This is a genomic window from Acidobacteriota bacterium (assembly GCA_022562055.1).
In the GTDB taxonomy this organism is placed as follows: Bacteria; Actinomycetota; Acidimicrobiia; order Spongiisociales; family UBA5794; genus BMS3BBIN02.
Genome location: JADFQA010000016.1, coordinates 1 through 57,671, shown reverse-complemented (window position 1 = coordinate 57,671; position 57,671 = coordinate 1). Strand labels below are relative to the sequence as shown.

51 protein-coding genes and 2 pseudogenes (1 of these 53 running past the window's edge) are annotated in these 57,671 nt (G+C 59.1%); 23 read left to right on the top strand and 30 right to left on the bottom strand.

The window, feature by feature from the left end:
* Nucleotides 1–442, top strand: the final stretch of a protein-coding gene (locus tag IIC71_07315) for a GAF domain-containing sensor histidine kinase (protein ID MCH7668993.1). Its footprint begins 674 nt before the window's first position; only the last 442 of its 1,116 coding nucleotides appear in the window; its start codon lies off the left edge, out of view; the stop codon is at nt 440–442.
* 47 nt (nt 443–489) lie between these two features.
* Here IIC71_07315 and IIC71_07310 read toward each other — a convergent pair whose 3' ends face one another.
* From IIC71_07310 to paaA, 6 genes are read right to left on the bottom strand one after another with little or no spacing between them, the layout of a single operon-like run.
* The gene (locus tag IIC71_07310; GenBank protein ID MCH7668992.1) at nt 490–1,068 is read right to left on the bottom strand and encodes a TetR family transcriptional regulator; all 579 of its coding nucleotides are present in this window, start codon (nt 1,066–1,068) and stop codon (nt 490–492) included.
* Entirely contained in the window at nt 1,065–2,135 is a 1,071-nt protein-coding gene (locus IIC71_07305) for a 2Fe-2S iron-sulfur cluster binding domain-containing protein (GenBank protein ID MCH7668991.1), read from the bottom strand. The genes IIC71_07310 and IIC71_07305 overlap by 4 nt, the downstream gene beginning before the upstream one ends.
* Nucleotides 2,135–2,611 carry a phenylacetate-CoA oxygenase subunit PaaJ gene (paaJ, locus tag IIC71_07300; GenBank protein MCH7668990.1) on the bottom strand — a complete coding sequence of 159 codons (477 nt, stop codon included), beginning with the start codon at nt 2,609–2,611 and terminating at the stop codon, nt 2,135–2,137. The genes IIC71_07305 and paaJ overlap by 1 nt, the downstream gene beginning before the upstream one ends.
* A complete protein-coding gene (gene paaC, locus IIC71_07295) occupies nt 2,611–3,378 on the bottom strand; it encodes a phenylacetate-CoA oxygenase subunit PaaC (GenBank protein ID MCH7668989.1) in 768 nt (255 codons plus the stop codon). Before paaC ends, paaJ begins: the two co-directional genes overlap by 1 nt.
* A complete protein-coding gene (gene paaB, locus IIC71_07290) occupies nt 3,375–3,713 on the bottom strand; it encodes a 1,2-phenylacetyl-CoA epoxidase subunit B (protein ID MCH7668988.1) in 339 nt (112 codons plus the stop codon). The genes paaC and paaB overlap by 4 nt, the downstream gene beginning before the upstream one ends.
* A 16-nt stretch (nt 3,714–3,729) precedes the next feature.
* Complete coding sequence (gene paaA, locus IIC71_07285; GenBank protein MCH7668987.1) at nt 3,730–4,674, bottom strand: 1,2-phenylacetyl-CoA epoxidase subunit A; 945 nt, start codon at nt 4,672–4,674, stop codon at nt 3,730–3,732.
* 127 nt (nt 4,675–4,801) lie between these two features.
* On the opposite strand from paaA, the gene IIC71_07280 reads away from it, so the two are divergent.
* Nucleotides 4,802–6,982 (top strand): 4Fe-4S dicluster domain-containing protein, encoded by a 2,181-nt coding sequence (locus IIC71_07280; protein ID MCH7668986.1) that lies wholly within the window; start codon nt 4,802–4,804, stop codon nt 6,980–6,982.
* Between the two features lie 203 nt (nt 6,983–7,185).
* On the top strand, nt 7,186–7,770 hold the full coding sequence (locus IIC71_07275; GenBank protein ID MCH7668985.1) for a hypothetical protein: 585 nt from the start codon (nt 7,186–7,188) through the stop codon (nt 7,768–7,770).
* Between the two features lie 103 nt (nt 7,771–7,873).
* On the opposite strand, the gene IIC71_07270 is transcribed toward IIC71_07275, so the two are convergent.
* The 7 genes from IIC71_07270 to IIC71_07240 all read right to left on the bottom strand — a co-directional run bounded on the left by IIC71_07270 (nt 7,874) and on the right by IIC71_07240 (nt 17,241).
* Nucleotides 7,874–8,722, bottom strand: coding sequence for a carbohydrate ABC transporter permease (locus IIC71_07270; protein MCH7668984.1), 849 nt, complete (start codon nt 8,720–8,722; stop codon nt 7,874–7,876).
* A 67-nt stretch (nt 8,723–8,789) separates the two neighbouring features.
* Nucleotides 8,790–10,100: a sugar ABC transporter permease gene (locus IIC71_07265; protein MCH7668983.1), complete on the bottom strand. Its 1,311-nt coding sequence runs from the start codon at nt 10,098–10,100 to the stop codon at nt 8,790–8,792.
* A 90-nt stretch (nt 10,101–10,190) separates the two neighbouring features.
* Entirely contained in the window at nt 10,191–11,366 is a 1,176-nt protein-coding gene (locus tag IIC71_07260; GenBank protein ID MCH7668982.1) for an extracellular solute-binding protein, read from the bottom strand.
* A 199-nt stretch (nt 11,367–11,565) separates the two neighbouring features.
* Complete coding sequence (locus tag IIC71_07255; protein MCH7668981.1) at nt 11,566–13,014, bottom strand: aldehyde dehydrogenase; 1,449 nt, start codon at nt 13,012–13,014, stop codon at nt 11,566–11,568.
* Between the two features lie 4 nt (nt 13,015–13,018).
* Complete coding sequence (locus tag IIC71_07250) at nt 13,019–13,795, bottom strand: glucose 1-dehydrogenase (GenBank protein ID MCH7668980.1); 777 nt, start codon at nt 13,793–13,795, stop codon at nt 13,019–13,021.
* 61 nt (nt 13,796–13,856) lie between these two features.
* Complete coding sequence (locus IIC71_07245) at nt 13,857–15,236, bottom strand: glutamine synthetase (protein MCH7668979.1); 1,380 nt, start codon at nt 15,234–15,236, stop codon at nt 13,857–13,859.
* Nucleotides 15,237–15,345: 109 nt separating this feature from the next.
* Complete coding sequence (locus IIC71_07240) at nt 15,346–17,241, bottom strand: right-handed parallel beta-helix repeat-containing protein (protein ID MCH7668978.1); 1,896 nt, start codon at nt 17,239–17,241, stop codon at nt 15,346–15,348.
* 130 nt (nt 17,242–17,371) lie between these two features.
* Between IIC71_07240 and IIC71_07235 the strand changes: the two genes are divergently transcribed.
* The 3 genes from IIC71_07235 (at nt 17,372) to IIC71_07225 (ending at nt 19,058) form a co-directional block, all read left to right on the top strand.
* Entirely contained in the window at nt 17,372–17,845 is a 474-nt protein-coding gene (locus tag IIC71_07235) for a PhzF family phenazine biosynthesis protein (GenBank protein ID MCH7668977.1), read from the top strand.
* 31 nt (nt 17,846–17,876) lie between these two features.
* Nucleotides 17,877–18,209 (top strand): PhzF family phenazine biosynthesis protein, encoded by a 333-nt coding sequence (locus IIC71_07230; GenBank protein MCH7668976.1) that lies wholly within the window; start codon nt 17,877–17,879, stop codon nt 18,207–18,209.
* A gap of 273 nt (nt 18,210–18,482) precedes the next feature.
* A complete protein-coding gene (locus IIC71_07225; GenBank protein MCH7668975.1) occupies nt 18,483–19,058 on the top strand; it encodes a DNA alkylation repair protein in 576 nt (191 codons plus the stop codon).
* A gap of 373 nt (nt 19,059–19,431) precedes the next feature.
* On the opposite strand, the gene IIC71_07220 is transcribed toward IIC71_07225, so the two are convergent.
* From IIC71_07220 to IIC71_07210, 3 genes and pseudogenes are all read right to left on the bottom strand, one after another.
* Entirely contained in the window at nt 19,432–23,082 is a 3,651-nt protein-coding gene (locus IIC71_07220; protein MCH7668974.1) for a multifunctional oxoglutarate decarboxylase/oxoglutarate dehydrogenase thiamine pyrophosphate-binding subunit/dihydrolipoyllysine-residue succinyltransferase subunit, read from the bottom strand.
* A gap of 79 nt (nt 23,083–23,161) precedes the next feature.
* Nucleotides 23,162–23,599 (bottom strand): TIGR03668 family PPOX class F420-dependent oxidoreductase, encoded by a 438-nt coding sequence (locus tag IIC71_07215; GenBank protein MCH7668973.1) that lies wholly within the window; start codon nt 23,597–23,599, stop codon nt 23,162–23,164.
* A gap of 81 nt (nt 23,600–23,680) precedes the next feature.
* Nucleotides 23,681–23,925, bottom strand: a pseudogene (locus IIC71_07210) (DUF1684 domain-containing protein).
* 503 nt (nt 23,926–24,428) lie between these two features.
* On the opposite strand from IIC71_07210, the gene IIC71_07205 reads away from it, so the two are divergent.
* From IIC71_07205 to IIC71_07185, 5 genes and pseudogenes are all read left to right on the top strand, one after another.
* Nucleotides 24,429–25,643 carry an MFS transporter gene (locus IIC71_07205; GenBank protein ID MCH7668972.1) on the top strand — a complete coding sequence of 405 codons (1,215 nt, stop codon included), beginning with the start codon at nt 24,429–24,431 and terminating at the stop codon, nt 25,641–25,643.
* Nucleotides 25,644–25,700: 57 nt separating this feature from the next.
* A complete protein-coding gene (locus IIC71_07200) occupies nt 25,701–27,446 on the top strand; it encodes an ABC-F family ATP-binding cassette domain-containing protein (GenBank protein MCH7668971.1) in 1,746 nt (581 codons plus the stop codon).
* 69 nt (nt 27,447–27,515) lie between these two features.
* Nucleotides 27,516–28,154, top strand: a pseudogene (locus IIC71_07195) (DJ-1/PfpI family protein).
* Nucleotides 28,155–28,232: 78 nt separating this feature from the next.
* Entirely contained in the window at nt 28,233–29,060 is an 828-nt protein-coding gene (locus IIC71_07190) for a hypothetical protein (protein MCH7668970.1), read from the top strand.
* Between the two features lie 230 nt (nt 29,061–29,290).
* The gene (locus IIC71_07185) at nt 29,291–30,076 is read left to right on the top strand and encodes a site-specific DNA-methyltransferase (protein ID MCH7668969.1); all 786 of its coding nucleotides are present in this window, start codon (nt 29,291–29,293) and stop codon (nt 30,074–30,076) included.
* Nucleotides 30,077–30,124: 48 nt separating this feature from the next.
* Here IIC71_07185 and IIC71_07180 read toward each other — a convergent pair whose 3' ends face one another.
* From IIC71_07180 to nhaA, 3 genes are all read right to left on the bottom strand, one after another.
* Nucleotides 30,125–31,018, bottom strand: a complete 894-nt coding sequence (locus IIC71_07180) for an ROK family protein (protein ID MCH7668968.1) — start codon at nt 31,016–31,018, stop codon at nt 30,125–30,127.
* Nucleotides 31,019–31,125: 107 nt separating this feature from the next.
* Nucleotides 31,126–31,905 carry a DUF547 domain-containing protein gene (locus IIC71_07175; protein ID MCH7668967.1) on the bottom strand — a complete coding sequence of 260 codons (780 nt, stop codon included), beginning with the start codon at nt 31,903–31,905 and terminating at the stop codon, nt 31,126–31,128.
* Between the two features lie 148 nt (nt 31,906–32,053).
* A complete protein-coding gene (gene nhaA / locus IIC71_07170; protein ID MCH7668966.1) occupies nt 32,054–33,451 on the bottom strand; it encodes a Na+/H+ antiporter NhaA in 1,398 nt (465 codons plus the stop codon).
* A gap of 104 nt (nt 33,452–33,555) precedes the next feature.
* Between nhaA and IIC71_07165 the strand changes: the two genes are divergently transcribed.
* Nucleotides 33,556–34,515: a sodium:calcium antiporter gene (locus tag IIC71_07165; GenBank protein MCH7668965.1), complete on the top strand. Its 960-nt coding sequence runs from the start codon at nt 33,556–33,558 to the stop codon at nt 34,513–34,515.
* A 26-nt stretch (nt 34,516–34,541) separates the two neighbouring features.
* Here the strand turns inward: IIC71_07165 and IIC71_07160 are convergent, their stop codons facing one another.
* Nucleotides 34,542–35,093: an RNA methyltransferase gene (locus tag IIC71_07160; GenBank protein ID MCH7668964.1), complete on the bottom strand. Its 552-nt coding sequence runs from the start codon at nt 35,091–35,093 to the stop codon at nt 34,542–34,544.
* A gap of 177 nt (nt 35,094–35,270) precedes the next feature.
* On the opposite strand from IIC71_07160, the gene polX reads away from it, so the two are divergent.
* From polX to IIC71_07135, 5 genes are all read left to right on the top strand, one after another.
* Nucleotides 35,271–37,007 carry a DNA polymerase/3'-5' exonuclease PolX gene (gene polX / locus IIC71_07155; GenBank protein ID MCH7668963.1) on the top strand — a complete coding sequence of 579 codons (1,737 nt, stop codon included), beginning with the start codon at nt 35,271–35,273 and terminating at the stop codon, nt 37,005–37,007.
* An 82-nt stretch (nt 37,008–37,089) separates the two neighbouring features.
* Nucleotides 37,090–38,628, top strand: coding sequence for a molybdopterin-dependent oxidoreductase (locus IIC71_07150; protein MCH7668962.1), 1,539 nt, complete (start codon nt 37,090–37,092; stop codon nt 38,626–38,628).
* Between the two features lie 151 nt (nt 38,629–38,779).
* Nucleotides 38,780–39,130 carry a metallopeptidase family protein gene (locus IIC71_07145; protein MCH7668961.1) on the top strand — a complete coding sequence of 117 codons (351 nt, stop codon included), beginning with the start codon at nt 38,780–38,782 and terminating at the stop codon, nt 39,128–39,130.
* A 94-nt stretch (nt 39,131–39,224) separates the two neighbouring features.
* Nucleotides 39,225–39,716: a DUF2587 domain-containing protein gene (locus IIC71_07140; GenBank protein MCH7668960.1), complete on the top strand. Its 492-nt coding sequence runs from the start codon at nt 39,225–39,227 to the stop codon at nt 39,714–39,716.
* A gap of 49 nt (nt 39,717–39,765) precedes the next feature.
* Nucleotides 39,766–40,224, top strand: a complete 459-nt coding sequence (locus IIC71_07135; protein MCH7668959.1) for a pyridoxamine 5'-phosphate oxidase family protein — start codon at nt 39,766–39,768, stop codon at nt 40,222–40,224.
* A 56-nt stretch (nt 40,225–40,280) separates the two neighbouring features.
* Here the strand turns inward: IIC71_07135 and IIC71_07130 are convergent, their stop codons facing one another.
* Nucleotides 40,281–42,854 (bottom strand): pyruvate, phosphate dikinase, encoded by a 2,574-nt coding sequence (locus tag IIC71_07130; GenBank protein MCH7668958.1) that lies wholly within the window; start codon nt 42,852–42,854, stop codon nt 40,281–40,283.
* 348 nt (nt 42,855–43,202) lie between these two features.
* Between IIC71_07130 and IIC71_07125 the strand changes: the two genes are divergently transcribed.
* Nucleotides 43,203–43,454 carry a WhiB family transcriptional regulator gene (locus IIC71_07125; GenBank protein MCH7668957.1) on the top strand — a complete coding sequence of 84 codons (252 nt, stop codon included), beginning with the start codon at nt 43,203–43,205 and terminating at the stop codon, nt 43,452–43,454.
* A gap of 67 nt (nt 43,455–43,521) precedes the next feature.
* Here IIC71_07125 and IIC71_07120 read toward each other — a convergent pair whose 3' ends face one another.
* Together IIC71_07120 and IIC71_07115 are read right to left on the bottom strand one after the other, a co-directional pair.
* Nucleotides 43,522–44,046, bottom strand: coding sequence for a peptidylprolyl isomerase (locus tag IIC71_07120; protein ID MCH7668956.1), 525 nt, complete (start codon nt 44,044–44,046; stop codon nt 43,522–43,524).
* Between the two features lie 46 nt (nt 44,047–44,092).
* Entirely contained in the window at nt 44,093–45,334 is a 1,242-nt protein-coding gene (locus IIC71_07115; protein ID MCH7668955.1) for a DEAD/DEAH box helicase, read from the bottom strand.
* A gap of 192 nt (nt 45,335–45,526) precedes the next feature.
* Between IIC71_07115 and IIC71_07110 the strand changes: the two genes are divergently transcribed.
* Nucleotides 45,527–46,132: a DM13 domain-containing protein gene (locus tag IIC71_07110; protein MCH7668954.1), complete on the top strand. Its 606-nt coding sequence runs from the start codon at nt 45,527–45,529 to the stop codon at nt 46,130–46,132.
* A 28-nt stretch (nt 46,133–46,160) separates the two neighbouring features.
* On the opposite strand, the gene IIC71_07105 is transcribed toward IIC71_07110, so the two are convergent.
* Genes IIC71_07105 through IIC71_07095 form a run of 3 tightly spaced genes read right to left on the bottom strand, consistent with a single transcriptional unit; the run spans nt 46,161 to nt 48,257 of the window.
* Entirely contained in the window at nt 46,161–47,012 is an 852-nt protein-coding gene (locus IIC71_07105) for a YihY/virulence factor BrkB family protein (protein ID MCH7668953.1), read from the bottom strand.
* Nucleotides 47,002–47,811, bottom strand: a complete 810-nt coding sequence (locus IIC71_07100) for a metal ABC transporter ATP-binding protein (GenBank protein MCH7668952.1) — start codon at nt 47,809–47,811, stop codon at nt 47,002–47,004. The genes IIC71_07105 and IIC71_07100 overlap by 11 nt, the downstream gene beginning before the upstream one ends.
* Entirely contained in the window at nt 47,808–48,257 is a 450-nt protein-coding gene (locus IIC71_07095; GenBank protein ID MCH7668951.1) for a transcriptional repressor, read from the bottom strand. Before IIC71_07095 ends, IIC71_07100 begins: the two co-directional genes overlap by 4 nt.
* A gap of 45 nt (nt 48,258–48,302) precedes the next feature.
* Here IIC71_07095 and IIC71_07090 point away from each other — a divergent pair, with 45 nt between their 5' ends.
* Nucleotides 48,303–49,277, top strand: coding sequence for a metal ABC transporter substrate-binding protein (locus IIC71_07090; protein MCH7668950.1), 975 nt, complete (start codon nt 48,303–48,305; stop codon nt 49,275–49,277).
* Between the two features lie 9 nt (nt 49,278–49,286).
* On the top strand, nt 49,287–50,123 hold the full coding sequence (locus IIC71_07085) for a metal ABC transporter permease (GenBank protein ID MCH7668949.1): 837 nt from the start codon (nt 49,287–49,289) through the stop codon (nt 50,121–50,123).
* Here IIC71_07085 and IIC71_07080 read toward each other — a convergent pair.
* Nucleotides 50,120–51,865: an acyl-CoA dehydrogenase gene (locus IIC71_07080; GenBank protein MCH7668948.1), complete on the bottom strand. Its 1,746-nt coding sequence runs from the start codon at nt 51,863–51,865 to the stop codon at nt 50,120–50,122. The genes IIC71_07085 and IIC71_07080 overlap by 4 nt on opposite strands.
* A gap of 129 nt (nt 51,866–51,994) precedes the next feature.
* Nucleotides 51,995–52,609: a hypothetical protein gene (locus IIC71_07075; protein MCH7668947.1), complete on the bottom strand. Its 615-nt coding sequence runs from the start codon at nt 52,607–52,609 to the stop codon at nt 51,995–51,997.
* Between the two features lie 215 nt (nt 52,610–52,824).
* On the opposite strand from IIC71_07075, the gene IIC71_07070 reads away from it, so the two are divergent.
* Nucleotides 52,825–53,184, top strand: coding sequence for a YciI family protein (locus IIC71_07070; GenBank protein MCH7668946.1), 360 nt, complete (start codon nt 52,825–52,827; stop codon nt 53,182–53,184).
* A 90-nt stretch (nt 53,185–53,274) separates the two neighbouring features.
* The gene (locus IIC71_07065) at nt 53,275–54,528 is read left to right on the top strand and encodes an RNA polymerase sigma factor (protein MCH7668945.1); all 1,254 of its coding nucleotides are present in this window, start codon (nt 53,275–53,277) and stop codon (nt 54,526–54,528) included.
* Here the strand turns inward: IIC71_07065 and IIC71_07060 are convergent.
* Entirely contained in the window at nt 54,518–55,651 is a 1,134-nt protein-coding gene (locus tag IIC71_07060) for a 2-oxo acid dehydrogenase subunit E2 (protein MCH7668944.1), read from the bottom strand. The two genes, IIC71_07065 and IIC71_07060, sit on opposite strands and share 11 nt — an antisense overlap.
* A 2-nt stretch (nt 55,652–55,653) precedes the next feature.
* On the bottom strand, nt 55,654–57,671 hold a 2,018-nt coding region (gene pdhA / locus IIC71_07055; protein MCH7668943.1), incomplete at its 5' end, for a pyruvate dehydrogenase (acetyl-transferring) E1 component subunit alpha.

Here is a 57,671-nt window from a genome sequence, read left to right as displayed (position 1 = left end):
TGGCACCATAAACGAGCTGCGCAGAATGATATTCAACCTCAACCCACCAACATCATCAAGCCGCGACTTCCGGTTTGAAGTGAACCGTCTCGTCGACGAGGTAACAAACGCGAGCCGGGTGACAACATCGGTCACTATGGGACCATCGATCGCCGACGTCCCATCCGGGCTCATTGATGACGCGCTTCACCTCATTCGCGAATCCGTCACCAACGCCGTACGCCACGCATCCGCCGACAGGATCGACGTGTCAGTGGATCTCTCGCCCGAAGAACTCACACTCACAATCGTCGACACCGGCCACGGCTTCGACCCGCTGGCCCCCACAACCGGGAACGGTCTCGCCAACCTCAAAACCCGCTGCGAACGTGCAGGAGGAGAAACATTCGTCATCTCCGAACCCGGCGTCGGCACCACCGTACGCCTACTACTCCCCGTATAAAACCCGCAGGCACCTACCACGAAACCCTGGTCCAACCCAGCCCCGGGTTAGCTGATTGGGTAGAGGCCTTTGAGGATGAATGTCCAGATCTCGTCGACGAGTTTCTTGCGGGACATGCGGCCGCTCTCGGAGTACCAGCGGTCGATGGCGTTGAGAATTGAGAGAGTGAAGATGGTGGCGACCCTGACGTCGAGGTCGGGGCGCAGACTGCCGTCGGCCACCCCGGCCTTGATGACCGATGTGAAGACTGCCTCATATTGATTCCGGGCGTCGAGCACCCGCTGGCGGGCATCATCGTCGAGCGCCGTTGCTTCGTACAGATAGGTGCGGACTTCGTCGCGGTGGTCGAGCACGACGTCTACGTGTCCCGCTATCAGACTGTGCAAACGATCCGCAGCGGTCCCTTCCATTGACCCCGCAGCATCGGCGGAAGCTTGGAAGAACGCGGCACCACGCTCGACTACCTCGACCAGCAGTTGCTGTTTGCTCTCGACGTGGGTGTATAGAGAAGACCCGAGCAGACCAAGCTCGCGACCAAGGTCGCGCATCGACGTGCCGTGGTATCCGTACTCAGCGAACAATCTGCCGGCGGCGCGAACAACGTCTTCGCGGGTGTTCCTCTTCATATGTCGTAGCTCAGCTTGAGGCTTGTCAAGACCGGATGCGACTGGCAGGTGAGGATCTGACCGGCGTCGACCTCGTCCTGGGTCAGCGCCCAGTTGTGGTCCATGACAACTTCGCCCTCAATGACGACAGCGCGGCACGATGCACAGGCGCCGTTGCGACACGAAAACGGTGCATCCGTACGGGCCGAAAGGACATAGTCGAGGATTGGTGCACCATCCGGAGGGACAACCACGGTTGACACACGGCCAGCCAGCTCGAATTCGACGACGACACCATCAGCATCGTCGGCGACCGGTTGCGGGGGTGTTATGGCATCACGATCTGTGAAGAACAGCTCGGTGTTGATATTGGTTTCTTCGACACCTCGCGATGTAAGGAACTCGGTGGCGTCGTCGACCATACCCGCGGGACCGCACAGGTAGAACGCATTGACCGAACCGATGTCGACCACCGTTGAGAACACGTCTTTGAGTTTCGCTCCATCGATCCGGCCTTCAAATAGGGGAATCGCATTCGGCTCTCGGCTAAGGATGTGCAGCAGCGAGAACCGCGACGGGAACCGATCCTTGAGGGCTCCCAGTTCTTCGAGAAACATGATCGACCGTCCGTCACGGTTGCCAAACAGCAACGTGAACCTGCTCGCGGGCTCGCTTTCGAGCGTCGTCGAGATCATCGACATGACGGGGGTTATGCCCGATCCGGCGGCTATCGCGAGATAGTGACGTGCAGTTTCCGGGTCGGTGTGGAGCAAGAAATCACCGGTCGGGAGCGTCACCGCCAAGGTGTCGCCGGCAGCGAGCTGCGTGTTGACGTATGTGGAGAACGCGCCATCCTCAAGCCGTTTGACCGCTACCTGGAGTTCTCCCGATCCAGCGCTTGTACAGATCGAGTAGGACCGCCGAACATCCACCCCATCAATGTCGGCGCGTAGGATCAGGTGCTGGCCGGCAACGAAGGCATACGCCGACTTCAGGTTGTCGGGAACAGTGAAGGTCAACAACACAGACTCGTCGGTGAGTGGCTCGACGGACGCGACTTGCAACGTATGGAACTCTGCTGCGGGCATCAAATCGCCTTGAAATAGTCGAACGGTTCGAGGCAACTGCTGCACACCATCAGGGCCTTGCACGCCGTCGAACCAAACACCGAGATCGTCTTTGTGCGACCCGACGCACACTGTGGGCAGAGGACCGACGGCGATTCACCACCCGTTTCGGTTGGGGGAGCGATACCAAAGTTCTTGAGTTTCTCTTTGGCGGTTTCGGTCATCCAATCGGTTGTCCACGCCGGCTGAAACACCGTGCGCACGGTCACGCGCTCGACCCCGGCGTTGGCAAGCGCCGACTCGATATCCTCGACGATCGTGCTCATGGCCGGGCACCCGCTGTATGTAGGTGTGATGGTTACGACAACAGACCCGTGATCGTCGATCTTGACGCCGCGGAGGATGCCAAGGTCTGCAATGGTGAGGACCGGTATCTCTGGGTCGACTACGTCGTCGAGCAGCCTGCGGATAGATTCGATACTGAACGTGTCGGTCATCACCACTGCAACCCCGGATGTGTCCTCTGCATCCACTGCATTTCGGCCAGCATGTGCCCGAGATACTCTGTGTGGATCCCGTTTCGGCCTCCGGTTGCTTGGTACGGATCCTGCGGTCGGTCGAGGGTCGCTTCGGTCAGAACCGCGTCCACTCTGGTGTCCCAGCGCGCCTTCATTGCGATCTGATCGGCTCCGATTCCTGCGGCAACCATGTCGTCAACGAGTGTGTCGTTTTCGAACAGCTCACCGGTGAACCGCCACATTGCATCGATGGCAGCCTGCATACGGGCATGGCTGTCATCGGTGCCGTCACCAAGCCGGATCACCCATCCTGAGGCATGCCGCACATGGTACGTGGCCTCCTTGAGTGCTTTTTGAGCAATGCCGGCAAGGGTCTCATCGGTCGACTCTGAGAGACACTCCCACAGCAGAACCTGGTATTGCGCAAAGAAGAACTGGCGCGCCATCACTTCACCAAAATCGTTGTGCGGTTGCTCTACAAGGAGCGTGTTCGAGAACTCCCGTTCGGACCTGAGGAACGCCAAGTCATCTCCCGTGATGTCGTCGTCGGACAGTGTTGCGGCGTACCCGTACAGATGCATGGCCACGCCGATGTGGTCGAGCGAGAGATTTCCGATTGCGAGATCTTCCTCAAGTTCCGGGGCGCGCGTGACGTATTCGGCAAGCCGCTGACCCATCACGAGGTTGTCGTCAGCGTGGCGGAGAATGTACGCAACGAGAGGGTGTGTGGTCGTGGTTGTTTTCACATCTGACCAACTTCTGAGGGGATGTCGTAGAACGTTGGATGACGGTACGGCCGATCTTCCATCGGTTCGAAAAACGACTCGGCGTCATCAGATGCGTGGATCTCGGTTGAGGGAACGACCCAGATGCTGACACCTTCGGCGCGGCGGGTGTAACTGTCGCGTGCGTTCTGCACTGCAACCTCGGCGTCGGGTGCGTGGAGGGAACCGACATGTGCGTGGTTGAGGCCGCGTTTTGCCCTCACAAACACCTCCCACAGGGGCCAGCCCTGTGCGTCGGTGCCGAACGCTACGTCTTCGGTCTTCTCGCCTGGGATTTCGGGGACATCGTATGACATTGCTGGAATTCCTTTCCTACGCCGACTTCTCGAGACGGCTACGTTGCTTGGCTGCATAGGCGGTTGCGCCCTTGCGCACCCACTCCCCGTCGTCCCACGCCTTCACCTTGTGGGCAATGCGTTCGCGGTTCAGCGGGCCGTTGCCCTTGACTGTGTTCCAGAACTCATCCCAGTCGATCGGGCCGATACTCCAGTGTCCGGTCTCTTCGTCGAACTTAAGGTCGGGGTCAGGGATCGTGCAGCCGAGATACTCGGCTCGGGGGACTGTTTGGTCGATGTAGAGCTGGCGCAACTCGTCGTTCGTCACTCGCTTCACCTTCCACTTCATCGACTGTTCGGTGTTTGGTGAGTCAGCGTCATGGGGTCCGAACATCATCAGTGCGGGCCACCACCATCGGTTGATCGAGTCTTGTAGCATGGCGCGCTGTTCGTCGCTACCGCGGCTCAAGGCCAAGAGAATCGAGTAACCCTGCCGCGCGTGGAAGCTCTCTTCTTTACAGATCTTGACCATTGCACGCGCATACGGACCGTATGAGGTTCGTTGGAGTGCGATCTGGTTCACAATTGCTGCACCGTCAACAAGCCACCCGATCGTCCCCATGTCGGCCCACGAAAGTGTCGGGTAGTTGAAGATGGACGAGTACTTCTGCTTGCCGTCGTGGAGCAGCGTTTGGAGTTGGTCGCGGGACACGCCGAGGGTTTCTGCGGCCGAGTACAGGTAGAGACCGTGCCCGGCTTCGTCCTGGACCTTGGCGATCAACGTCATCTTGCGTTGCAGCGTGGGCGCCCTGGTTATCCAGTTCGCCTCTGGCTGCATGCCTATGATTTCGGAGTGGGCATGCTGTGCAATTTGGCGGATCAGTGTCTTGCGGTATCCGTCGGGCATCCAATCGCGTGGTTCGACTTTGTCGTCTGCATCAATCAGTTCCTGGAAGCGGACCTCTCCAGCCATCGCTTGCATCGGTGTCTCCGTTTCGGGGGTGTGGTTGACAAGAACTATAACGAACGAACGTTCGTTCGTCAACAATGGAAGATAGCAACGGTGTTCGCCATCTAGACTCCGTGGAAAGCCAGAGCATGCGATGCTCATGAGGAGTAGCGGATTGGTCAGTGACACGGAGACGCAGCCCGAGGTAACGAAACGTCGCGTGAAGGCCAGCACCGTGTTGGTGGGGTTGGCGGGGGTGAGTGCGGCAAGCGTGTTGCTGTCAGGATGGATTGGTGCGCTCATCGCGATCCCTGACCACGAGATCGCGCGTCCGATCTTTGGGAACATACCCGCCGTGATGATCGCAACCTTCTACGTTGCTGTCTCGGTGTTCCTTGGGATGACGTTCTACCTGTTTGCACTACGCGCAAAGAACTGGGAACGCGGTGCGTCTGATACCCGCACGCGGCAGTGGAAGCGGCGCATCCACGCTGCCAGCGAGGGGCTTTCAATGAAGACGCTGATGCGTGACCCCGGTGCGGGAATCATGCACGCCGCGATTTACTACGGGTTTGTGGTGTTGTTCATCGGCACGGTCACGCTTGAGATCGATCATCTGTTGCCTACCAGCATCCAATTCCTCAACGGTCGGGTGTACCAGGTCTACTCGCTGATTCTTGACACCGCAGCCGTGGTGTTCCTGGTGGGGGTAGCCATGGCGTATTTGCGCCGCTACGTTGCCAGACCCTGGCGCATACGGTCCAAGACCCGTCCCGAGGATTTCTGGATCCTGACGCTCCTGGCGGCAATTGGTGTGTCAGGTCTCTTGGTCGAGGGTGCCCGCATCCAAGTCATCGGTGTGCCGGATTGGGAGAGCTGGTCGTTTGTTGGGACTGCCATTGCGGGTCTTATCCCGTCGACGGTTGCGTCGGGTTTGCACCAGATCTTTTGGGCAACACATGCTCTCCTGTTCCTGGTGTTTCTCGTCATGCTGCCAACGACGAAGCTCAGACATGCGGTGACTTCCCCAGTGAACATGGCGCTGGGACCGCGGGAGCGGCCCAAGGGAGCTATGCGCGAGATGCCGAATCTCCTTGAGGCTGAGGATATCGAGACTGTGGGTGCTTCGGTCATTGCTGATTTCACGTGGAAACAACTCCTTGACACTGATGCGTGCACCACCTGTGGGCTATGCACCGCGGTGTGCCCGGCCAACATCACTGGCAAGCCGCTCGACCCGCGCGAAATTGTGCTCAAGCTTGGAGAGGTCGCCGCTCGCTCAGGAACTCCAGCCGTGTCTCCGCCCGTGGGTGTCGACGCTGGCATCACCGTGACATCAGACAACGTGTTCGAACGTATCACGTCGGAAGAACTGTGGGCGTGTACGACGTGTCGTGCCTGCGATGAGGTGTGTCCGGTCAACATTGAAATTGTTGACAAGATTCTCGACATGCGCCGATACCTATCGCTGATGGAGGCAGATTTCCCATCCGAATTGGGCAAGGCCTACATCAGCCTTGAGAACCAGTCGAACGTCTACGGAATGAGTCAGGCCACGCGAGGGGACTGGACGGACGAACTCGACTTCGAGGTAAAGGTGCTCGGCGATCCTGGCGTCGAGGCAGAGTATCTGTATTGGGTGGGCTGTGCGGGCAGCTTCGATGATCGCAACCGCAAGACCACAATCTCGACAGCAAAACTGATGCACCGTGCAGGAATCGACTTCGCGATCCTCGGCCCACGCGAACTATGTACCGGTGATCCAGCTCGACGAACCGGAAACGAATACGTGTTTCAGGGCCTTGCGCTGCAAAACATCGAGACTTTGAACGACCTCGGGATCACCAAGCTCATCACACAATGCCCCCATTGTTTCAACACCCTCAAGAACGAATACCCGCAGTTCGGTGGCGAGTACGAAGTGATTCACCACTCCGAGTTGCTGATGAGGCTCGTTGACGAAGGGGTTCTGACACCAAAACACGACTCGTCGAGAACGATCACCTACCACGACCCGTGTTACCTCGGCAGACACAACGACATCTATACAGCCCCGCGCGGTCTAGTGGACATCGTTGGCGGTCGTGTTGAGATGGAGCGCAACGGTACGAACTCGTTCTGTTGTGGCGCTGGTGGTGGCCGTATGTGGATGGAGGAGCAGACCGGCAAGAAGGTCAACATCGAGCGCACCGAAGAGGCTGTCGCGACCGGTGCCGACGTCATCGCAACCGGCTGCCCATTCTGCTTTGTGATGCTTGACGACGGAGTCAAAGAACTCGGGCACGAAGATGTTCAAGTAATCGACATCGCGGTCCTCCTCGATGAACAAACCTCTAGCTAGAAGCCGAATTCGATCAAGGGTCGTCAGCGCGACGTCCACCCGGTTGCTGTTTGGTTGGCACATAGCCGATATGGCGGCCGGGTCCGGTGGGTGACCAGACCGGACGTGGTGGTCGAATATGGACCCCGTATGGCACTCAAGCGCTTCGGTTGTTTCGCCGATACCTGCAACACGAGGATGTTGTTTTATGGAGGCCTTCGACGATGATCTGTGTGACGTGTGGTGGTGAAGGAAGCACCCGTAGGGCCGACAGTGCGTACTGCACGAACTGCTCGACCGATCACGAGTGGGCTTCAATGCTTGACGCGATTCAGGGTGGCGACAGTCCAAGCCCGAAACTCGATTTCGATGCACCAGAAGAGGACGCCGGTGACGCGTCTCGTCAACAGCCAACGGACCCGACAGCTATCGAAGAATCGGAGTCGGACTCCATGCCCGAGCCTGCGCCGACCCTCTCGCCGTTCGCCGAACTTCAGGGGGACGCACAGACCTCGGCTGCGACATCCGAAACACTGGTTGACGATTCGATGTTGCGGGCGATCGAGGAGCTGGCAAAGAGTCATGAGGCAGTTACCGGGGTCGACGAAGTCCGGGCAAGATACGCCGACGACGTGGTAGAAGCGACGGACAGCGAGCTGGATGCATCAGCGCCCACATCGCAGCCCCGTTATGCGACGGAAGAAGCGACTCAGCAGACTCCAGATTCGTTGGCAGCTTCCGTGGACGAGCTGTTGTCTCCGGCCGCAACAACGACGAGCGTCAGCCAAAAAGCGGACCCGTTCGCCTAAAGCAATATTCCCGTGGTATCAACCAGCGGGCCGGCTCAATCGGATATGTCGGTTGGTGTAAATTGAACGTCTTAGCCGCGGAAGATCCGCATCCGACGAGTCGCTATTTGTCCTGGCCGATTGCAAACCCGCTCATAAACGGCTTCTGCATCAGAACGAACACAAACGCGGGTGGGATCGACGCCATCACCGCGGCCAGCATCAGGGGGCCGAAGTTGAGTGAGCCGTCGATGTTTGTGAGTGTCTGCAGCGCAGCCTGAACGACCTGCTTCGACTCATCCCGGATGATAAGACTCGGCCACAAGAACATGTTCCATGTGTAGATGAACTGGATGACGAACAAAGCCGCAATGACGTTCCATGAAAGCGGAATGAGCACTTTGCGCAGGAACTGCAGTGGAGTCGCACCGTCGATTTGCGACGCCTCAAGCAGTTCGGTTGGCATGTTTGCAAAGTGCTGTCGAAACAGAAAGGCGCCAGTCGCCGATGCTAGGAATGGGATGGTCAGCGCTGCCATGGTGTCCTGCCAGCCAAAACCTGCGACAAGGCGGAACATCGCCAGGATCATGACCTCTGTCGGCATCGTCAACGTCACCAGCACGAAGAAAAACACCAGCCATTTGCCTCTGAACTTGAAGTAGACAAATGCCAAACCTGCGAGCAGCGACAGGATTGTCTTCCCCGTTGTGACGAGAACCGCGTGCTGAAGCGAGTTAAGCATCGCGCCACCAAAGTTCCTCTTCACCCACACGGCCTCGAAGTTCTTCGCAAGCGCCGAACCGGGTGTGAACTGGAACGAATAGGTCTCAGCGTTCGTCTGTGTCGCGATCAGGATCGCGTATAGCAGCGGGAATGCAATGACAATGGCCGTGATCGTCAAGCCGAGGTGGTACGGCCACTTTCGACCCCGAAACAACGTCTTGGTTTGTACTCCTGATGCGAGGCCTTGCATCACGAACCTCCGTAACTGACTCGTTCACCACTTGTCTTGAACTGCCACACCGTGATCCCGATGACGGCTACAAACGACATGACGGATTGGGCGGCGCCGCGCCCAGCTCTCCGTTATTGACGCCGACCCGGATGATTTCGTAGATCGCGACCGACGTCTTGCCGGCTGGCGCACCCTTGGTCATAAAGTCGATAGTTCCGTACACCTCAAAGAACGCGTAAGTGAGATTGGTGACCAGCAGAAAGAAGGTGATTGGTGACAGCGCCGGCAGCACGATTTTCGTGAACCTCTTCCACGCTGATGCACCGTCGATCAACGACGCTTCTATCTGATCCGTCGATACGGTCTGGAGGCCTGCGAGGTAGAAGAGAATGTTGTATCCAATGATCTTCCAGCCGCTTGCAATGATCACGGCCAGCTGCGCCAGGATGGCGCTCTCGCGGTAGTTCGGTACGTCTATGCCGAACAGCGTTTCCATGCCGTGTGAGAAGATGCCTGCCGTCGGGTCGAAGATCATAAAGAAGAGCAGACCGGCAACCGCCGGAGAGATTGCGTACGGCCAGATCAGCAGCGTGCGGTAGATGCTGCCACCACGAATATGGCGGAACGCTAGGTAGGCGACTGCGAGTCCACCGATCATCCCCGATGCGACGATGCCAACCGAGATGATGACTGTTGTGAGGTACACAGGACGGTAGGCAACCTGGCCGCCACCGCCGGCTGAGAACATGGCGTACAGCGCCACGAACACTGAAAGCATCGCGACGATAGAAGCGGCATCTGCGCCACGTCGGCTCCAGGTGCGCGGAGTCGAGCGGCGAATCCAGCACCGCGCTGAGTAAATGAACCCAACGGCAAGGAGCGGATAGGCGAGCAACCTGATGGGATCAGTGATTAGGAGCTCGGTGAAGTTTCCGAAACAAACATCAATCGATTTCGGGGCCCCGAGTCGCGTGAGCCGCGAAGACAGTGTGAAAGTTTGGACGGCAGGTGTGTACAAAAACACCGCCAGTATGAGAAGCGTGGGTGACAACAGCAACCAGGGGACCCACCATCCCATGCGGAACCCACCAGTGCGGATCTCGCCGGCCATGGACGAGCCCGATTTGGCGATCCCGTCCGCACGGTCGAATAATGCAAGCATGAGGATCAAGGCAAGCCAACCGCTTCCGACCATCAGACCCCAGGCGAGAAGATGGCCGACGCCCGACGTCTCTTCGATGAAACCGCACTGGCCCATCAGGATGGGAGTGATTGCAGAGCCGACGACTGCGGTCGATGAGCCTATGGCGTAGCGCGCCGGGGTCCGGTTCTTGGTCTTCTTCCAAACAAAGAGTGGACCGACGAACGCCGCGACGATAAGACCAAGTATCAACATGGGGTGTCAGGTGTCATGTAGCTTCCAGTGAGCCGTAAAAACGTTTTGGGGGTGAGGCGGCGCCTCACCCCCAAAACATTGGCTAACCGACTAGTTGCCGAACAGCGGTTCGTATTCGGAGAGCGACTTGTTTGCCTCTTCATTGGCCTGAGCCATACGGGTAGCAACGTCAAGATCGTTCACGAGGATATCCTCGATCGCAATCGTGATGATGTCGCGGATTCCCACGAAGTTGCCGATCAACGCACCAAGCGATGCTGGTGTGTTCTGTGCGGCAGCGAGTTGGTCAGAAGCCACTTTGGCGTTCGGGACCTCGTCATACCAGCCCTGCTCGTTGAGCAGGTCCACAGCATCTTCAGTGATCGGGACATACCCGGTCAACTGGTGCCAAGCTGCGGCGTTGGCGGGGTTCGAGAAGAAGTTCATGAACGCTAAGGCGCCGTCTTGTTTGACCGTGTCCGTGCCGTCGAGCATCCAGATGGTTGCACCACCGATGAGGTTACCGACGTAAGGGACGGCCTCGTTGCGTGGCATGAAGCTGACCTTGAGATCGAAACCGAGCTCGATGGCTTCGTTTGTTGAAATCACCGTGTCAGAGCTTGAGTCAATCATCATGGCGAGTTCACGTGCGAGGTATGCGCTATCAACGCCGCCCCAGTCACGCTGTTGGCCGGTGTAGGTGTAGTAGCCCTTAGCGTGGAGGTCCTTCCACCAACTGAGGTAGTCAATCATGCCATCTGACTCGAGGAAGACTTCGGTCGCACGATCGGAACGGCCGTTGTCGTTGTTCGCAAGCAGTTCACCCTGCTGGCCAAGGCTTTGCTCGACGAACCAGGAGTGGTTTGGCCACGAAATACAACCGCTCGGAGCGTTCGCCATTGCCATGACCTTCTCGCACACGGCGGTGACCTCGGCCCACGTCGTTGGCGGCTCGGTGACCCCAGCGGCGTTGAGCATGTCCATGTTGGACATCAACACGGTGCTGGATGTGTTCCAAGGCATTGAGTAGGACGATCCGTCGACGGTGTAGTAATCGCGTGCAGCGCTTACAACGGAGTCGAGGACGATTGGCTCACCCAGGATCTCGGTACGACCTGCAATTGCTTCCGTGACCGACTTGAACAGCGGGTTGCCGCTGCCGTCTACTGCATCGAGCGCCTGCCGGGTGGCAGCCTCGAAGAAGTGGATCAACGCCGGTGAATCCCCGCTGTCTGCGGAGAGAACCGCGGCATCGAAGACATCGTTGTAAGACGCAAACGAAGTCACTTTGACGTTGTACTCAGGGTGAGCTGAGTTGGACTCTAGCTAGACGGAACTCGTGGTGCGCTGAAAACGTCCCCGATGGATAAAAGACAGGCGAATCTTGCCGCACCGGTGTGGAGACCCGTGCTTTCGCAACCGCTGTTATCGGCTGATGGTCTACGTCGCGGGGAGCGAGAAAGTGGATGACTGCAACGACCGTATGTCAGTTGTCCGCGATGAAAACTGACTTGTACTCGGTGTAGTGGTCGAGGGCAACCATGCCCTGCTCTCGGCCGATGCCGCTGTGCTTCACACCGCCAAACGGTGCCTCTATGTGGACGCTTGAGCTTGTGTTGATCGAAATCATGCCCGTGTCAAACGCTCGCGCGACGCGTAACGCGCGGCCGACGTCGCGTGTCCATATGGATCCAGACAGGCCGTAGTCCGAATTGTTGGCAATCGAAACGGCGTCGGATTCGTCGACGAATGCCATGATTGCGACAACCGGCCCGAACACTTCCTCGCGCATAATCGACATGTCTGGTCGCACGTTGACATACACGGCAGGGGTGAGAAAGTTACCGCCACTGAGATCGCCGCCGAGCCGCTCGCCACCGCAGACACGCACGGCACCTTCGTCTTCCGCGCTCTGCATGTGGTCCTCTACCGAAGTCCGCTGAGACGGGGTTATCAGCGGACCCATGTCTGTGGATTCCTCGGATGTTGCGCCCACGGAAATCTGTTTGGTTGCGTCCGTGAAGGCTGCTACGAAGTCGTCGAACGCTGATCGCTCGACAAGGATTCTGCTTCTGGCACAGCAGTCTTGCCCGGCGTTGTCAAACACAGCCCAAATCGACGACTCCACTGCGTCGGCCATGTCAGCGTCAGCGAACACGATGGACGCTGACTTGCCTCCGAGTTCGAGAGACACCCGTTTGACGTCGTTGGCGGCGTCTCTCATGACCCCGGCACCGACCTCCGTCGACCCTGTAAACGAGATCTTGCGCACATCTGGGTGGGTGACGAGCGCGGATCCCACTGATGATCCCGGCCCGGGCACCACATTGAACACTCCCGGCGGGACACCGGCTTCAATCGCGAGGTCACCGAGCATCAATGCTGTGAGCGGCGTGACACCTGCCGGCTTCGCAACAACCGTGTTGCCCATCGCTAACGCTGGGGCGACCTTCCACGCAAGGATGAGGAGCGGGAAGTTCCACGGGATGATTACACCGACCACCCCAACCGGTTCGCGGAAAGTCATTAGGGTCCCGTTGGCCCGTGATGGGATTGTCTGACCATGGAACTTGTCGACGGCTCCCGCATAGAAGCGGAACGTACGCGCCGCAGCGTCGATTTCTCCGAGGGCAGCGGCGATTGGCTTGCCTGCGTTTCGAGACTCCGCGGCCGCAAACGTGTCGCGGTTGGCAGTGATCCCGTCTGCGATCCGCCCCAGGATGGCACCTCTTTCGGCGGGTGCGATTTTACGCCACGGACCCGATGCGAAGCGATCCTTCGCTACGGCCACCGCGGTTGCAAGATCGTCGCGGTCGCCACGTGCGACGGTGGCCACTGCTGCGCCCGTCGCCGGGTCGTGTACCTCGACCGTTTCTTTTGAGGAACTCTTGACCCGCTCGCCGTCGATCAGCAAGCCTTCAAATGTGTGTGTCATGTTGTCACTCCGGTGTTACGTATGCGGCAGTGATACCACCGTCGACGCGGAAATCGGCACCTGTCATATATGACGAGTCATCAGATGCTAGAAAGAGGGCGGCCTGTGCCATCTCAGCGGCGAGCCCGAACCGACCCATCGGCACATGAACAAGTCTGCGTTGCTTCTTCTCCTCGGTGTCGAGGAAGTCCATCAGCAATTTGGTTTGCAGCGGACCAGGACTCAGTGCGTTGATCCTCACTCCCTGTCGCGCGTGAACAACGGCGAGCTCACGTGTCATCGCCAGGACTGCTCCCTTCGATGCTGTGTAGGCAACCTGAGGTGTTGCGGCCCCCAGACTGGCGACGAAAGATGCGGTGTTGATGATCGACCCTCCGCCGGAGTCTCGGATTGCGGGGATGCCGTACTTGCAGCCAAAGAAGACACCTTTTGCATTGACATTCATCGTGAGGTCCCAGATAGCCTCGGATGTTGTCTGCGCATCGCCGTCGTCGTTGTGCATGATGCCGGCGTTGTTGAACATTACGTGGAGGCCACCGAATGTTTCGACGGCCGCGTTGACCATCGCGGCGGAATCTTTTGCCGACGACACATCAGCTCTCACAGAGACTCCTTCTCCGCCGGCCTCGACAATGAGAGCGACCGTTTTGGTTGCCGCTTCTTGGTCGATGTCGACACACACGACCTTTGCTCCCTCTGATGCGAATAGCGTGGCCGACTCTCGGCCGATACCGCTTCCAGCGCCGGTTATCAGCGCGACTTTTCCTTGTAGGCGGCTCATGTTGATATCCGTTTCATAGGTGGACGATGAGTGGTTGAGACGGGCGCGACGACTGTGCCGCTTAGATGCGGTCGAAGTACCTCGTCCGCTCCCAGTCGGTGACAGCCGCGTCGTACGCCGCTGCCTCGTCAGAGTAGAAGTGCGTGTAGTGGTCGTGGACGTCGGCGGTGAGGGCGTTGCGAGCAAAACCGCTCGCGGCAAAGGCCGCAACCGCCGATGTCAAAGTCCCGGGCACTCTGGGGAGGTTCTCCGCTGCGTAGACATCGCCCGCAAAGATCGTGGGCGGTTCGGTCTGTTTCTCGAGACCGTCGATGCCGGCTGCCAGTGCGGCCGAGTACACCAGGTACGGGTTGACGTCGGCGCCCGGGATGCGGCATTCAATGCGCAGGCTGGGACCCGAACCGACGATGCGAAAACCAGCCGTCCGGTTGTCGTAGCTCCAGGCGATCCGGGTCGGCGCCCACGACGCCGCCTGGAAACGCTTGTACGAATTGACGGTCGGGGCAAGGAGAGGCATCAGTGCGTCCACATGTTGCATCCAGCCACCGAGAAAATGTTCAAACGCGTCGGAACACTTGATCGGTCCGAATTCGGTATCACCGGCGAACGCGTTTTGATCGTCGCTCCAGAGACTGAGGTGGACATGACAACTCGATCCGGCCTGGTCGGCGTGCGGCTTTGCCATAAACGTGGCGCTCACGCCGAGTTGATCGGCGGTGTCCTTCATCAGCAATTTCATGATTGTGTGACGGTCCGCCATTTCGAGAACCTCGGCGTAACGAATGTTCATTTCGTGCTGACCGAGTCCGGTTTCCCCCTTCGAGTTCTCGACGGGGATGCCCGAGGCTGCGAGGTGGCGGCGGATCGTTCCGTTGAAGAACTCTTCCCGGGCGCCCTGCATGAGGTGGTAGTCCTCGCTGTACCAACTCAACGGTGTGAGGTCGCGGTGTCCATTCGCGGCGGCGTCGCGGTACGATTCTTCGTAGAGGTAATACTCGAGTTCGGATGCAGCTTTTGCAGTGAACCCGAGCGATTTCAGTCTTTCGATTTGGCGTCGAAGCATCGACCTCGGGGCGACGGGAACGTAGTCGTGCGTCGTATCGTCGACCAGGTCACACAGCACGATTGCCGTCGACTGCAACCAACTGGCCTCTCGAAGTGTCGACATATCAGGGACCATGTGAAAGTCACCGTATCCGAGTTCCCAACTCGAGTACTTATAGCCCGGCACCGGCTCCATCTCCATGTCGACCGTGAGTAGGTAGTCGCACCCGTGCGTGCCGACGCCAGCCACGTCATCAAGGAAAAACGTGGCATCGAAGCGCTTGCCGTGGACTCGGCCGTAGTGGTCGGTGAACGCAACAATGACAGTGTCGATGCCGCCGCTCTCGACCCGATCGGCCAATTCATCGATCGACAACAAACCACGAAGTTGCGCCATGAAGAATCTCCCATCCGCTCGGGGGCGCTGCAACCCACGACACTAGCAAGCCTTCGAATGCCAGTTTTGGTGTCGGGATAGCTTGTCGGGAAGAAGTCTCCGTTGGCTTCTACGGGAGTGCCACGGATCGCTTGAGGAACGCCGCCATCTGACCGCGTGTCACCAGCGCTCCGGGACAGTAGCGGTCGTTGGTCGGCGGGTTGCAGCCTTTGGTGATGCCCATGCTTGCGAGCCACTCAATGTCCCCAAAGAACACATTGTCGCTCGGAACGTCGATGAACCGTCCACCAGGTGTGTCCGTGCGAGGTCCGTATGTCGGCGTCGGCGAGCCAAGCTCGATGGCACCCATATCGGGTGCTCCGACGATTGTGGTGCCGTCGTTGAGATTGCGCAGCGGCACCCCGGCATCCACAACGTCTGAACTCGCAACCGGTCGAAGGTCATAGCTGCCGGCGGCAACATTCCAGTTCGCTGGCAAACCCGCGTTTGTCAGATCGCTAAAGCTGACGGCGACACCGTTGTCCTCGACTCCACTTGGGAGGTCGCCGATAAAGTCGTAGCGGACGTTGTTCCACTTGAACAGCGGTGGGTTGGTCCTCGTCGTTCCCCATCCGTTGTAGTCGAAGTCGCGGAACCCTTCATCTGGTGTCGTGACGAACTCAAACGCGTATTCGGTGCCGAGAAATATGTTGTTGCGCAAGATTGCGTTGCGCCACATGGTGCCGACGTCCCCGTACCCGTTGCCAGTCTTCACGCCCGTGTTGTGCGCAATGATGAAACCAGTCGTCTGGTTGTGCATCTTGATCGGTTCGCTCTGGATATTGAAGAACTGGTTTCTGAAGATATATGCCGGGCCACCCGCAATCGGTTGGAGAGACACCCCCATCCGTGCGTTGGTGACACGGTTGTTCCACACTCGGGCGTTTGCCTCGTTGTAGTCGATCTCGATTCCGTCGTCGACACAGAAACTCACGTCGTTGCCATACACGTCGTTGCCCCAGCACCGACCAGTGAAGGGCTGTACCGACACGCAGTCGCCGAAGTTCTGAACGGTGTTGTAACACACGACATTGCTTGTGCCTCGCAGGTCGATGCCGCGTTCGCCCGGGATCCCGGAGCCCGGCCACGATGTCCTGCCAACGATGACGTTGTCGCACACCGTCTGGTTCAGTTCGTTCGCTGCATCACGCCGGTTGAGAATGCCGTAGTCAACTTCGGTGATTTTGTTGTTTCTCACGACGACGTTCTGCGTGTGCTGAAGATCGATTCCCCACCGCCCATTGCGGATCGCGAGATTCTCGATGATGATCCAACTCAACGGCCCGCCGGTATCGCCGATGGTTACAACACCACGGTTGGTTCCAGCGCCCTCGATGATTGCCTCCCCGCTGGATGGTCCGCGGAAAACGATCGGATTGGCCGAGGTCCCCGAGCGTTGGATCGTGAACGTTTCGTAGGTGCCGGCGGCTATCTCGAACACGTCACCAGGTTCGGCGATGCCAGCCGCAGCTTGGACGCCCCGATACGGGTCGCCTACGGTGCCGGAGCCGCCCCCGGTTCCGGGAACGACATATTTCACCGTTGCGGCCGCCGCGGGCTGGGGTATTGAGCGGGTCGTTCCTTCAATGAGGCGGGTTTGCGACCCGCCGTCCGGGTCGGTAAGCGTCAGCTCGAGCTCATAAGTCGTGGCCGGTGTGAGAAACATCGCGCTCGCGCCCCACTGGTTGAGGTTGAGAGGGCTTCCCTGCACGATGATCGTTGGGTAGGCGCGGATTGCTCTGGCACCATCGTTCCACGTCGTCGTGCCTTTGACGCGAAACCGAAGTGTCATTGCAGAGTCGAGGTCTGAGTCGCCGCTCACGGTCCACGTCACGCCGAGGTTGACGAATGTGGCGTCAACGCGGGTGGCACCGGGAACGACAGCGTTGTCGGACGCTGCTTGGGCTGGTGTCGCGGTCGTCGCGATCAGAGCTATGAAAAACGCAAACCAAATTAGTGAAACCATCAAACGAAGCCCCTTGTCGTGGTTCCTACCTCGCACGCCCTGGGAAAACCCTACCGCGAATCGCCGTTTCTGCAGCCCCTTGACGATAATTCTGTCGTTGCGCTGTTTGGGTGTAGCTAGGGGTTTCCTTATGTCTGACCCGCTCCGTGTCGCTGCATTCACCTCCGACCCGGCGGGAGGGAACATGGCTGGCGTTGTCATCGGAGACCATGGGACTCCATCCGAGATGATGGCGGTTGCGGCCGAAGTCGGTTACTCCGAGACCGCGTTTCTTGAACCAACAGACGACCGCATGGTCTGGAACACTCGATACTTTGCGCCGCAAATGGAGGTCGACTTCTGCGGCCACGCAACCATTGCGGCCGGCAGCATCCTCAGGACACAATTCTGCGCCGGGACTTACCTTCTGCGTGCCAACGTCGGCGAGATCTCTGTCGAGAGGACCTTGGGCGACGATGGGGATGTGCGGGTCCACACTTACATCGGTCGCACCAGCCGGAGCGACAGGTCGGACGCGGCGCTTTCCACAGCCTTGCCGGCGCTCGGTTGCGGTACGACCGACCTTGATCCGGCGATTCCGACCGCGATATCGAGCCCGGCGTGAACCACTTGACGATTCAGCTCAAGGACCGGCGATGTTTGCTGATCTTGATTACGACTTCGACGCGCTGAGGTCCCTCATGAAGCGGGAGCACTGGCCAACAGTCGACTGCTTGGTTCGCTCGGGTGATACTGAGTTCCATATGCGCAACCCATTCCCTGCGGGTGGCATTGTTGAGGACCCAGCCACTGGCGCAGCGACGGCAGCACTCGGCGGGTATCTTGCCCATTACGGCCTTGTGGACGTTCCGGCGAAGATTCAGGTGTACCAGGGTTATGACATGGGTTCTCCCAGTCAGATAACCGTCGAGATCTCCTCAGATCCACAGGCGGGAATTCGGGTCAGCGGGTCTGCGGTGATCGTGTAGGGAACCTTTGCGGTGGGTCTGGTCGTCACAGCGCTGACAAGGTTCGGGCTTCTTACAGGAGAAAATGATGAAGCTGACGCGATCCGTGTTTACGGTAGTAGAGGTAGGCGTTCTGCTTGCGAGTTCTTGCAGTGGAGGCGACTCTTCCGAGTCGACGACCACCTCGGTCGCGCCCGGCGATGATTCAACGTGGGGTCCGCTTGCGGTTGTCCAAGGTGGAGGAGCGGGAAATGGCGCGCTGATCGAAGGGCGATTGACATTTCCGAGGGCTGTGTGGTCCTCGTAGAACGTGGTGAGAGGGTCTTGCTTGTCTGGCTGTCGGCACAGACATCGTGGAACCCCGAAAGCGCAACGATCCGCTTCGAAAGTAGTCAGTCGGGGGCGCTGTCGCTGGCCGGTGGTGACACGGTTCGGATGGGTGGAGTTGGTTCGATGACTCGCTCGGTATCAACGGTATTCATCGAGCAGCTGGCGATCGAACTGCAAACGCTCGCAGATCCCAAGACCAAGACATGGTGGAGCAAATACCTCAAGGGAACTGCCGGCTTCCGGGGTGTGAAGATGGCTGATACAAGGCGCGTCGTCAAAGCTCTGGTTCCCGAACACGGCTTAGAGGATGCCACCGCTGAGCGTTATCTGTCCGTGGCTTACGCGTGCATCGATCAGTCCAACGCTGAGGCCAAAATTGCCGGCGTTTTGCTGCTCGTCGAACACGGTCTCGGTGATGATCGATGGCGTCGACGCACTTGCGATGCCGTTAGCGAGTGGCTCGATCGGCGACTGGAACGTTTGCGACTGGTACTGCGTGAAAGTCCTGGGACCGTTCGTTGTCGCCGGCGAGGACATTGAGGACCGTGCCAGAGCCATTGCCGCTTGGAAGGGTGCCGAACGCCTCTGGCGCCGCCGCGCGGCCGCGGTTGCGTTTGTCTACCTACTTCCGACCGAGCCAGAACTGTTCGACGGTTTCACCTCGATGCTGCTCGGCATTTGTGAGGCGAATGTTGCGGACCAGGCACGTTTCAGTCAGACCAGCGTGGGATGGCTACTGAGGGAACTGTCACACCGAGAGCCCGACACCGTTGACCAGTTCGTCGAGGGACACCTGGAGATGAGCTCCGCAGCGCGCAAAGCCGCGAGGCCAAAATGGACTAGGCGCTGTGGTGTCTGGTCGCGTGATCCGCGCTGGGCGCCGACAACACGAGTCGGCTTGCACACGTCAGGGCTATGTCGCGAACGCCTTGTCGATGAGTTTCTTCTGCTCGGTAGCGTGAATCTTCGAGTGGCCGGTTGCGGGCGAGGCGCTTTCCCTGCGGTAGATGCCACGGCACGTCACATCTGCTTCGACAAACAGATACCTCGACATGAAGCGCCACGCACCCATGTTGGCCGGCTCCTCCTGGACCCACACGACCTCGGCGCCGTCGTACTGCGCAAGCTCGTGCTGTAATACATCGGCTGGGAAGGGATAAAGCTGCTCAACGCGGACCAGCGCGACGTCTGTGATTTGGTTCTTGGCTCGGTGGCGCGCAAGCTCGAAATAGATCTTGCCCTGGCATAACACCACCCTGCGGACCGCCTTCGTGACGGTCACATCAGGGAGCACGGTCCGGAAGCTGTAGTCGGTCAGGTCGGAAACCGGGCTGAACGAATCCTTCGTTCGCAGTAGTGATTTGGGTGCCATGACGATCAGGGGCTTCTTCTGAGCGGCCAACGCTTGGCGCCGCATCATGTGGAAGTGCTGCGCGGGCGTTGAGGGGACCACGATCCGGACGTTGTCCTCGGCAGCGTTTTGGAGGAAACGTTCGAGTCGTGCCGAGGAGTGCTCGGGACCCTGTCCCTCAAACCCGTGGGGCAGCAGCAGCACAAGGCTTGTAGGTTGGTCCCACTTGTCCTCGCCTGACATTATGAATTGATCAATTACTACCTGGGCCCCGTTGACGAAGTCGCCGAACTGCCCCTCCCACATGACCAAGGCGTCGCGGGCTTGCACCGAATACCCGTACTCGAACCCCATCGCGGCGAACTCTGAAAGAAATGAGTCGTAGATGCGCAAGGGCGCCTGGTCCTCATGGAGGTAGCGCAGTGGCAAATACTCTCGTTCGGTGGTGTAGTCGATGAGGCTGGCATGTCTGTGGCTAAACGTCCCACGCTTGGAATCCTCACCCGCAAGACGTACTCGCACTCCTTGCATAGCTAGCGATCCCCACGCCAGCAGCTCGCCGAGCGCCCAGTCGATTTCTCCGGAGGCGTACAGATCTGCACGATCGCCAAGGGTCTTCGAAAGCTTCGGATGCATTTCGAAGTCATCCGGCAGTGTCCGAGCCCGCTCCTCAACAAAGTCGAGCTGTTCGCGCTCCACTGACGTGTCGACTTCTGCCGTTACAGACTCGTGGGTGCGGTTCTCGACGGGTATGTGGCCGGCTTTGGTCTCTTTGAGAGCATCGTCCATGTGGGTGCGGAACTCTGTCTGAATGGCCTCGACCTCATCCGATGAGAGGGTGTCCGCGGCCACAAGCCGCTTGAGGTACAGCTCACGCACAGTTGGGTGCGTGTTGATGATCCGATACATTCGTGGCTGTGTGAACGAGGGTTCGTCGCCTTCATTGTGACCGAGCCTTCGGTATCCGATGAGGTCGATCACAACGTCGCGTTGGAACGCCTGGCGGAAAGCAAACGCAAGTTTGGCGATTCGCACCACCGCTTCAGGGTCGTCTCCGTTGACATGGAGGATCGGCGCCTCGACTGTCTTAGCTATGTCGGTGGCGTAGTGGCTCGAACGAGCATCGCGTGCCGCCGTGGTGAACCCGACTTGATTATTGATGATGACGTGGATGGTTCCGCCCGTCGCGTAACCACTCAATTGCGACAGGTTGAGCGTTTCGCCTACCACCCCCTGACCCGAGAACGCCGCGTCACCGTGCATTAGTATCGGGAGCGACAGGTATTTTCCGTCGGTTCCTAGGGCGTCTTGTTTTGCGCGGACGATGCCCTCGAGAACGGGATCAATTGCTTCGAGGTGTGACGGATTTGCGACCAGTTCGACAGCAACAGTCGCCCCGGACGCGGCAGCATGCGTGCCGTGCGCTCCCAGGTGATACTTCACATCTCCCGAGAAGCTCTCGTCGAGTGGTACATCAACGTCCCCAGTGAACTCCGCAAACATGGTGACCAGATTCTTGCCGACGATGTTGGCGAGAACGTTCAGCCGGCCGCGGTGCGCCATCCCGATAGTGACGTCGACCATGCCGGCTTCGGCCGCCTCCGTAAGCATGGTGTCGAGCAACGGAATCGTGGCCTCGCATCCTTCCAGGCTGAACCGCTTGGCACCCAGAAACTTTGTGTGAAGGAAACGCTCGAACGCCTCGGCCTGGTTGAGCTTCTCCATGATACGAAGCTTTTCGGATCGCGTCGGCACAATCTTCCTGCCTTCAAGATGGTCCTGAATCCACACCTTTTGGCTCGGGTCGTGAATGTGCATGTACTCAATGCCCGCGCTACGACAGTAGGCATCTCGTAGGACACCGAGAATCTTCCCAAGTTTCATCTGCGTACTGTTCGCTAGCCCACCGGTTGCAAATTCGCGGTCGAGGTCCCAAATCGTAAGGTCGTAGGTGAGCGGGTCGAGTTCGGGGTGAATGTTCGGTGGGTTCTGGTTCAGCGGATCCAGGTTGGCAATGAGGTGCCCTCGGCTGCGATACATGTTGATCAGTTGGAAAATCTTCGCCTGCTTCTCCGCCCACTCGCTCGAGCCTGGCGGCGGGTTGCTATCAATCGCCCAGCGAGCGGGAACGTAGGGGATACCTATCGAATCGAAGATCTCGTCGTAGAAATCTTCGGCACCGAGTAACAGCTCGTGAATGTGACGCAATAGCAGCCCAGACTCTGCGCCCTGGACCACACGATGATCGTATGTCGAAGACATCGTGAGGGTCCGTCCGACCCCTGAACGGGCGAGGTTGTCCGGATCCGAACCCTCGAACTCTGGGGCATACCCGATTCTTCCGACGCCGATGATGACACCCTGGCCCGGCATCAACCGGGGTACGGATTGGATCGTGCCGATCGTTCCAGGGTTTGTGAGAGTCGCAGTGGTGTGGGCAAAGTCGTCGACAGTGATCTTCCCCGACCGTGCACGCTGCACGATGTCTTCGTACGCCAGCCAAAACTCGCGGAAGGTCATCTTGTCAGCGCCCTTGATGTTGGGAACGATCAGCGAACGTTTGCCGTCCTTGCCCGGCATGTCCATTGCAAGGCCGAGGTTTATCCGGTTGAACTGGATATGGAACCCTTTGCCATCAACCTCGCGGTAGGTCGCCGACATTGCAGAGCGCGCGGTCAGGGCTTTCACCGTTGCCCATCCAATGAGGTGAGTGAAGCTCACGCGGCCGCCTTGGGTGAGCCTGGCAAGCTGGTTGTTGAGGATCAACCGGTTTACCTCAAGGAGTTTCGCGGGGAACGTTCGAAACGATGTCGCCGTCGGCACCGCAAGGCTATCGACCATGGCGTCAGCGATCCGGCCGGGGATACCCTTGAGTTCGGTGGCGACCGCCCCGTCGGGTAGTCCGTCGAGAGGGTCGCTGGAGGTGGTCGCGCTCACAGATTGTTTCTTTGGCTTTTGTGGCGGCGGTGCCGGCGTCGGTTCTGTTGATACCGTCGCGGCCGGTGACGGCGTTTGTGGCTCTGAGACTGCCGCCGGCGGTGTTGGTGTTTCGGCGACGGCATCGATGGCGCCATCCGCCTCGAAGTAGGCGCGCCATTTTTCGCTTAACTGCATCGGGTCCTCGCGGAACTGGCGCTGCATCTGGTCGAGGAGCCAGGTGTTCGACCCGAATTCGTCGGCGTTCTGCGGAGTGGGTGTACTTTGGTCGCTCATGATGGACCAAATGCTACCGACATTTGCTGCGACAATCCGGCACCTTTGCTGAAGGGCGTGTGCGACTGGCGTCGCCCTGCTACTTCACCCTCCGCGGCGCCGGGGAATCGTCTTGGATGTCAAGACGATTCATGTCGGCCGCCCACCCCGTCCATCGCGAGACCTTGATGATGATCCACGGACCCTTCGGCGCTGTGACTGTGTACTCTTGGTAGCGGTTAACAAGGCTTGCGGCGACGTGGTCATCGACGGTGTCGACGACGGTTGCGGTCCCGTCGGCCCGCGCCCACCACAGTGTCGCCCAATTCTCGCTGTAGTCGTCGACAAGCACCGAGACGAGCGGATCGTTTTTGATGTTCGCAAGACGAACCAAGTTTGTGGTTGTTTTCGGCTTGTGGTCGATCGCGGTGACGATCGTATCCTCACCCACCATGCCAAACACGATCGGAACGAGATGGGGGAAACCTTTGTCACCGTTGGTTGCGAGCACGGCGGAGCGTGCAAAGCCGAACATCATGCGACAGGTGAGAGCTTCGATTTTTCCTCCTTCGAGCGTACCGGCGAGCTATTGCAGGGGTACCTGCTGCGGGGGTACCTGCTAAAGGCCTACGTGTAGCAGGCGTTCTCCCGCACTCACCGGCATTGTGAGCCGATTCCCCGGCAGAGCAAGTGGGCATGACCAGCGCGGCGAATATGTGCAGCTTGGATGGTAGGCAAAATTGAAGTCGAGTATTACTTGGGCCGTATCAGCCCCGAGGTCAGCGCCCTTCACGGTGTCAAGGATGTAGCGACCGCCGCGGTATGTGTCGGTCCGTTTGTGGCGTCACCAAACGGACCGAAGATCCCTCCGCCGTAGGCATCGAGCCAGAACGGTGGTCTCTAGTGGTGTGCGCGACGGGGTGACTTTTTTGGAGTGTGTTGTGGCGAACGTCGGCATACATTTCGGCGACGCGGCGGCGGTAATCAGCCAGCTCGATGAAGGGGTTCATTACCGCCAGAACATTAGTCGCAATACAGATCATCTCTCGCTCCCCACCGCATTTTCGGAGGCAGCCAGGGGAGGGGGTGCAGTCTTCACCGGCAATGCGGCGCCTCGATGGACCATTCTCGTCGCTCGCAGGCTCGCCGAGGGATGTCGAGGATTGACGCGGCCTGGGGGGACATTATTGATATCACCGTCGACCGTTCTGTGAGCGTGGTGCCGGCACACGCTGGGTACTTCCGCGGGAATAGTTCAATCATCGGGGACGCTCTGATTATCACAACGTGGACGGGGCGATGACACAAAGAAAGTCGAACGGCAGACGTGGCGAGCGCTGATGCAGCTCCCGTTCAACGTCTCTCGGATGCCCCCGAGAGGCCGACGGGTCAGCGCCGCGCGTTGCTTGTCATCGCCCGGCGGTCAACTGCTGGCGCTAACCCTGTGGTTTTCTGCCTCGGCTGTTGCGCCGCAGCTCGAGGAAGCGTGGAACATCACGTCGGGTCAGACGGCCTGGTTGACTCTGATGGTCCAGATCGGCTTCGTAGCCGGGGCGCTTGCTTCCTCGGTGTTTGCACTGCCGGACGCCATTGCATCGCGCAAGCTATTTAGCCTTGCCGCCCTCGCAGGCGCTGTTCTCAACCTGGCACTCATTCCGGTCGGTTCGCGTAGTTTTGCAGGCGCGGTTGCCCTTCGGTTCTTGACTGGTGTCGCGCTAGCGGGAGTGTATCCGGCCGGTCTCAAGACCATGGCCGGGTGGTTTCGACAGGGACGTGGCATGGCACTTGGCACGCTTGTCGGGGCCCTCACGATCGGTAGCGCGGGACCGCACCTCATCCGTGGACTCGGCTTTGAATGGCAGGGGGTGCTGTTCGGCGCCTCGATTCTCGCCGGTATTGGAGCGCTGATCCTCTGGCTCGGGGTCGCTGATGGTCCGTACGAGACACCCCCCGTAAGCTTTTCTTGGCACTACGTTGGTGATGCGGTTCGCAACCGCGGTGTGCAGCTGTCAACGTTCGGGTATCTCGGGCACATGTGGGAGGTGTACGCAATGTGGACCTGGACCGCGGTGTTTCTTGGTGCTTCAGCGGCGGCCGGCGGGCACGGTGACGCTTGGGTGCCGGTGGCGACCTTTGTGATCATCGCTTCTGGTGGCATTGGATCGTTTGTCGCCGGGATACTCGCCGACAAGGTCGGTCGTACGAAAATCGCTCGGGGAGCGATGGCGATTTCCGGGACCTGTGCGTTGTTGACTCCGTTCGTGTTTGGGGCGTCTCCGGTGATCGTCGTCGCGCTGTTCGTCGTTTGGGGCGTCGCGGTCGTCGCCGATTCTGCCCAGTTTTCGACGATGGTGACCGAGACTGCCGATGACGCCTATCGGGGCACAGCGCTGGCGTTGCAGACTTCGGTTGGGTTTCTCTTGACCCTGGTCACGATTAAGGGCGTTCCAGTGCTCGCCGAAAGCTGGGGTTGGCAGTGGGCGTTTCCGGTGCTGGCAATCGGTCCTGCTGTCGGTGTCGCGGCCATGGTTGTACTGAAGCGGTCTCCCGAGGCCGCCAAGCTCGCCGGAGGCCTCGGCTAACAGCACTCCCGTTCAGCGATTGGTCGGGGTGGGCGAAAGAGGCTCTACGCTCTTGAGATGCACCTTTTGAGCCTTGAGGCAGTGTCGAAGACCTACCCTGAAAACCCGGTTCTTAATAACGCGTCGCTCGGTATATCTAAGGGGGATCGGATCGGGGTGATTGGACGCAACGGCTCAGGTAAGTCAACGCTGCTCGCCATCATCGAAGGCATCGTGGAGCCCGACGGTGGCTCGATCGTAAGGGTTCGGGGACTGCGAATCTCGGCACTAGATCAGGACCCTGTTTTTGCCAAGAATTCCACGGTCGGAGACATCGTCGGGGACCACCGGCAGGCGATCGCGCTAGCGGATCGGTTGGCGCTCACCGACCTCGGTGCTCATTGCTCAGACCTCTCCGGAGGGCAGCGGAAACGTCTCGCTCTCACTGTCGCGTTGGCATCTGAGTGTGACCTGTTGATCCTCGACGAACCGACGAACCATCTGGATGTGGAGACGATTGACTGGCTTGAGGATCACCTCCTTGCCCGTCGGGAGGCGGTTCTTCTCGTTACCCATGACAGGTATTTGCTTGACAGAGTGGTAAACCGCATCGTCGAGGTACACGACAACAGACTGTTTCCACATCAGGGAACATACGAGGAGTACCTCGAGGCAGCTGCGACTCGGGAGGCTCACGAGGCCACAACTGAGCATCGGCGTCAACAGCGGATCAAGACTGAATTGGCTTGGCTGCGACGCTCCCCGAAAGCGCGGACAACGAAGTCGCGCTCCCGAGTAAAACGCGCTGAAGACCTGATCGGCGAACAGCGACGACGCGTGCGACAAGGACTCAGCATTGAGTTGCCATCTCGTCGCATCGGCTCGAAGGTTGTCAACCTTGACAACGTCGGCAAACGGTACGGGGACAGATGGGTGCTGCGTCACGTTGAGCTGAGGCTGCAACCCGACGCCCGAGTCGGAGTCGTTGGCCCAAACGGCGCTGGCAAGACAACGTTGTTGAGTCTGATGGCTGGCCGAATCCACCCAGACGAGGGCAAGGTGGCGGTTGGATCGACAATTCACCACGGTTGGTACGGGCAGGACCCGACGCCGATTCCGCCCACAACCCGCGTACACGCAGTGGTCCGTGAGCATGCGGACGAGGTGCTGCTCCAGAGTGGGATAAGAGTATCGGGCGCGCAACTACTCGAGCATTTTCAATTCACCAGGGACCAGCAGCAATCGACGGTCGGCGATCTCTCGGGCGGCGAGCGGCGGCGTCTTGAACTGCTGCTGTGCCTGATGGAAGCGCCGAACCTACTGCTCATGGATGAGCCGACCAACGACCTCGACCTCGGCACCCTCGCGGTCCTGGAGGAGTACCTCGACGCCTGGAGTGGCGCGCTCGTCGTTGCGAGTCACGATCGGTATTTCCTCGACCGAGTGTGTTCGGATATTTTTTCTGTCGAGCCGGACGGCTCGGTAGTTCATCACCCCGGGGGATGGTCGGCATATCGGCAAGCGAACCTCGTCGATAAGGCTGGTGCCAACCCAAGGCGTGACGTTACGAGGTCTCGCACCAAACAACAGAGCCGCAAACTCACCTACAACGATCAACGCGAGCTCGATGAGCTGGTAAAGAGCATCCCCAAGCTCGAGCGACAACGAGACGGTGTTGCAAAAGCTCTTGAAGACGCGACCGGAGATTATGAGCAGACCGCCAAGCTGTCTGGCGACCTGGCAACAGCATTGGATGATCTCGACATCGCCGAAACCCGCTGGCTCGAGCTAACCGAAAAAGCCGAACGCCTAGTAGATTCCTAGGCAGAGCACTCCACCCATGAACCTCTCGCGCGTTTGATCTGCCATTTTGGCTGACCGTTAGGCAATCCCATGCACATAGCTATTCCGCTGTTTCCCCGGCTCACCGCACGCGACGCTATCGGACCGTACGAGGTGTTCTAGCGCATTCCCGAACTCGATGTCACGTTTGTTGGCGAGAAACGCGGCGAGGTGCGGACAGAAAACAGCTTCCTCGGGTTAACCGTCGACGTCACGTTCGACGACATGACCACTCCCGACATCGTCATGTTCCCTGGGGGAATCGGTACCCGTGAACTCATGCGCGACAGCTCCGTGTTGGACTGGCTTGTGACCGCACACGCGACGAGTAGATTCACGACGTCGGTGTGCACGGGAGCGTTGGTGCTCGGTGCGGCCGGTCTCCTTGACGGACTCACCGCCACCACACACTGGAGTGCGTTCGACGCGCTGAAAAAGACCGGCGCGACGCCGGTGAGCGCAAGGGTCGTTGAGCATCTCGACAAAAGGATCATTACCGCGGCGGGGGTGTCGAGCGGCATTGACATGGCGCTGCGTCTTGTCGAGATTCTCTTCGACCGAACCGCTGCCGAGGCGGCTCAATTGATGATCGAATACGACCCCCAGCCATCCTTCGATGCGGATTCGACAGCCAAGGCAAGCCCCGAGGTTATGGAACGGGTTGCTGCGTACGCACTACAGCGAGATTGAGCGGCGTGCGTGCGCGTTCCGAAGCGGCGCGGGTGGAGCGCACCCGACCTGCAGTTGAACTCGCTATCGTCGTATCCCATGCGGATCGGATTCCAGGGCGAAAGCTATTCATACAGTCACCGGGCACTCACCGAGCTGTTTCCCGACGCCGAGGCTGTCGGGTTCCATAACTTTGTTGCTGCATTTGGCGGCCTTGATTCGGGCGCTGTCGACAAACTTGTGCTCCCGGTCGAGAACAGCACGACAGGTTCGGTGCTGCCGGTCTTGGATCGACTCCCCGGCAACGGGGACCACAAACCGATTTCAATCGTTGCGGAGCATCTTGTCGAGGTTCGCCACGCCCTGTTAGGCACTCCGGATGCCACGCTGGAGACGGTGAAAACCGTTCGATCTCATCCGCAGGCGCTCGCACAGGCCCAGGAGACTTTGCTCGGGCTGGGACTCGATACTCGACCAAGCTACGACACCGCGGGTGCTGTCCGCATGGTCGCCGAGGGTGGCGATCCCACCGTGGCAGCCCTCGCGAATCCACGGGCTGGAGCGGCCCACGGTCTCATCGTGCTCCTCGAGAACGTTATGGACAAGGCACACAACACGACTCGTTTCGTCGTTCTCGCCTCTGGCAAGCCCACTGTCAGTCCCGACGCCAACAAGACGACGGTGCTGTTTCGCACCGCACACACCCCCGGCGCCCTCGCCCTGGCGCTGACCGAGCTCGGTCTTCGCGGCGCCAACCTGACGCGCATTGAGTCGCGACCCTCAGGCGAGGCATGGTCGTACCGGTTTTTTGTCGACCTTCTGCATCCTCCCGGACCCGACGGACTGAAATCGGTTCTCGAACCCCCGCTGGGTACGTTGAGCGAACTCCGGGTACTTGGGTCCTACGTTGCCGCACCACAGCCCTAAATATTTCAGTATCTGAGCGGATAACACGCCGTCGGTACTCGGGGCGCAGTCATCCGTCTACACGCCTAGCGGATAGTGGCGTCGTCTCCAACGACTGAAAATCCACCTAATTGTTGCGATGCTGAGGTACCTTTCTCGTCCAGGAGGTAGCCGAGTTGGCAACATCAACAGCAAGTTTTGGTGCGGGCAAGCGCGAATCTCACGACGCGTCTGCGTATTACAGCCGGGAAATGTCTGGTGCTCGTCCGGTTTTGCAGCCGACCGGTCTTGTCCAGGACCCACCAAAGAGGATCATCGACAAGATCTTCTGGCAGTCCTCTGAGGTTATGAACCAGATTCCCGACAGCACCGTTGCCCTGATGGTGACTTCGCCGCCGTATAACGTCGGCAAGGATTACGACGACGATCTCAGTCTCGACGCCTATCTCGATCTGTTGCACCGAGTGTTCTCGGAAACCTACCGTGTGCTTGAGGCCGGTGGGCGGATTGCAGTAAACGTTGCCAACCTGGGTCGCAAACCGTATCTGGCCTTGAACCACCACGTTGCTCAAATTCTTGACGATATTGGGTTCTTACTTCGCGGTGAGATAATCTGGCAAAAGGCAAAGGGCGCCGGTGGATCGTGTGCGTGGGGCTCGTGGCAGTCGGCAAAGAATCCGACACTGCGTGACCTTCACGAGTACATACTCGTCGCAAGCAAGGAGTCGTTCGCTCGCCAATGCAGCGGTGACGACACGATTTCCAAGGAAGACTTCATGGACGCCACACTGTCGGTTTGGAACCTCGCTCCCGCGTCCGCAAAGCGTGTTGGACACCCGGCGCCGTTCCCGATCGATCTCCCCAAGCGCCTTATCGAGCTGTACACATTCGAGAACGATCTTGTTCTCGATCCGTTCATGGGTGCCGGCACGACGGGCATCGCTGCAAAACAGACAAACCGCCACTACGTCGGTTATGAAATCAATGCTGATTATCGCAAGCTCGCCATTTCACGCATCGAAGAAGCAACCGCGTAGACCTCTGAACTCGTCGACGAACGACGAATCGAATCGGGGCGCGCCGCCTCAGTTACTGTGCGGGACCTCGGCTGACATTGCAAGAGCGAGGGCACCAGTGATCCCGGACCGATCACCGAGTCCGGGCGGCACGACAAACTTGTCCAAGTTTTTTCGATTCTCCAGACCGTGGACGTATCCGTTGAGATAGTTGTGTACCCGGTCTCGCACCTTTTCGATCAGACCCTGGATCTTGAAAACTCCTCCGCCGAGGACAATCCGTTGTGGCGCCAGGGTGAGCGTGAAGCTCGCGAGGGCTGTTCCCAGGTACCACGCCTCGACTTCGGTGGCTTGGTCGCGGAGTTCGTTGAGTTCGCTGCCGGTCCGACCCCATCGTTTCTCTAACGTCGGGCCTGACGCCATCCCTTCGAGACAGTCGCCGTGGAATGGACAGATGCCTGCAAAGTTGTCGCTGGGCGCACGCGGAATAGCGACGTGTCCCATCTCTGTGTCAACTGAACCTGTCAGCGGTCGGCCATCAACCATCATGCCACCACCTATTCCGGTGCCAACCGTGAGGTAGAGGAACGTTTTCAATCCAATCGCCGCCCCGGAAATCATCTCGCCACGGGCGGCCGCGTTCACATCCGTGTCGATGTTCACAGGGGCATCGGTAAACATTGAGACGGCTTTGCGGTAGTCGAATCCGCTCCATCCAGGCTTGGGTGTTCGACGAATCACTCCGTAGGTTCCAGACAGTGGATCGATATCTATCGGGCCAAACGCTGCAATTCCGATGCCAGACAATCCTTCTGGAGCGTTCGCCTGGAAGAAGTCCATCACACTGCGAATGGTGGTTGTGGGGTCGCTCGTTGGAAACGACGAGGTGGCGACGACGGCATCAGGGGACGTTCCGACGGCTACCACGAACTTCGTGCCGCCTGCTTCTATCGCACCAAACATTGGTGTCTCGATCGGACTCATGCGTTGAATCTAGCGGCCGATTGACCGGCTGTTTTCTGAGGAGTGCCGCAGCTACGACTGGCACTGAATGTTGATGTTGTCGGCGGTCACCTGACCGCACAGGCAAGAGACCAGTCGTACTTTTGGTAGGAGATACGAAACGGTCCGGCATCGAGCAGCTTTACCACTCCGTCTGCAATCCAGGGGCGCAGCGCTTGAATGATGGCGGTCTTTCGCACTGGACGAAACGAAGGCATCGACCCTGGTCGAACAAAGTCGGTGCCGTAGAGCTGGAACACCTTGGACAACGACAGATCGCGGCGATCCGCATCCATGGCGATTGCACCGGCTTGTAGAAATGCCCTCATCTGGCCGTCGAGCTGGCTGTCGATGCTGTCCCCGGCGAACGGTTCACCGCGTAGCGTTGGGCACGACACGGAGCCGCATACCAGAGCACCGTGGATTCTCGGGTCGCCAAAGCGCCGGATTTTTCCGTGTTCGATGTCATCGAGCGAAAGATGCTCTCCGTCAACGTTGAAGCGGTCGGTGTGGAAAACCCCGGGGGTTCGTAGGACACTGCTGAGACCCGCGATTTGTGCTTCAGCGGCGAGAAACAGCGCCCCAGCGTTGTAGAGGTTGAGCCAGTAGGCGAGGGACTCGTCATGTGTCAGCGCGTCGGGGCGGATGGCCTCGAGATGCGCAATGTAGTCGGTGAGCTCGTCGGAGCTGGCGCCGAGTCCTTTGAGCCCTTCTCGCTTAAGACGGGCGAGAACGGGCGTGAACCCCGAGTGGTCAACGGTTTCGTTGCCCGTCGGGTTTGGGCGACGACTACGCAACGAGTGCAGTATCGACCATGCTCCTCCGAGGTAGTTTGGCGAGTCGCTCATTCGGTTGACAACCGATGTCAGAGTGGTGTTGTTCCACCGATTCCAGGGCGCACAATTTCTACGATCCCCAGGGCCGGGAAATGATGTCCGGTGGTTTGCTAGTGGCAGGACCCGATTGGTGGAACGAACTCGCGTCCCAAGCCGCTCGCTACGGGGCGACCTTCTCCAGTGCGGGCGCTTCCGTTGGCGTCGGTGGTTCTTGTGATGGTGCACCACGGCGGGACAGCAGCATGTACCCAACGATGCCCGAGATGCCCGATCCTACGAAGATACCGATCTTGGCGAGATTGGTGATCGCAACATCTGTATACGCCAGCTCCGCTATAAACAACGACACCGTGAACCCGATACCAGCGAGAGCGGCAAGCCCGACGATCTGGCCCCAGTCGGTATTTTGCGGAAGGCGGCCCAACCCGGTTTTAACGGCGATCCACGTGAAGAGCGTGATGCCGACCAGCTTTCCGACAAACAGTCCTGCGGCGACACCGAGTGCAACCGAAGACGTGACCGCTTCGCCAAGGTTGACACCCTCGAAACTCACGCCCGCGTTTGCAAGAGCAAACAGCGGCACAATGACAAACGCCGACCAGGGGTGCAGGCTGTGCTCAAGACGATCGAGTGGGGACACTGACTCCTCGGCGACCTTTGCGAGCTGGAGCGCCGAGTGGTCAACCCGAGCGCGTTTCAAAGGCGATGTGGAATCAACCTGGTAGCGGTTGAGGATGCCTGTGGCGCGTTTGTAGTAGGCGTCATCGGAGTAGTAGGGGAAGACAGGGGTCATGAGACCCAGCGCTACGCCGGCGAGGGTTGCGTGCACACCCGATTCGAAGATCGCGAACCAAATGAACACACCCATCGCGACATAGAAGGCCATATGCCTGATGCCGGCTCTACCGGCGAGGTAAACCACCAACAGTCCCCCAAGACCGGTAAAGAGCCATGGAATTGATAGGGTCGTCGTGTAGAAGATGGCGATGACCGTGATTGCACCGATATCGTCAGTGATCGCCAGGGCGAGCAGGAAAAGTTTTGCGCCTACTGGGACTCGTTTCCCGAGAAGTGAAATCACACCCATCGAAAAGGCAATGTCCGTCGCCATCGGGACGCCCCATCCCCTTGCCGCGCCATCGATGCCGCCTGCAAAGGAGAGATAGATGAGCGCGGGGACGATCATTCCACCCAGAGCGGCGATTGCTGGTAGAGCTGCTCTCCTTTTGTCTTTGAGTTCGCCAACTACGAGTTCGCGTTTGATTTCGAGACCAACGACGAAGAAGAAGATCACCATGAGCGCATCGTTCACGATGTCTTTGAGCGTCTCCTCAAAGTGGAAACTGCCGACCGAAAAGGACAGGTCGGTCTGCCAGAAGGTTTCGTAGGAGTCGCCGAACGCGTTGGCCCACACGAGAGCGACAGCAGCTGCCACCAGAAGTACGACTCCGCCGGCTGCAGCGATCTGGGTGAACCGCAGCAGCGGCCGAATGAACTTGGCCGCGACCAGGCGATTGCTGTGCAGCCAAGTCTCGTGGACCCGTTCTTTGTCGTTCATACTCACGCTCGTAGGCTAGTCAACGCGGAATTCAACGTAGATGTTGGCCCGCTTCTTGTACCATCGCACCGCTATCAGTCGGACGACAGCCGGGAGGCCTTTTCATGAACACTGCCATCCTGTCTGTTGTTGCAGGGCTTGTGCTGTTGATCCTGGCTTCGGATCGCCTCGTCGTGGCCGCGGTGCGACTTTCTGAAACACTGGGAGTGTCGGCAGTTCTCGTGGGTGCATTAGTTGTGGGCTTGGGTACGTCGTTGCCGGAACTATTGGTGTCTGGGCTGCTGGCAAGGGACGGAAAGCTTGACGAGGCTGTGACCAACGTAATCAGCTCAAATACGGCCAATGTGACGCTGGTCCTCGGCCTCGCCGCTCTAGTTGCCACCATACATTCAAGTCGGCGGATCCTGTATCGTGAAGGGATTCTCATGATCGCCTCGGTCGTTGCCTTTGCGGCCGTTCTGCTCGACAAGAAAGTCGAGGTCTGGGAAGGCGCTGCGTTGCTTGTCGGGCTTGTCGTCGCAATCTACGCATTGATCGTCTGGTCGTTGCACGGCCCCGACGTGGCGGACAACGCCCCGGGCGTTGGGGCGCACTCGCCTCGCGGAAAGGAACCGTTCGCCGACCTTCCGACAACGAGGCATGAAATGGTGGCTGGAGTTATCGCGATCGTCGTGACTGTCGGTGCTGCGAGACTGTTGTTGTCTGGCGCCGAAACTATTGCAACCGAGTTGGGGGCGTCTGCCACGCTCATCGGAACAATGCTTGGCGTGGGCACCAGTCTGCCCGAGATGGCAACCGCCGTTTCAGCGGCCCGCCGCAAACAGGTGGATCTGATCATCGGCAACGTGCTTGGATCGAATATCTTTAACTCTCTCGCCGTCGGTGGTGTTGCAGCTCTGATCGGGCCAGGTCTTCTTGTCGAGGTCGACACCCCGCTCTTGGTCGTGATGGTTGTCACCGCGGTCATCGCCGGCGTTCTCGCCCGAACCGGAGGGAAAATCGTGCGCCTCGAGGGGGTTGCCCTCATCGCGGTGTTTGGCGGGTTTGCTGCGCTCGTCCTATAGAGGCACGACGCCGTGTCGATACAACGTCAACCGAAGGCGTGCTGTCGTATCCATGTGTGCATTGCAATGCCGGCAGCGACTCCGGCGTTGATCGATCGGGTCGACCCGAACTGAGCTATTGAACACACAAGTTGCGCTGCATCGGTCGCCGCTGGCGAAAGCCCGGGGCCCTCCTGTCCAAAAAGCAGCACCACATTTCGTGGAAGCGACGCAGTTTCCAACGGCACAGATCCAGGGAGTATGTCGATTGCGACGATCGGTAGGCCTTCACCGGACGCGTATTCGCAGAAATCGCCGATCGTTGGATGGTGCCTGATGTGTTGATAACGATCGGTAACCATTGCCCCCCGCCGATTCCAACGGCGTTTGCCAATGATGTGAACTTCGCTAGCGAGGAATGCGTTTGCGGTCCGCACGATTGTGCCGATGTTGAAGTCGTGCTGCCAGTTCTCAATTGCGACGTGGAACGGGTGCCGTCTTGTATCGAGGTCGGCGATGATCGCCTCTTGCGTCCAGTAGCGGTAACGATCAACCACGTTGCGACGATCGCCTTCTGCGAGCAACTCAGGGTCCCACATCGGCCCATCGGGCCATGGCTGCAGATGTGGTCCTACGCCGACGGCAGTATCAGGGGTCTCCGCTGGTGAGTTGTCGGATGAGTGAGTCACGCGTCCTCAGTCGGGTCGGCAAAGATTGGCGGGTGACGGCATCGTAGTGCCGATATCGGCGCTACAGGTTTGCCCTATCGTGAGTCTATGAGTGTTAACGCCGAAGCGGCGCGGTTGCTGCAGGAGCTCGCCGACCTCACAAAGTTGGCCGACGGGTCGCCGCAGTCGTTCAAGGTCCGGGCTTATGAAAAAGCCGCCTCTGTGATTCGCGAACTTGCGGCGCCGATAGGCGACATGTCCGCCGCCGAGATGCAAAAACTCGAGGGGATAGGGAAGGCGACAGCCTCGAAACTGCGGGAATGGGTCGACACCGGTTCGATAATGAAGCTCGAGGCTCTGCGGGCGGAGTTTCCGCCCGACTTCGTTGAACTCACCAGAATCCCGGGTGTGGGTCCGAAGACTGTCGTGATGCTCAGGGAGAAGTTAGGCGTTGGAAACGTTGACGATCTCAAAGCAGCGCTCGAGCGCGGTGCCCTTCGAGTCCTCCCGGGCATGGGCGAAAAGACCGAAGCCAAGATCCGCAACGGTGTCGAACGCATCGGCTTGCACGGCAAAGACAGACGGACCCCGATCGCGACGGCGATGCAACTCGCGGCAGAGTTCGTGGAATCGCTGCGAGGCCTGACAATGGTCGACGAGGTGATGTACTGCGGATCGCTAAGACGCCACTCCGAGACGGTCGGCGACATCGATATTACGGTTGTGTCAGCGCAGCCGGAGCTCGTGATGGACGCCTTTGTCGTTTTCCCGGCCGTCCGCTCGGTCATCGCCAAAGGTCCTACCAAGTCATCGGTTCTTGCCTCGGGGGATCTTCAGATCGATCTTCGAGTCGTTCCCGCTGAGGCTTGGGGCGCCGCGACTATGTACTTCACCGGGTCAAAGGCACACAACATTGAACTTAGACAGCGGGCAATCGATCTCGGGTGGACGCTGAACGAATACAGCTTGTCGGATGTCAAGACCGGTGAAGTAGTCGCTTCCAAGACCGAGAGAGAGATCTACGAAGCGCTTGGCCTGGATTTTGTCGTTCCTGAAATGCGCGAAGGTCTGGGTGAGGTTGCGGCGGCGTCTTCAGGGGGCCTCATCGCGCCGGTTACACGGGCAGACATTGTTGGTGATCTGCATGTGCACTCCTCATGGTCCGGTGACGGGCGGTCCTCCCTCGAAGACATGCTGGCCGAAGCTTGCAATCTCGGCCTGTCGTACATCGCGATGACCGAACATGCTGAGGACCTGGTCATCAATGGGCTTTCGCGCGACGAGGTACAGCAAATGTCTGTCGTCCTAGAGGAGCTACGGCCTGCCTTTGCCGGTATGACGATCCTTCACGGGGCGGAACTCAACATCGGACGCGACGGATCAATCGACTACGACCGGGAGTTTCTTACTACGTTTGATTGGTGTGTCGCGTCGGTTCACTCGCATTTCGATCTCTCGGCTGATGCGCAAACCGACCGAATCGTCGCGGCCATGACGAACCCGGCCGTCAATGCGATTGGGCACCTCACTGGCCGAAAGATAGGTCAGCGTCCAGGGATCGATCTCGATTTCGATGCCATTCTCGATGTTGCCGCAGCGACTGGAACGGCTCTCGAAATCAATAGTCACCTCCACCGCCTGGATGTGCCTGCGGGTCTGCTTCGTCGCGCTCGAGATCGCACGGACGTGCTGTGGGTGATCTCAAGCGATGCACATCACGTCGGCGAGCTGGGAAATCTGCAGTGGGGCGCAGCCCAGGCCCGTCGTGGGTGGGTTCGTAAGGAGCAGGTCGTCAACACATGGCCGGCAGCGAAGTTTCTGAGCTGGATTAACTACGAACCGTAGATGCCGTTCATACAATGGTAAGGAAACAAACGGTGTCTTTTGTCGTTGAATAGGTGAAGCCCCCACGAAGGAGACCGGAACGATGGTTCCCAAAGCATTCAAAGCGTACGGTGGATGGATAGGAGCCGCCGGCGCAGCGCTAGCGATCGGCCTCACCGAACTGTTCGCCGGTCTGTTTGCCAGCGTGCCATCATCGATCGCGGCCGTGGGTTCGTACATTGTCGATTTCTCACCTCCGGCTGTTCGGGACTTCGCAATCGCGGTATTTGGTACCGCCGACAAGGGAGCGCTCGCCGTTGGCACCGCGATCATATCGACGGTGCTTGGCGCGGTGGTTGGTCGACGCTCCATCGCAAACCGGAACGTTGCTATCGCAGTATTTTCTCTTTTTGCACTCATTGGTGTGTTCGCCGGGGTCAACCAACCGTTGATTAACGGGACCCTGACGGTGATTTCGGTTCTCGTTGCTGTGGGTACCGGCTTGGCCGTTGTCCTTTACGGGGTTGGGCAGATACGCGCCGCGGAGAGCGAACCCGTCGATGAAACGGGGGGACTCGACCGCCGCCGGTTTGTTCGCGTCGTGGTGGGTAGCGGGGTTACCGCGGCTCTCGCAGGGCTACTTGGGCGCCTCTCGATTATCAATCGCACCGAACAGATTCGTTCGGATCTCGTCTTGCCGCCGGTGGTCAGTAGCGAAGAAGTCATCGTTGCATTGCCTTCAGGTTTCGACTCGATTCCTGGTCTTTCACCGCTCATTGTCTCCAACGAAGACTTTTACCGAATCGATACTGCACTCGTTGTGCCGCGAATCGACGCAAACACATGGGAGTTCAAGATTCACGGTCTTGTCGACAACGAGCTTTCGTTGAGCCTTGACGATCTCTATGGAATGGAACTTGTCGAGGAGTCGGTCACCTTGCAGTGCGTGTCGAATAAGGTTGGAGGCAACCTCGTTGGCAACGCGGTGTGGACCGGAGTACGGCTGACGGATGTACTCAACATGGCCGGGGTGCAGTCTGACGCTGCTCAGATAGTTGGACGCTCCGTCGATGGCTGGACCGGCGGGTTCCCCATAGAAATCGCTTTCGATGGGCGCGAGCCGTTAATCGCTATCGGGATGAACGGTGAACCGCTGCCCGCCGCTCACGGTTTCCCGGCACGCCTCGTTGTTCCCGGTCTTTATGGCTACGTTTCTGCAACCAAGTGGCTCAGCGACATTGAGCTCACCACCTGGGACGGTTTTGACGGATACTGGATTCCTCGTGGATGGTCGAAGCTAGGTCCTATCAAGACGGCGTCACGAATCGACTATCCGCGCAACAACGAGCAGGTAACTGGTGCTCCAGTAATTGTCGCTGGTGTGGCTTGGGCTCCGACGCTCGGTATCGAAATGGTTGAGGTCCAGATTGACGGCGGTGAGTGGCTCGTTGCTGAGTTGTCCGACGCGATTTCCAACAAGGCGTGGCTGCAGTGGAAAGTCGAAGTTGCACTTGAGCCGGGTCGCCACACAGCACGGGTGAGGGCGACCGATGGGACCAGCTACACCCAGACAGAAGATCGCGTGCCGCCACGCCCCGATGGGGCCACCGGGTATCACGAGCGCTCTTTCGTCACCGCTTGAGGCGTCGACGGGCGTCGTAGCCAAACCCCGCACGAGGTACGGCATCGCGGTAGTGTGCGAATTGCTACGCGTTGGCGTTCGCGTACGAATGCTCGTCGCGTTGAGATGACATTCACAACTACACCCCACTCAAGCAGCAGGACGCGCCGACATGACACCCGCAGAGTTTGAAGATGTCGTTGCTGGCGCCCTACAGGAGCTGCCGGCTGACCTCGCTTCGAAGGTCGAAAACGTCGCCGTTGTAGTAGCGGTCCGACCTACTCGCGATCAGGCCTCCGATGGGGTCGTGCTCGGCTTGTACGAGGGGGTGTCGCTGGCCGACCGGGGTGTCGACTACTTCGGGTACATGCCGGACCGCATCACGATCTTCATGGAACCTCACCTCGCAATGGGTCTCAGTGACACTGAGCTGCGAGCTGAAATCCGTACGACTGTACTTCACGAGATGGCACATCACTTTGGGATATCCGATGATCGACTCGATGAAATCGGTTGGGACTGAGCCGGTGGGGGGAGTTGAGCCCGCGGACATCCTGTCGCGTGTTTGCTCGCAGCAGCAACCGGTGGAGTCCTGTGAGCAGGTATCCTTGCTGGTTATGGACTCAGATAAATCCCAGCAGGACGCAGAAGCACCCGTAAAACCTCAGATCGTCAACGGTGGCGACGGGAATGTGGCCCCTGATGGCGCCAGCGACGATGTGATAACACAGCCCTCTCGACTGATACGTGTGGCTTCGATGACGCGTGCCCTCCTTGAGGAGGTTCGCCAGGCACCGCTGGACGAAGCTGGTCGGAGCAGATTGGTAGCGATTTACGATGCCTCGCTTGAACAGCTTCGAGAGTCGCTCGGCGAATCCTTGCAAGAGGAGCTGTCCGAAATTTTCCAACCGATCGCGGCGGAAGCGCCAACCGAGTCTGAACTTCGCATCGCACAAGCGCAGCTCGTCGGCTGGCTCGAAGGCTTGTTCCACGGCATCCAAGCCTCGCTGTGGTCTCAGCAGGCATCGATGGCTGCTCAGCTCGAAGAGATGCGGCGTCGGCCGGCCTTGGAGAAGAGCGACCATCCGAGTCCCGGACAATATCTCTGAGACCGTGCCAGATCGTCCTCTACCGACCCGCCTCCGCTAACGTCTTGGGATGGAAGATATCTCGGAGGATCACGCTACCTCGGTGCTACAGCGGGCAGAGGTCGGCCACATAGCAGTAATTGCTGACGGCCGCCCGTATGTGACCCCTATCTCGTTTGTGTTCGACCGCGGGTCGATATACATGCGCATGTTTCCTGGGAGACGGCTAAGCGCCATCAAGGTGAACCCCGAGATCAGTTTTGAGGTCGTGTCATATCGAGAGGGCGGTCAAGATTGGGACTCAGTCGTTGTGTCTGGCTCGGTAGCAGTTGTTGAGGACGCAAACGAGGTCACCGACGCGACCCAGTTACTTCTCGAGAAATACCGCACAGACGGTGTCGCTGTGTCGTGGGGGGTTCCCGAACTGGTACCTGGCCGACCCGAGGTGGTGAGGCTGGTCATTGCCGAGATGACCGTACGAACGTCGGGTACCGGGTTGGGTCCGAGAATCCGCCCTGGCCGGCTGTAACGTGACCGCAACCGCGGCTGAGAGCCGGTACCTTGTGTTGGTGTCGCGTTGTCTGGTTACCGCGGGTTGTTGATCGCTGCCTGGGCCGCGGCGAGCCGGGCTGACGCTATGCGCGGGACGCTGCACGACACGTAATCCACTCCGATGTCGTGAAAGAAAGCGATCGATGCGGTATCACCGCCGTGCTCTCCGCAGACGCCGATCTGGATAGACGGATTGACACCTCTCGCCTTGTTGATCGCCATGCTCATCAGTTGGCCGACACCATCGATGTCGAGTGTCTGAAACGGGTTTGCGGCAAGTAGCCCCTGGTCGATGTATGTTCTCAGAAACGCCTCCTCAGCATCATCCCTGCTGATTCCCAAGGTCGTTTGGGTCAGGTCGTTCGTGCCGAAAGAGAAGAAATCGCTCTGCAGGGCAATTGCATCAGCGACGAGAGCAGCCCGCGGCAGCTCAATCATTGTGCCGATTTTCACTTCGAGCAGTCGTCCGGCCTGGTGAACCTCTTCCTCGATCATGTCTCGAACAACCGTGAGTTCCTCCACCGAGCCGACTAGCGGGACCATGATGTGGAGCTGAGGTTGTCCGCCCGCATCGAGCCGCCTGCGGACGGCCTCAAGTGCGGCGAGAACCTGAACGCGGTAGATCTCGGGAATGACGATGGCGAGGCGGACTCCGCGCAGGCCGAGCATCGGGTTCGACTCTTCGTAGCGAGAAACCGCGCGTTCGAGACGTTTCAGATGGTCCGCGTCCAGGCCCTGTTCTTCTGTGATTCGAATGTCTCGTCGGACTGATTCCCGACTTGGGAGGAACTCGTGAAGCGGAGGGTCGAGCAGACGGACGACGACCGGTTTCCCGTCCATTGATGCCAGCAGTAGTTCGAAGTCTCCGATTTGTGCCCGTTCCAGTTCTCCGAGGGCAGTTGAGTGTGTGCGGGGATCATCAGCAGTGAGAACCTGCCGGACGATTGAGAGGCGATCGCCAGACGAAAACATGTACTCGGTTCGCGCCAAACCGATGCCCTCTCCGTGAGCGGCTCGAACGTGCGCAGCCGCTTGCGAATCGTCAACGTTTCCCCACACCTCGAGCTGCCGATACTTGTCTGCCCACGTCAACAGCGTTGAGATCTCCGCGGGTACGGCCGGCGACTCGAGCGTGAGCGCACCTGGAAAGACTGCACCCGAGGTGCCGTCCAATGTGATCCAGTCGCCTTCGGCGAGAACGGTGTCTCCGAGGCTTACCGTGCGCTGGTGCAAGTTGATGAACATGTCCGACGCGCCAATTACTGCTGGTGTTCCGATCCCGCGGGTCACCAGTGCCGCATGCGACGCCTTTCCGCCGCGGTCGGCGAGCACCCCCGCGGCTGAGCTGAGGCAGACCATGTCCTCTGGTCGCATTTCCCGCGTGACGAGGATTGCGGGGATGCCTTTCTCTACTGCATGCTCAACAGCCGCGGCGTCGAGGCATACGACCCCCGCAGCCGCGCCTGGGGCCGCGCCACTGCCTCGCGTGAGCGCGACGGCTGTGTGTTGGGTAATGCGTGCTGTCGTTACTGTCTCGAGATCATCCGGGTCAACGTTGAGTAGCGCCTGCTCCTCGCCGACAATGCCTTCCTCCACGAGGTTGACCGCGGCGCGAATCGATGCGGCCGCGGTCAGCTCAGCGGGGCGAGCTTCGAGACACCACAACGTTTCATCTTCCGTGACGAAGTCGACGCGGACGATTGCGCCGACTTTCTTCTCCATCATGCCCAACACACGTGCCAACGTCGCAAACTGTGGTGTCGAGCGCAACGTCGAGTCTTCGAGTGGTTTCCAAACGGGGCCGTCTGTGGGCAGCAGACCTGTCGGATCGAATCCGCCGGTTACCACCGGTTTACCCGTGGTCGGTGAGCGTGAGAACGACACTCCGACACCACCGTTTTTTCCCTTCGGGAGAACCATCGCGTGGACAAGGACCGCAGGTGAGATGTCATCGTCAAGGCCGTGCCCGGTCCGAAACGCGCGCGCGGGCGCTCGTTGCCACGAGGCGCAGACCGCTTCGATGGCCTCAATGGTTTGGTGCACAGCATCGGTGGGGAGCGACCGCTGTGTCTCGTCGGCAATCGCCAGCGCTATCTGTTCGGCGGCAGCGTTGAGCATTTCGGCCCTTGGGGATTCTGGAATCATCGCCGTAATGTTTGCAATACGGGCTGCGCTGACCCTTCGTACCGTGCGTGCGTAGTCAGAAACAAAGTTCAGCCAGAGGTGGGCTGCTTGGAGCTCGCCAGCCCACTCGTCCAATTGCAAGCGCACGTCGGGCGTCATTCCAACGTTCACCATGGTGTCCATCCGACCCGGCATCGGCACTGGTGTGCTCGCGCGTACCGCGAGCAGGAGAGGTCGGTTGCCATCACCCGTGATTACTGACATCTCTTGGTTGATGACCTCGATTGCGTATGGAAGCTCCTCAACGACGAACCCGTCAAGCTCTCCGCTCTTGAGGAATCGGCGGACCGCGGCGGCGGGCATTACAAACCCCGGAGGTACCGATGCACCAATGGCTGTAAGGGCGGAGAGGCTACCCGCAAGGGCACCCCACCTTGACGGATCCGGCGTAATCTTGTTGAACGGCGTCAGTTTGGGGCTCATCAGAGCTGAGGGCTTGCCAGGTGCGCGTGGTGACTCTGCAACAGCGCCCGCGCGGATTCATCGGATTCGATGCTGCGTCGGTTTCCGTGACGAAAGGCATTGATCATGCGCGCAGGATAACCTTGTCGTTGCTGTGAATCGCAGTCAGGAGCGGTCAGGGGTGTTCTCATGTTTGTCGGGTCGAACCCGAAAATCGCCGACTCCGAGCGTTGTCCGAGGCGTAACGTGTCGATTTGCAAAGGAAACACTTGCGAAATGCCGCGTACGATGTCAAAATAGGGTTTGAACCTTTCATGACAGGAGGATGCACGCATGGTTATGCCACTCACCGACCCAGAACTCGAGCCGATCGAGGGCTGGCGCCAACATGCTGCGTGCAACGGCGCGGACCTCAGTCTGTTCTTTCCTGCGGGCGAAGAGGAAACACTTACTGCGCCTGCCCTAAAGGTGTGTGCGGGTTGTCCGGTGAAACAAGCATGCCTCGATTACGCAATCGAGACCAACCAGACTGACGGCGTGTGGGGCGGAATGACGGGACCAGACCGTCGGCGTCTGCGCCGCCGGATTCGTGACCGCGATCGGCGCCAGCGCGCTTCTTGACGGCGGTCGTCGCCAACTGATGTCTGCGGCAACGCGACCGGAGCGTCTTTCGCTGCCTTCGATCGGTTCAGCTTTCCTTAGTCGTTTGGCTTTCCGTGACTGTCACCGAAATGATGGCGCAGTCCTCTTTAGGGCGTTCGCCCTTGCGTGGTGCGGAGGCGATGGAGTCGACGGCTTCCATTCCATCGGTGACGGTGCCAAAGATCGTGTAGGTGTGTGGTAGTCCGACGTTGCCAAGACATATGAAGAACTGCGAACCGTTGGTGTTCGGCCCCGAGTTTGCCATAGCAACCGTACCCCGCGAGTAGTCGCCGCTGCCCTCTAGTTCGTCTCGGAAACGATATCCGGGTCCGCCGGTGCCGTTGCCCGTCGGATCTCCACCCTGAATGACGAAACCTGGTACCACACGGTGGAAGATCGCCCCATCGTAGAAACCTTCTCGTGCGAGGAACACAAAATTGTTTACAGCCATTGGGGAAGTCACTGGGTCGAATTCGATTGTGATTGGGCCGTGGTTGGTCTCAAGCAGGGCGGTGTAGCTCGTGGCGAGATCGATGGTGAGCTCTGGGGCGCTGTCGTACTGCTTGGCCATTGGAATGATCTCCTCTAGAGGGACGGGTCGGCTGCTTGCCGTGCGCTTACATCCGGCGCCGTCGACGGCGCCCTGACAGGTTGCGAGTGCCACCGGTTCCAGCGAGACGGAAGGGCGCGTCGTCTGGATCGGGCTGCCACATCATAAGATTCCGCAGCCTCGGGTCATTTGAGAACATCTTCGTGATCGGGATGTTTAGTCCGGCTTCGCGCTGGATGCCAAGTACCTCGTTGACCTGATCCCACTCAACAAGGGTGACGGCGAGGCCGCTCTCGCCCGCTCTTGCGGTCCGACCGCTGCGGTGAAGGTACATCTTCGGATCGTCGGGAGGGTCAAAATGCACGACTATATCCACGCCATCGATGTGCAGGCCGCGGGCGGCGACGTTTGTGCCAACCAGCACGGTGGCCTTGCCGTCCATAAATGCCTTGAGCGCCCTCTCCCGTTTCGGTTGGGGGAGGTCGCCGTGGATAGCGCGGGCTTCAACGCCCAGGTCTTGTAGATCTTTGGTGACTCTGTCGCACATGTGTTTAGTACGGACGAAGACAAGTACCCGATTTGCGGTTTCTGCGATCGCCGCGACCGTTTTGGTTTTATCCATGTAGTGGACCTTGAGGAACCGATGCTCCAAAGACTCAACTATTTCCGACGCTGTCTGCACCTCGTGGTTGATGGGATCTTGCATGTATTGTTTTATTAGTGAGGCGACTTGACCGTCGAGAGTTGCGGAGAACAGCATTGTCTGGTGGGGCCCCGTCACTTCTCTGAGGATGCGACGGACCTGGGGAAGGAATCCCATGTCTGCCATCTGGTCAGCCTCATCGATTGCGACAATTTCGACCTTGTCGAGAAAGACTTGCTTGCGCTCGATGAGATCGATGAGCCGGCCGGGCGTCGCGATGATGACATCTGTGCCCTCGGTAATCTCCGAGATTTGCTTGTCCATGGATGTGCCGCCGTACACCGCGGTCACCCACAGATCCCTGGCCCTGGCTAGGGGTCTGATCGTATCGACAACCTGCCCGGCGAGTTCTCTCGTTGGGACGAGGACCAATGCGGTCGGTCTTTTGGACTCTGCCTTAGAAATGTTGGTCAAGATCGGGAGGCAGAATGCCAGCGTCTTTCCCGAGCCGGTTTGAGCTTTTCCGCACACGTCGAGACCTTGCATGGCGTCTGGGAGCGTGAGCGTCTGGATTGCAAACGGTGAAGTAATCTGTTGTTTGGCAAGGGCGTCGACCAAGGCAGGGTGGACGCCCAGATCGCCGAATGTAACGGTTGTCTGGGTCATGGTTATTTGTGCGGTTCCTGATTGAGTTGGCCAACGGATTTCTCAATCATGGTCCGCTGGCACGGAGGTGCGTACGTGTATCTCGATCCACGAGATGACAAGGCTATCGGCTGTTCATTGTTTGTTCTGAAATCAAGACGTGAACCCGGTCGTTGACTGTATGGAAGACCGAGAACTAATGGGAGTGCCAAGATGTTTGATTCAACACGCGCAAAGCTTACTGCGGTGGGAGCCGTAGTCCTTCTTTTGGTGGCGGTGGTGGTGTGGTTTGAGCCACAGACACTGTTTCTAAATACGACCGTCGACGACACCCTGCCACCTGTCGCGGCGAGCCCGACGCCGGTACCTACGACGACGACGGTACCTACAACGACTTCGGTGGTGACAGAATCCGATTCGACACAAGCGCCGACTCTTGCGACGGTGGCGTCGGTCGCCGAGGATGCCGTCTCCATCGATAGCGGAGCGGCCTTCCCGGTTGGTGAGTTCATTGGGCTTGCTCACGAGGGGAGTGGGACCGCTCAGATCGTCGAACTCGAAGACGGTTCGTACATCCTCCGCTTCGAAAACCTCGATGTGTTCAACGGTCCCGATCTGCGGGTGATTCTTTCGCCGTCTCCGATCACCGGAGGTGCCGGCGCTTACGACGACGGAGACTTTCTTGATCTGGGAGATCTCAAGGGCAACAAGGGCAACCAGAACTACGAGATCCCGGCTGGGACGGATCTGAGCAAGTACGAAACGGTCGCCATCTGGTGCCGGCGGTTCAACGTTTCGTTCAACGCGGCGGAGATCTAGCCAGCAGCACGGGGGAGTTGTTGGCGGGCTAGCTGTCGGGGTTTAGCAGAGCGTCGTTGATCTCGGCCCCGAGCAGAATGACAAACCCGGACAGAAAGAACCACAACATCAGCCCAATCACGCCACCCAATGCACCGTACGTCTGGTTGAGGGAACCGATCTGTGCGACGTAGACGCTAAATGCTTGGGTGGTGACGACGAGTCCGACGGTGGCGATGAAGGCGCCAGGACTCAACAGTTTCGACCGGGTGGGTACCTTTGCGGGTGCCCACCGGTAGAGGGCACCGAGGCCGAACAAGATAACGAAGCCGATGAACGGCCACCGAAGAATCGCGACGATGTCTTGTGCACCTTGCGGAATGTCGAGCGCATCCAAAAGTGGAAGTACCAGCGTCGCCGCGCCCATCACCACGGTGGCGCCGACGACGAGTCCGATCGTGACGCCGAAAGAGATGAGACGGACCACGACATATGGCCGAGTCTCGTCTGTTCCGTAAGCAATGTTGATCCCCCGCATGAGCGAGCGAACACCACCCGACGCCGTCCACAGCGCAACGGCGATCGACACAATTGCGCCGACCGTAAGACCCGAGGCTGATGTCTGGGCAAGGTCAGCGATCTGTGTCGAAATGATCTCCGCGACCGGGGCCGGCAGTGCCCGAGAAATCGATGCGATGTCATTCGCTGCCTTCTCTGGCGATAGGAAGATGCCGTAGGTCGAGATAGCCGCGATCAACGTTGGGAACAGGGCGAGAGTGGCCGAGTACGCAAGGGCCGCGGCGATCATCGACATGTGGTCACGTTGGACGTCTCGGCCAACCCGACCGGCAATGGTCGTGGCTTTGCGCAGCCCCGTCGCTGGTCTGAGTTTACTGTTCATGACCAGCGTGGCCCGAGCGATCAAAATGGATGTGTCTTTTCTCCTCAAGGTGGCCATGACCATCCATCAAAACTCCGCTGTCCTCTAGACTCACGACCGCAATTCCGTATGCTTTCGCTAGGACATCGGCGTCGAGAACCTCCGCGGGCGGGCCTTGTCGTTCTACGGTTCCCGACATCAGGATCACATGGTCCGCCGTCGTGGCGTCGCTGAGGTCGTGGGTGGTGAACGCAACAGTCCGACCGCCACGGACCTCTTCCACCATGGCGTTTTCGATGAGCTGGCGCGAAAGGATGTCGAGAGCGTTTGACGGTTCGTCCATCAGAAGAATATCGGCGTCCTGTGCCAGGCCCTGTGCGACAAACACGCGTTGGCGCTGTCCCCCGGAGAGTTCGCGGATGTGTTTGTCTGCGAACTCCAAGACGTTCATCCGGTCTGCAGCCTCGCGGCAGATATCTCTGTCCCGTGAGCGGAGTCGACCGAATTTGCCGAGTCGGCCGTAGCGCGCCATCGCGATGACCTCGGCCACTGTCACCGGCATTGTTTCGTTGATGCGACCGGCCTGAAGTACGTAGGCGATCGACTCGAGATTGGCAGACGCGGGCTTTCCATCTATTTCTATCGTTCCGCTGATCAGCGTTGCAATACCGCAGATCCCGTTGAGGATGGTAGATTTTCCTGACCCGTTCGGCCCAATGATCGCCGTGAGTTGCTGTTTCGGGATCACAAACGTCACGTCTTTCACCGCGACCGTCGTCCCGTAAGCGAGCGTTACGCGTTCCGCGACGATTGCGGTCATGCGCAGTCCGCGCATAGCCCGAGAACATCAAGACGATGGCCCGTCATCGTGTAGCCATTGTCTTGTGCAACCTTGGTGCTGATATCCGACACCGCGTCTTCGAACTCCTCACCGAGATCGATGTCGAACACTAGATCGCATGCAGTGCAGATTAGGTGGTGGTGATGTCCGAGAAGCCACTCGCCGAGCTCGAATACCGCAACACCGTCTCCGTCGTGGCTGCGTTCGAGAATTCCGACCTCCTCAAGCACGGCGAGCGTTCGGTACAACGAGGACAGTGGCACGTCGCCGAGCTCTGCGGTGTGAAGCCGGGTGGCCGACCTCGGACCCCCTGCTGCATGCAGTGCTGCAATGAACTTCTGACGTCCGACGGTGTATCGCACACCGTTGTCGGCAAGGTGGTTCTTCACCCGAGCGTGTAGTTCGGTCAACGGTATCGTCTGCATATAATATAATGATAGTCATTCTCATTTACTACCGCAAAGTAGGACATGAAGGTTTCGACAATCCACCGATTGGGGAAGCGACCGTTGATCGGTCTGCTTGGTCTCGCTCTCGTTGCATCGGCCTGCGGAGCATCGGATGCAACGGACCAAGATGTCGGACTCTCGATAGTCGTCACAACGTCAGTGCTGGGGGATTTGGTGAGCCAAGTCGTTGCAAACGTGCCCGATGTCGACGTTCTGATTCTGATGGCACCGGGTCAGGACCCCCATTCGTTCGCGCCGTCCGCTGCTGATGCAGCACGGATGCAGGCGGCCGACCTCATCGTGATCAACGGCCTCGGTCTCGAAGAGGGGCTTCTCGACATTGTCGACGCAGCCGAAAACGAGGGTGCGGCTGTGTTCGAAGTGGCGACCACTGTCGAACCACTTGCGAGAGCTAACCCGCACGACGGCCCTCAGAACAAAAACGGTGGAGAACCTGGCTCGTTAGACCCCCATGTGTGGCTGGATCCGGTACGCATGAGCGAAGCGGTTTCCATTCTGGGCAGGATCCTCGGCGCGTTGGACCCCGATCGGGCGGCCATGTGGGCGGACCGAGCACAAGACGTCGAGGGTGAGCTGCTCAGCCTGCATGAGGAGTTGCTGGCGATTGTTGATGAGTTGCCTCTGGAGAAACGAGTTCTGATCTCCAATCACGAGGCGCTCGGAGCGTTCGCTGACCGGTACGGTTTCGAGGTTGTGGCGACTGTGATTCCGGCGGCGACAACCACGGCTGATCCAAGTGCGCGCGATATTAAGAACCTTGTCGCTCAGATCGAGGAACACGGTGTTTCAGCGGTGTTTGCCGAAACCACGGCGCGCTCTGACGTTTTACAGGTGGTCGTAGACGATCTCGGTCGAAACGTCGACATCGTCGAGTTGTACACGGGTGCGTTGGGGCCACCGGGCAGCGTGGCTGACACGTATCGATCGATGATGCTGGCCAACGCCAGCCTCATCGTCGAGGGACTAAGCAGGTAACGTCACCACATGGACTGGTTACTCGAACCATTCGAAACGGCGCTTCTACAGCGAGCCCTGGTGGTTGGCATCATGGCTGCCATTACCACATCCGTGGTTGGAACCTGGGTGGTGCTGCGCGGCATGGCTTTTATCGGCGATGCCCTGGCCCACGGAATTCTTCCTGGTGTAGCCGGGGCGCTAATCATGGGGTTCAACCCGTTGCTTGGTGGTGCGGTCGCCGCCGGGATGATGATTGCCAGCATCTCGTGGATTCACCGTTCGTCCCGGCTGTCTGAGGACACCGCAATTGGTCTGCTGTTCGTTGGAATGCTCGCCGCCGGCATGATCCTCATATCGAAAAGCAACAGCATCACTGTCGATCCGATCGCAATTTTGTTTGGGTCGATTCTTGGCGTGACCCAACGCGACGTTGTCGTGCAGGCAGCTGCTCTCGTCGTGACTCTTGTTGTGGCGCTGGTTTTCTATCGCCCACTGCTGGTGCTGGCTTTCAACGAAGAGAAAGCACACGTGCTCGGCCTGTCCCCGAAATCGACCCATTTCGTGATGATGTCGCTGGTCACGATCGCGGTTATTACGTCGTTCGAGATGGTTGGGTCGCTGCTCGTGTTCGGCTTGTTGGTAGCGCCGCCCGCTACGGCGTCGCTGATCGCTCGCAGGGTCCCAGTCATGATGGTCTTGTCATCATTGATAGCCAGCGGGGCTGTGGTTGGAGGCCTGGTCATCAGCTATCACGCCGACACCGCCGGAGGTGCCACAATTGCAGCACTGGCCGTGGCAATCTTTTTTGTCACGTTGGTGGTCAAGAATCTTCGGATGCGGCAGACGGTTCGATTGAGCGTCTAGACACCGAGACCGTCGAGTGTCGCAACACCGGCTGTGATTGAAGGCACCAGCCCCGCGGCACGAGCGAGTACGTCCTTGGCATAGAAATCGGCCCGCTGAACTCGCAACTCGGCGTCCTCACGCCCAGCGCCGCTCGCGGCGATGGCGAGGCGCACGAGGTAGTAGCCGCCCGCCGTCGACCCGAGCAGTTCGAGAAACGTTGTCGCACCAGCCAGGGCATCATTGCGGTCCCTTTGTTCGACGAGCCAGTTCACCGATGTCTTTACGGCGGTCAATGCCTGTGTGAGGAACATCGACGCGGCGGGTAGTAGTTCGGCCGCAGCGTCGGCGGTTGCCTGCATCTCAGCGACGTAGCTTGCTATGACATCCCCTCCACCCGTTGAGAGTTTGCGCATCACGAGATCGATGGCTTGGATCCCGTTGGTTCCCTCGTAGATGGGCGCAATGCGCACGTCGCGGTAGTGCTGGGCCGCACCTGCCTCTTCAATGAATCCCGCGCCGCCATGGATTTGGATGCCCAACGAGGCGATAAACACACCTTGGTCGGTTCCCCATCCCTTGGAGAGCGGCGTGAGCAGGGATGCGCGCTCGGCCGCAGTGTTCCTCGTCGTTTCATCGCGGTGATGTTTCGCTACGTCGAGGGCTGCGGCATTGGCGTACATGAGTCCTCGCATCGCTTCGATGCGGGTCTTCATCTGCAACAGCATGTGACGAACGTCGGGATGATCGATGATCGGTGACGACTCGCCGCTTGGCGCATCGATCGCCCGACCCTGTCTGCGTTCTTGTGCGTATGCCAACGCCTGCTGATAGGAGCGTTCCGCAACACCAAGCCCTTCGATGCCGACATGCAGCCTGGCGTCGTTCATCATTGTGAACATGTACCGCATGCCTTGATTCTCTTCACCAATCAGGTAGCCGATTGAGTTTTCGTACGACATCACACACGTTGGGCTGCCGTGGATGCCGAGTTTGTGCTCGACGGACACCGCGGTGACGTTGTTGCTGTCGCCGATGCTTCCATCCTTGTTGACCAAGAATTTCGGAACGATGAACAGCGAGATGCCCTTCGTCCCCGGCGGCGAGTCTGGCACCCTGGCCAACACGAGATGGATGATGTTCTCAGCCATATCGTGATCGCCCCACGTAATGAAAATCTTTGTCCCGGTGATGCTCCACGTGCCGTCGGCGTTTGGTGTCGCCTTTGCGCGCAAGGCGCCTACATCGCTTCCCGCCCCGGATTCGGTGAGGACCATCGTTCCGGTCCAATGACCCGAAATGAGATTCGCTAGAAACGTTCCCTTCTGCTCGTCGGTGCCGTGAGCGTCGATGGCGAGGATCGCTGATGCCGTGAGCATTGGGCACAACGAAAACGCCATGTTTGCGCTGGTGAGCATCTCTTGCACAGCGGTGCCGACAGCAGTCGGAAACCCGTGGCCACCATATTCGGGGTTGCACTTGACCGCATTCCAACCGGCATCGACGTACTGCCGCCACGCCTTGTGAAACTCTGGAGGCATCGTGACACTGCCGTCGGCTTCGTGGACCGCACCCACGAGGTCACCGACCCGATTCGTCGGCGCAACGACATCGGCCATAAATCGGGCCGCCTCATCGATAACGGTGTGCACCGTGTCGGTGTCGATGTGCTCGAAGCCGTCGAGGGAAGACAGCATCTTGATGTCCGCAATCGAGTCAAGCACGAACTTGATATCGTCGGTCGGTGGCATAAATGCGGTCATGCGACGAAGAATACAGCCTCAACAACCTGCACCCCGCTTCTCGGCTCACGGTGTGGGCGAGGTAGTCGTGGCGCGACTACGGGTCTGCCCTCGATTTCAGCCGAGAGTAGACCCGAAGTGCGTGTTTGGCTATTTTCCTTCGGTCAGCGACGCGTATGCGGCCAGCGCCAGGTCGATCGTCTCCTGTGCTGACAGACTCGGTCGAGCATACGCATCGTTGAAGTTCTTTTCGATAACGACGGAGCCGTGTATGCGGCCATCTGAGAACACGACCTGAATGTGTCCGCTTTGTACGCTGATCGTTGCTTCAACCCCGTCGGGCCATCCTTCAAGGAAGATGTCTCTGCCCATCACGTCCCATGTTGGGTCAACCTGCTGCCACCAGACCGTGAGGACTCCGCCGTCAGGCGTCAGGTACATTGACTCCTCGCGCCGGTGGTCGGGCGTCATCATCTCGGTGCCAGAAGTAATGAGGCGCAGGTCTGTGATCCCCAACGCCACCTCCAACTCCGCCAGCGTGTTTGTCGCTGGAGGTGGTTCGTCGACGGTGAGGGCTTGAGGAATGATGAAGTCATAGCCCCGTTCTTCCTCGGCAACGAACCGTGACTCTCCGATAACTATCTCTTCCGGGAATCCCTCGGGCTCAGGTGCCTCACCGCTAAACGATGCTCCCGCACCGACTGCGCTGGCCACAACTATGCCCGTTCCGACCAATACGACGGTCAGTACTCTTTTCGGATTCATCTTATTCTCCTACGCTGGCCCCGAGGTTAGGAACGTCGATCAGCTGCAGAATCTCCGGTTGCTACTCCCCGACGACCCTACTCGTATCGACGCCCACCAAGCTAACCCCCCTCGACGTTGTCAAGGGGGGTAGCTCGGGGTCATCTTCGTGTGTCGATTTCACTTAGTGTCGGTCGTGGGTTGTAGTGACAGCGTCCGATTCATAGGGAGAAACCATGAAATACTTGTTGTTGATTTACTCAGAGCCGGCCAATGATCCGCAGCCGGGCGACGAAGGCGCTGCGATGTTGGCGGCGTACAACGAGTTCACCGAGGCAATCACAGCGGAGGGAATCCTCGTTGCTGCAGAAGCGCTCGATGGTGTCGAAACCGCGACAACGGTGAGGGTGCGCAACGACGAGGCCCTGATGACCGACGGTCCGTTTGCGGAAACGAAGGAAGTGCTCGGTGGCTTCTATCTCATCGATGTGCCTGATCTTGACGCTGCCCTCAAGGTAGCTGCCCGACTGCCGGGATCGTGGCACGGCTCGGTTGAGGTTCGCCCGATCTTCGATTGGACGACGATCGAACAATAGGGATCGGCGTATCTCGCGGTCGGACCCACGCTTCCTTGCGCCCACGCACGACACGATCCACACTTCAGCACAGCGAGGGACCGGAGAGTCATGGCGGAGTCAAACCGACTATCTATCGAGCAAATCTTTCGCGACGAGTACGGGAGAGTCGTTTCTTCGCTCATCCGCCAGATAGGGGATTTCGGAATCGCCGAGGAAGCTGTACAGGAGGCCTGCGAGGCGGCACTAACCGTTTGGCCGAAATCTGGACTTCCGCCAAACCCTGGTGGGTGGTTGATGACCACCGCAAAACGTAAAGCGATCGACAAGCTGCGACGATCGGCCAACTACCGCGTCAAGCAGCGCGCATTCGGCTACCGCGAGCAGCTCGACCGCCTCGGAGGTGATCCGATGGACGAGCTCAGCTTCGACGAATCGCAGTTGCGCGACGATCAACTGAAGTTGATCTTCACCTGTTGTCATCCGGCACTTGGCATCGATGCGCAGGTGGCGTTGACGGTGAAGGCCCTTGGTGGGCTCACGACAGCGGAAATAGCCCGCGGATTTGTGGTCTCAGAGACGACCATCGCCCAACGTATCGTGCGCGCAAAACGCAAGATTAAGAGTGCCACAATCCCGTACCGAGTGCCGGGAGACGATGAGTTACCCGACAGGTTGGCATCGGTTTTGGGTGTCCTGTATCTGATCTTCAACGAGGGGTATGCAGCTTTGAGCGGTCGGAACCATGTGCGCGACGATCTGTGTCTGGAAGCCATCCGCCTCGGCGAGTTACTCGAGCAGCTCATGCCGGACGAGCCTGAGGTTGTTGGTCTCAACGCACTGATGGGTTTCCATCGCGCGAGACGAGCCACCCGTACCGACTCGGACGGCACGCCGGTGCTGCTTGAAGATCAGGACAGATCGCTGTGGCACACGGTCACAATCGAGGCGATGGACGCCAGACTGATAGCGGCACTCAGGCGCGGGCAGCCCGGGCTCTATCAAGTTCAGGCTGCAATCGCGGGTGTCCACGCAACGGCTCCGTCTTTTGCCGAAACAGACTGGGTTCAGATCGTCGGACTTTATGACAGTCTTATCGGATTGGTGGCATCCCCGGTTGTCGAACTCAACAGAGCGGTGGCGATTGCAATGGCCTTTGGAGAGCGGCGTGGTCTCGACGCCATGGTGAATCTTGCGGAACCGCTACAAGATTACGCGCCGTATCACTCCGCTCGCGGTGAACTTCTGGCGAGAGTCGGGAACGTCGAGGGAGCGATCAAAGAGTTTGAGACTGCGATTGGGGTTGGGACGAGCGATGGCGAGAGCAGCAGACTCCGATCCAAAATCGTTCAGCTCACGGGCTGAATGTGCGGACCGCTTCGCAGAACGCTGCGAAGAACTTCGAGGACACGGCACCGTCGAGCACGCGGTGGTCGAATGACAAGGCCATGGGGAACACCGAAGCGATGACGATCTCATTGTCGCGAACGATGACGTCGGGGACCGCTTGTCCGATCGACAGAATGGCAACGGTGCCGTGCGGGATGATTGGTGTTCCGTAACCACCACCGACCGCACCGACATTCGATATCGTGAATGTGGCACCGGTGAGTTCGTCCATAGTGAGCGTGCGTGCCTCTGCACCTACCGCAAGCCGATTGATTTCCGCGGCTCGTTGGACTCGGGTCAGCGTCTGCGCTGACTTCATGACTGGCACCATGAGACCGGCCTCGGTGTCGACCGCGATACCTATGTTCACGTCGGCTGGTGTGGTCACCAGTTGCCCATCAAAGAGAGCATTCACTGCAGGGAACTGTTCCAACGCGGTGAGTGCCGCTTCGATGAGAAGCGCTTCGAGGGGTACACCGATCGTGCGCATCGCGGCAAGCATGGCGGTTCCGTCCACGGGTCCCCATACCGTCACATGTGGGATTTCGTTCCACGAGCGAAGCATGTTGGCTGCAATCGTGCGCCGTGTCGTCGAGAGTCGAGATGACATCCCGGAGCGTGTTGGCTCCGCTTGTGACGACGCTCTCTTCACGTCTTCTCGTGTGACCCGGCCACCTGGGCCGGTGGCTACCACCGTTGCGAGGTCTACACCAAGGTCGCGGGCGAATTTTCTTATAAGAGGAACCGCCTTCACTCGCCGATCCGGTAGTGCGGTCGCGTTGTCGTAGCTGGTTGTGGCGGCCTGGGTCGGTGAGGAACTCGTGTCGGATGTCGGAGAATCGGTCTGTCTCCATTCTTCCCCTTCATCACCGATGACGACGAGTAGCGATCCGACCGCCAGCGTCGCGCCCTCGTCTGCGCCGTGGTGGAGGATTACTCCGTTTCGGGGTGATGGAATGTCGACAACGGCCTTTGCAGTTTCGACGGCAACGATCGGTTGCTCAGCCGCAACCGGGTCGCCGACTTGAACGTGCCACTCAACAATGTCGGCTTCGGTGAGTCCTTCACCAATATCCGGTAGATACAGCTCGTACGCCATTGCTACGCATTCGCTGTTTCGATGATGGCCGCCTCGATGTGGGTCGCGGTGATGAGGGCGTGCGCCTCGATTGCAAACTGCGGCCATGGTGCGTCAGTGCCGGTGAGGCGTCTGATCGGTGCCTCGAGCACGTAACCGCAGCGTTGTCCTATCTCGGCCGCGACCTCCGCTGCCACACCAGAAGTGCGCTGTGGCTCCTGGACGACGAGAAGACGTCCTGTCTTTGTGACGCTCGTTACGACTGTGTCGACGTCCCACGGATACAACGTGCGCAGGTCGATGATCTCAACGCTGACTCCCGTGTCGTGTACGGCTTCCGCGGCTTTCAGTGATTGGATCACCATTGCCCCGTAGGTCACGAGCGTCACATCATTCCCTGCACGGGCGATCTTGGCGCGGCCGAGCGGCAGCGTGAAGTGCTGTTCGGGAACGTCCTCTCGGCCAGCGCGATAGAGCACCTTCGGTTCGAGGAAGATCACCGGATCGTCGCTTTCGATCGCCGCGGCCAAGAGTCCCTTGGCATCGGTAGGCGTCGAGGGGCAAACCACTACGAGGCCGGGTGCGTGGGTGAAGAATGCTTCTGGGGAGTCGCAGTGGTGCTCGTGGGCACCTATGCCTGCCCCGCTCGGGAACCGCACGACGACCCCAGCGGTTGCCTTTCCGCGCGTCCGGAACCTGAGGCGACCCAGGTGGCTCACGATTTGGTCGAACGCTGGGTATACGAACCCATCGAACTGAATTTCGGCAACGGCCTTGGTGCCTTCGATCGCCATGCCGATGGCTGTCCCGATGATGCCGGATTCGTTGAGCGGCGTGTCGATGACGCGCTCTTCACCGAACCTGTCTTGGAGGCCCTCGGTGATGCGGAAAACTCCACCCGCAACTCCGATGTCTTCGCCGAGGATCACCGAGTCGTCGGTGATCTCCATACCCTGGTGGAGGGCGGCGTTGATCGACTCGGCCATCGTCCATCTCTTGGTCGGGCCGCTAGGTATGTCGTCCTCACCAACCTGCCACATGTCGGACTCGGTAAAAACTGTTGGCTCTTCACCCGCAAGTCGCTGCAAGTCGTTGATCTGATCGCGAAGCAGTGAAGGGATGGCCGCATATGCGTGTCGAATGGCATCGTCTCGCGGGGGGATTTCAGTAGCCTCGACCACGGCCATTGCTTCGTCGAAAGCGACCTCGGCTTCTTCGAGGACGAGTTTCTGATGGTCCGCGTCCCACAGACCGTTTGCCTCCAAGTGGAGGCGGAGTCGTAGTAGCGGATCGCGGTGTGCCCACGACTCTTCCTCCTCTTCGGTGCGATAGAGCCTCGCATCGTCGGCGGTGGCATGCCCGCCGTAGCGGTAACACATGGCCTCGATGAGGGTCGGACCATCACCGCGTCTGGCGCGATCGACCGCTTCGCGCGTAGCGTGGTACATCGCCAAGACATCCATGCCGTCAACTCGGACACCGGGCATTCCGTAGGCGTCAGCCTTCTGGGCGATCGTTTCTGAGGCCGTCTGCTTTTCGTACGGGACGGAGATGGCATACGCATTGTTTGCGCATATGAAGACCGTCGGTGCCTTCCACACTCCGGCGAAGTTCATACCCGAATGGAAGTCAGTTTCTGATGTTGCACCGTCACCAAAGTACGTGGCAGTCACAATGTTCTCGCCGCGCAGCCGGGCCGCATACGCATGCCCGACGGCTTGGGGGAGTTGTGATGCAATAGGGATCGCGATGGACATCATTCGGTACGCTTTGATGTCCCAACTCTCGGCCGGGAGGCCACGCCAGTATTCGAGGATCACGCTGAGCGGCATACCCCGGGCGATTTGCACACCGTGCTGCCGGTACGCCGGGTAGATGAAGTCGTTTTCGCCAAAAGCCAGAGCAGAACCGATTTGCACTGCCTCATGACCTTCGAGCATCGCATACGTTCCGAGACGGCCCTGGCGCTGTGCCGAAAGCGCCCGACGGTCAAACGAGCGGCTGAGGCTCATCAACCGATACATATCGAGCAGCAACTCCT

What these genes read in the sequence shown, in the direction of transcription:
- IIC71_07220 (MCH7668974.1), bottom strand. Translation starts at nt 23,082, where the DNA reads ATGAGCGACCAAAGTACACCCACTCCGCAGAACGCCGACGAATTCGGG.
- IIC71_07070 (MCH7668946.1), top strand. Translation starts at nt 52,825, where the DNA reads ATGAAATACTTGTTGTTGATTTACTCAGAGCCGGCCAATGATCCGCAG.
- IIC71_07180 (MCH7668968.1), bottom strand. Translation starts at nt 31,018, where the DNA reads ATGTTTGGTGCGATAGAAGCAGGCGGCACGAAGTTCGTGGTAGCCGTC.
- IIC71_07140 (MCH7668960.1), top strand. Translation starts at nt 39,225, where the DNA reads ATGGACTCAGATAAATCCCAGCAGGACGCAGAAGCACCCGTAAAACCT.
- nhaA (MCH7668966.1), bottom strand. Translation starts at nt 33,451, where the DNA reads ATGAACGACAAAGAACGGGTCCACGAGACTTGGCTGCACAGCAATCGC.
- IIC71_07200 (MCH7668971.1), top strand. Translation starts at nt 25,701, where the DNA reads ATGCACCTTTTGAGCCTTGAGGCAGTGTCGAAGACCTACCCTGAAAAC.
- IIC71_07110 (MCH7668954.1), top strand. Translation starts at nt 45,527, where the DNA reads ATGTTTGATTCAACACGCGCAAAGCTTACTGCGGTGGGAGCCGTAGTC.
- IIC71_07190 (MCH7668970.1), top strand. Translation starts at nt 28,233, where the DNA reads ATGCGGATCGGATTCCAGGGCGAAAGCTATTCATACAGTCACCGGGCA.
- IIC71_07160 (MCH7668964.1), bottom strand. Translation starts at nt 35,093, where the DNA reads ATGTGGGACCCTGAGTTGCTCGCAGAAGGCGATCGTCGCAACGTGGTT.
- IIC71_07095 (MCH7668951.1), bottom strand. Translation starts at nt 48,257, where the DNA reads ATGCAGACGATACCGTTGACCGAACTACACGCTCGGGTGAAGAACCAC.
- IIC71_07080 (MCH7668948.1), bottom strand. Translation starts at nt 51,865, where the DNA reads ATGACCGCATTTATGCCACCGACCGACGATATCAAGTTCGTGCTTGAC.
- IIC71_07305 (MCH7668991.1), bottom strand. Translation starts at nt 2,135, where the DNA reads ATGCCCGCAGCAGAGTTCCATACGTTGCAAGTCGCGTCCGTCGAGCCA.
- IIC71_07100 (MCH7668952.1), bottom strand. Translation starts at nt 47,811, where the DNA reads ATGACCGCAATCGTCGCGGAACGCGTAACGCTCGCTTACGGGACGACG.
- IIC71_07235 (MCH7668977.1), top strand. Translation starts at nt 17,372, where the DNA reads ATGTCTGACCCGCTCCGTGTCGCTGCATTCACCTCCGACCCGGCGGGA.
- IIC71_07090 (MCH7668950.1), top strand. Translation starts at nt 48,303, where the DNA reads ATGAAGGTTTCGACAATCCACCGATTGGGGAAGCGACCGTTGATCGGT.
- IIC71_07135 (MCH7668959.1), top strand. Translation starts at nt 39,766, where the DNA reads ATGGAAGATATCTCGGAGGATCACGCTACCTCGGTGCTACAGCGGGCA.
- IIC71_07145 (MCH7668961.1), top strand. Translation starts at nt 38,780, where the DNA reads ATGACACCCGCAGAGTTTGAAGATGTCGTTGCTGGCGCCCTACAGGAG.
- IIC71_07065 (MCH7668945.1), top strand. Translation starts at nt 53,275, where the DNA reads ATGGCGGAGTCAAACCGACTATCTATCGAGCAAATCTTTCGCGACGAG.
- IIC71_07230 (MCH7668976.1), top strand. Translation starts at nt 17,877, where the DNA reads ATGTTTGCTGATCTTGATTACGACTTCGACGCGCTGAGGTCCCTCATG.
- IIC71_07270 (MCH7668984.1), bottom strand. Translation starts at nt 8,722, where the DNA reads ATGCAAGGCCTCGCATCAGGAGTACAAACCAAGACGTTGTTTCGGGGT.
- IIC71_07275 (MCH7668985.1), top strand. Translation starts at nt 7,186, where the DNA reads ATGATCTGTGTGACGTGTGGTGGTGAAGGAAGCACCCGTAGGGCCGAC.
- IIC71_07130 (MCH7668958.1), bottom strand. Translation starts at nt 42,854, where the DNA reads ATGAGCCCCAAACTGACGCCGTTCAACAAGATTACGCCGGATCCGTCA.
- IIC71_07060 (MCH7668944.1), bottom strand. Translation starts at nt 55,651, where the DNA reads ATGGCGTACGAGCTGTATCTACCGGATATTGGTGAAGGACTCACCGAA.
- paaB (MCH7668988.1), bottom strand. Translation starts at nt 3,713, where the DNA reads ATGTCATACGATGTCCCCGAAATCCCAGGCGAGAAGACCGAAGACGTA.
- IIC71_07150 (MCH7668962.1), top strand. Translation starts at nt 37,090, where the DNA reads ATGGTTCCCAAAGCATTCAAAGCGTACGGTGGATGGATAGGAGCCGCC.
- paaA (MCH7668987.1), bottom strand. Translation starts at nt 4,674, where the DNA reads ATGCAAGCGATGGCTGGAGAGGTCCGCTTCCAGGAACTGATTGATGCA.
- IIC71_07205 (MCH7668972.1), top strand. Translation starts at nt 24,429, where the DNA reads ATGCCCCCGAGAGGCCGACGGGTCAGCGCCGCGCGTTGCTTGTCATCG.
- IIC71_07085 (MCH7668949.1), top strand. Translation starts at nt 49,287, where the DNA reads ATGGACTGGTTACTCGAACCATTCGAAACGGCGCTTCTACAGCGAGCC.
- IIC71_07250 (MCH7668980.1), bottom strand. Translation starts at nt 13,795, where the DNA reads ATGAGCCGCCTACAAGGAAAAGTCGCGCTGATAACCGGCGCTGGAAGC.
- paaJ (MCH7668990.1), bottom strand. Translation starts at nt 2,611, where the DNA reads ATGACCGACACGTTCAGTATCGAATCTATCCGCAGGCTGCTCGACGAC.
- IIC71_07175 (MCH7668967.1), bottom strand. Translation starts at nt 31,905, where the DNA reads ATGAGCGACTCGCCAAACTACCTCGGAGGAGCATGGTCGATACTGCAC.
- IIC71_07120 (MCH7668956.1), bottom strand. Translation starts at nt 44,046, where the DNA reads ATGGCCAAGCAGTACGACAGCGCCCCAGAGCTCACCATCGATCTCGCC.
- IIC71_07245 (MCH7668979.1), bottom strand. Translation starts at nt 15,236, where the DNA reads ATGGCGCAACTTCGTGGTTTGTTGTCGATCGATGAATTGGCCGATCGG.
- IIC71_07240 (MCH7668978.1), bottom strand. Translation starts at nt 17,241, where the DNA reads ATGGTTTCACTAATTTGGTTTGCGTTTTTCATAGCTCTGATCGCGACG.
- IIC71_07115 (MCH7668955.1), bottom strand. Translation starts at nt 45,334, where the DNA reads ATGACCCAGACAACCGTTACATTCGGCGATCTGGGCGTCCACCCTGCC.
- IIC71_07255 (MCH7668981.1), bottom strand. Translation starts at nt 13,014, where the DNA reads ATGACACACACATTTGAAGGCTTGCTGATCGACGGCGAGCGGGTCAAG.
- IIC71_07075 (MCH7668947.1), bottom strand. Translation starts at nt 52,609, where the DNA reads ATGAATCCGAAAAGAGTACTGACCGTCGTATTGGTCGGAACGGGCATA.
- IIC71_07165 (MCH7668965.1), top strand. Translation starts at nt 33,556, where the DNA reads ATGAACACTGCCATCCTGTCTGTTGTTGCAGGGCTTGTGCTGTTGATC.
- polX (MCH7668963.1), top strand. Translation starts at nt 35,271, where the DNA reads ATGAGTGTTAACGCCGAAGCGGCGCGGTTGCTGCAGGAGCTCGCCGAC.
- IIC71_07105 (MCH7668953.1), bottom strand. Translation starts at nt 47,012, where the DNA reads ATGAACAGTAAACTCAGACCAGCGACGGGGCTGCGCAAAGCCACGACC.
- IIC71_07215 (MCH7668973.1), bottom strand. Translation starts at nt 23,599, where the DNA reads ATGATGTTCGGCTTTGCACGCTCCGCCGTGCTCGCAACCAACGGTGAC.
- IIC71_07265 (MCH7668983.1), bottom strand. Translation starts at nt 10,100, where the DNA reads ATGTTGATACTTGGTCTTATCGTCGCGGCGTTCGTCGGTCCACTCTTT.
- IIC71_07280 (MCH7668986.1), top strand. Translation starts at nt 4,802, where the DNA reads ATGAGGAGTAGCGGATTGGTCAGTGACACGGAGACGCAGCCCGAGGTA.
- IIC71_07185 (MCH7668969.1), top strand. Translation starts at nt 29,291, where the DNA reads ATGTCTGGTGCTCGTCCGGTTTTGCAGCCGACCGGTCTTGTCCAGGAC.
- IIC71_07310 (MCH7668992.1), bottom strand. Translation starts at nt 1,068, where the DNA reads ATGAAGAGGAACACCCGCGAAGACGTTGTTCGCGCCGCCGGCAGATTG.